The organism is Flavitalea flava (assembly GCF_054461575.1).
In genome coordinates, this window is record NZ_JBTLQH010000018.1 from 1 (window position 1) to 57,671 (window position 57,671).

Consider the following 57,671-nt stretch of genomic DNA (forward strand, 5'->3'; position numbering starts at 1 on the left):
ATAAAGACCCACAGGAAGATCATGAGCCCGGAAAGGAAAGCTACCAGGGATTCTTTTATACGAAAGATAAGACAGAGCCCCCCCCCGATCAGCAATACCCCGGCAAAATAAGCCCAGAAAAGATGACCGGGAATCCAGGCAGGGACCAGGGTGGCCACCAAATCCGGATATTGAAAATGAACGATTCCGCAAATAAAAAGAAATAAACCGACAAAAATCTGGCTCACCGGAAGGAGTTTGTTCATCACCCGGGAGTTCACCAATAATTTGCTGAAATGGTTTTCCTGAACGGAAGAATATAATCCGGCCACGATAAAAGCTCCGCCGGTTAGCGCAAGGCCTTTCCCGGCATTTACCCAGATTCCTCCGTTAGTCAGATTGGATCCGGCCAATACCAGGTTCCGCAATCCTGCCCATAAAAAGATCATGATTCCAACAAGTAACCCGGCCAAACGGGGCTTTTTCTCCAGTAAGATGGCCAATCCGGCGATAACAAGAATGCTCCCGGAAAGATAGGCCCAAAGGAGTTTCCCGGGTACGTCTGCCGGCCAGGCAGGAGCCCGGCCTGCTACAAAATCGCCAACGATGAAATTTTGTATACCGAAAACGATAAGGGCGATGGAAAAGAAAATGCGACCTGGCTTAATCAATTTATCCATAGTTTGAGGTTAATCTTTGTAGAAACCATAATTTACAAATCTTTTCCAGATGAATCCGGCATTTTCAACCGTTGGCAACAATCGCTTCAATGCTTGATACTTTTTACTTCAACCGGACCTATGCCTTCGGCTCCCAGCCGGGTTCATAGGTCCGGCTCCAGAACTTTTGTGCTTCCCCGTCATTCAGGATATGTCCGTTCTTCGGATCGATATGCAGATCATGACCAACCCGCCAGGCAATATTACCCAGCTGCATGGACAACACGCTTTTATGCCCCAACTCAACATCACAGTTCGGCAAGCGGCCATTACGGATGGCATCCAGAAAATCTGCCACATGAAGACTGTCCCACCCAAGGCTTGGACTCGTTGTGTTGCGCCCCTGCACGATGCCTGATGATTCCGGGGCTTTTATTTCCCTGACGAACTTACCATTTTGGTCATATATTTTATATTCATCTCCTCCAGTATCCAGGCTTCCGTTTTCGCCGTAGAAGATTACCCCCCGGTCTCCTCCTTCGATCTTTCGTCCGTTGGAACTCCGGCACTCCCACATTAAGGAGATGCGGCCGGGAAAATCCATAGTGACGATCTGGGTATCCGGCGTTTCCCAGGAGTCGTTATACTGATAACGGCCTCCCACCGATCCGATATGAGTAGGAAAATCGACTCCCAACCCCCAACGGGCCAGATCCACCTCATGCGTTCCATTGTTCAGCGCCTCTCCAGTACCCCAGTGCCAAAACCAATGCCAGTTGTAATGTATCAATCCGTCCTGAAATGATTTTCTGGGCGCCGGGCCCTGCCACAACTCATAATTTAATCCGGCGGGAACGGTTCCCGGCTTAAGGAAGGTGGCTTTTCGGTTATTCGTGTACCAGGCTTTGGCAAAGTATACACGCCCGATGATGCCATTTTGCAATTGATCGACTGCTTCCCGGATAATCGGTGCCGAACGGCGCTGGGCTCCCATTTGCACGACCCTTTTGTGTTTGCGGGCTGCAGCCACGGCCATTTCGCCTTCCGCAGGATTATGACTCAGGGGTTTTTCCACATAAACATGTTTGCCTGCCTGGCAACCCATGATCGTAAGCGGCGCATGCCAATGATCCGGGGTAGCAATATAGAGCGCATCGATATTTTTATTTTCCAACACCTTACGGCAATCCTCCTCCGTCCGGGGGACATTGACCTGGCCCGCATCGGCCACTGCTTTCAGCGCTTTGGGCAAGGTCGCGGAATCGACATCGCAAATACAGGCCACTTCCGCGTTTTTATCACCGGCAATTGTTCCGGCCATACTCGTACCCCTTCCGTTCACGCCGATGACAGCCAGGTGAAACCGCTCATTCGCGCCCATGATATTCCGATAGTTTTTGGCAGGCATACTCAGTAAGGAATTGCCAAGGGCCATGCCGGTGGAAGTAATGGCCATTTTTTTTATAAAATCGCGTCGTTTTTCCATATAGAAGAGTCGTTTTTTTGATCAGGTTTTATACTATTCAGATTATATAAGGTCCTGGTTTCATCCGGAAGTTAAGCAAAAAGATTATATTGTATATCGCAAAACAACCTTGTTTATGGCCAAAATGACCCCATTCATAAAAGATATCGCCGTATTCATAACGGAAGGAGTAAAATAATATGAACGAGTATTTGACAAAAGACGGGCGGGCATTTATCATTAGACGACCGAATGAGAATGACGCTGAAGACATTATTAACTATTCAAAAAATCTTTTCGCCTCAACAGACCAGGTATTAACGACACTGGAAGAATATACGATCTCGGTTGGGGACGAGAAAACCTGGATAAATAAGGCCAACCAGCATCCTGACGCATTAACGTTAATTGCTGTGAATAATGACCAGATCCTGGGGCTGCTGTTTTTTTCTCCTGGCAATAAGAAAAAAAATTCCCATGCGGGAGAATTTGGAGTTAGTGTACACCCGGATTTCCAGGGTTTGGGAATCGGGTTATCCTTGTTGGAGAGGTTACTAAAATGGGCAAAAGACAATAAAAATATTGAAAAGGTATTTTTAAATGTTTTTGATACCAATGAAAAGGCGATCAGATTATATAAAGCGCTGGGATTTAAGGAGGAAGGGCGGCACATCAAAGCGATAAAACAAATATCGGGCGAATATGCCGACGTTCTTCAATTTTATATTGATACAAAATGAATGCCCTTATTTTTCGAAAACCACGGCATCGGTTTCGGCGCCAAGACCGGTAAGTGTCGCAGAAATATCCAGGATCATCTGATCAGGACCGCAGATATAGAAATGTTTTTTAAAATCGGAAACATTTTTTTTGAGAAAGATCTCATCGATGCGTTCGTTCCGGTAACCAGAATCTTTCTCTTTGGAGATAAGGAATACTGCCTGGTCACCCAGCATATCCACCAGTTCTTCTTCATAAATGATATCATCGGCGGTTTTATTGGAAAAGAAAAGGGTATTGCCCCCTAATTTGTCTTCTTTATGTAATTCCCGGAGGATGGACAAAAAAGGAGTGATCCCTGCCCCTCCGGCAATAAAATAGCCCGGCCCTTTGTAGGAGATCGCGCCCCATACGTCTCTTATTATAACCTCATCCCCGGGTGCTAACTGGTGTAATTGGTCCGTCACTCCTTTATGGTCTTCATACCGTTTGATCGTGAATTCGAGATAAGGCTGGTCATTCAACGCCGTAAAGGTAAAGGGGCGTAATTGATCCTTCCATCCTGGTTTATTAATAGAAACATCCGTAGCCTGGCCGGGAATAAATTGGTAACCGGCAGGTTTTTCTATCCGAAAACTCTTTACATCATGCGTAACTTTCTTTATAGACAGGATCTTTACGATATACTCCATGGGATCAATGCTGTTTTAAGGACACCGGTTTTTATAATAGCCGTTTTTTAAGCCTTAAAGGTAGGGATAAATCTAAAAAACCTTTGTCTTCTTCTTAAGACTGATCTTCCATAGTCGCATCCGGCGCATTGGTTTTTACAGAGGAGATTCCGTTTTCACGGGCAGATTCGCTCTCATACATTTCACTGCTCCCGATGATCTGGCCGTTTGTTGCTTTTAAATTAAAGTAAGGTTTACCATTGTTAGAAGTCTTTCGATCATACTTGCTGTCATCCGTTGCATTTTTCTTTACGGAAGCTATCCCGTTCTCACAATTGACCTTTGCCGTATACCCTTCGCTGGTGAGGATCACCTGGCCATTGGAGGCCTTGAGGTTAAACTGAAATTCTCCGTTCGCTCTTTTGGAAATGACAAATTTGCCCATAAAAATAAGATTTATTTAAAGATATGCTGTTTTTGTTTAATATAACATGCCTGAATACCTGTTCTTTGCCAAGAATTTAAAATTCCCCGGTTAATCCTTCTTACATTTAAGAAACGTAAAACTTGTCAGATGAACCCTCTATATATTCTTTGGATCAGCTCCCGGAAGACTTTAAATGTCCTGGTCTTTCTTTGTTTTTTTCTTACCGGACGGATTTCCGCTGTGACAGCACAAAAAGTACTACGGGTCGGCGTCGCAGGGCTGTCACATGATCATGTTCATAATGTCATGAACCAGTATAAAAAAGGTCAGGTGATCATTGTCGGTATAGCAGAAGGAGATGAACAACTGATACAACGTTATAAGAAAAGTTATGCCTTACCCGACTCTCTGTTTTTCCCAAACCTGACCGCTCTCCTTCACCATACCAAACCCGATATTGTTCTGGCTTACAATGCCATTGCCGAACATCTGAAGGTGGTGGAAACCTGCGCCCCTGAAGGGATTCCGGTCATGGTAGAAAAACCTCTCGCCACAACTGTTAAAGATGCGGACCGGATTGCGGTCCTTGCCAGGCAATTCCATATTGCCATTCTCACGAATTATGAAACGACCTGGTATAACAGTAATCAGCAGATATATGAACTGGTGAACGATAAACAGGAGCTCGGTGAAATACGTAAGATGGTGGTCCATGACGGTCATCAGGGTCCTAAGGAAATCGGTTGCAGTCCTGATTTCTTAAGCTGGCTGACTGACCCGGTAAAAAATGGCGGAGGCGCCCTGATGGATTTTGGCTGTTACGGTGCCAATCTGATGACCTGGTTAATGAAAGGTAAAGCACCCATTGCCGTCACAGCCATTACCCGTCATTACAAACCAGCCGTGTATCCGAAAGTGGAAGACGATGCCACCATTTTACTGGAATATACCGGCGCCACCGGCCTTATCGAAGCCTCCTGGAACTGGCCTTTCGGCATTAAGGATCTGGAAGTCTTCGGAGCTACCGGTTACCTGCATGCACTGAATGGGAATGCTGTTCAGCGAAGAGATAAAATGACTTATGATTCGGTGACGGTAAAACCCGCCCGGTATAATGATAATATACCCTATCTCGAAGATTTTCTGAGTGGAAGGATAAAGAGCGGAGCGCAATCCGGATCTAACCCCGATCCACAAAACGATCTCTCCTCCCTGGAGAATAACTTAATAGTGGTGCGGATACTGGAAGCCGCCAAAAGGTCAGCCAGCGAAGGAAAACGAATTGTGTTATAGTGGTACCCTGTATTCGTCAAACTACAAATTTCCCCGACAGGTCCTCATCGCCTTGAACCTGTGCATCGAGCTGCTGATAGGCGTTCTCTCTTTTGATGGATATAGTGACCTCAAATTCGCCTTCACCCGGCGGTGTGATCTTCAGCAGGTCTTCCGGAGGAGTTTTTCTGAATAACCTGACCAGAAAGCAGGGCCGGTATCTTTTCAGGGAGAGCCGGATACTGATTTCGGAGATCCCCAGCCCATCGGGCGTCAGATTATACAGATCGGATTTATTATGATAATAGTTCTGCAATAATTTAAAATCCCTGTCAGCCCGGGATACCTGGTCCGTAAAATGCCGGACAAACTCCTCAAAGGGAATGGGTTTCTTCATGTATAGGAAGAATAGGTCAAAAAGAATGTTTACACATTCTTTACCGAAAATGAATTGGTAAGAAAGTCAAGTACCTTGGCCAACCCCTCGGGAACAGGCGCCTGGCTGGCATGTACGGTAATTTCCAGGAATCCGCTCCGGTTCATCGTCGATTCCTGTTTGGAAGTACTGCTGATATGACCGTTCAGACTGACGCTCCACCAGGCCAGGCCTGCCTTGGCAGCCAGATCCGCGCCCTTGTCATTCTGCGTGGAATTGGAGAGAGTCTGGGTCACTTCGTATTTAAAATCTATCGTGAGGCTGTCGATCTTCAGATTGGGAATGGGAAGGATCGATAAGAGCGGGGCGCTCACCGTCACATTCTGGGTGCTTTTTGTACTATCCGTACCGGTAGTTACTTCCGAATTGAAAGATACCATTCTGGGAACTCCTTTCTCATCGATAAAGGAATTGATGAAATCCGAAGTAGCCACCGCAGAAGCCTTTTGCGCCTTAATCGCGGCCAATAAAGGTTGTGCAATAACCGCATCCAGGGGTAAGGCCTGGAAATCCGCACCTGGGAACGCCGTTGGAGCGGGAATTGCCGGAGTTGTACTTGTTGCCATAATATTCGTTTTTTTAAGTAAAGAATCTTGTTATTTTAGGGTGTTTTAGGAGCCGGCGGAGGGGTCTTTATTTCTGCCGGAGGCACCACACTTCCTGTTGGCGGTGACGTATTGATCAGCGTTTGCTGGGTCAGGTGCGTCAACAGGTTATCCAGTGCCGCAGGAAGCGGGCTTTTGGAAACTTTGATGACGATATCGATAGTCGTCTCCTGACTGGATCCGGTTTTAGCCCCCGCACTGGAGGTAATGTTCCCCTTCATACTGATCGGATCCTTGACGAGAAACCAGGGTCTTTTCCCATCCGGATCGTCCCCGTCGGCTATCCTGGAATCCTGGACCTGCTGGTGATTGTCGATATAGGAGATGTTCATCCCGAATTTAAATTCACCCGAATCTATGGCCAGGGAATTAAAAGGGATCAGGGCCAGCGCCGGTATGCTGATATCATATTTTGCGCTGTTCCCGTTATTATCGCTAACAATATGATTGAACGGGATATAAAATGGTTTGTTCCTGTTCTCATCCTGCAGATCTTCCTGCAAAGGCAGCATGGTTTCTTTGTTGATCCGGATATTCGGGTAACCGATCTGCAGGATCAGGTTCAGAAAAGACCTGGCCGCATGGATCTGCGCCTTAAATAAGGCATCCAGCGGAGACAGGATCGCCTGCGAAAGGGAGATCACCGAATCGCTCGCTTTGCCCGGCGTAAAGCCAGGAACATTATCGTTGCCGTCTCCGTTACCTGGTCCTGCTTTGGATTTACGTTCGTTTGCCATGCTGGGATTATTTTTTACGGGTTGTTATAATTATGTCATGATCCCGAATGCTTTTTTCGCCTTGTTATAATATTGAACCCGTTGACTAAGGCCAATATATCCTCCATTGATCCGATGGGTGATCTCCCTGAAATTGCCTGCGTCGGCATAACTGTTCAGGTTATTCGATTTCCATTCTTCGCAGGCGGAAAGCACAGCAAATCTGGCCGTGGAGAGGAGATCGGGATTTGTCAGAAAATCGACATGGGTAAGTAAGGTGATCTTCCGGTAAAAGCCTTTACCGGTGCCGTTAAACCATCCCCTGCCCCGGTAATTATAACCATCGCCGGTTTCCGGAGCGCCATTGCCCATCCGGTTGGCATAAACATTATTGCCCAGTTTTTCCGGTTGATGAGCATAAGGCTGCGCTGCCTCAAGCGTATGAAAACGGCTTGGCCAGACCTGCATGATCCGGGGAGCCGAATAGTTCATGTTCTCCGTCAACTCATGCAATTCTCCGCTCTCATGGGCGCCTTGGGCGATATATGCGGCAATCCTCAGTGGTTTGGTGATTTGGTACAAGGGCAACTGCCGGTTAAACTCCGTATAATAAATACTCAGTGGTTTGGCAGGAGCACCCGGCATGATCTGTTTCAGCTGGATCATGGAAATGCATTCGGCAGTTTCTTTTTTATTTCCGGTCAAAGGTTCATTCATGCGCTTACTGGTTTAGCCAAGTGCCGGCCCGGTTATGCCGGCAATCATTATTTCATAATGGAATGCGTCGAAACAAGAAGGTGTAGAGTAGGAATTTTTAAAGAGATCCAGGGACGGAAAGGCGACAAAGGGAGCGGATAAATGGCTAAACAAATATTTGTCTTTTTTCTTATATTTCAAATACCCACTTTAGGGTATTTATGGTCCGGTTTTTCATCCGGCAACTATTTGCTTACGTAACTGTAATAGACTGTGACATTAAATATATACTAAATTGTCCATATGCTGAAAAAGATACTTACCCTCGGTTATTTACTGCTGTTGGTTTCCACGGTGGTTTCCTGCCAGGAAAATAAAAACAAAGAATTATCTACAGGCGACCTTATCCCAGTCTTTTCATTGCCGGATCAGGACGGGAAAGTCTTTAACAGCGCGGATCATATCGGAAAAAGCAGCCTGGTCATTTTTTTCTATCCCAAAGACGAAAGCATGATTTGTACCAAGGAAGCCTGTAGTTTTCGTGACCGTTACGGCGATCTTACCAGGGCAGGGGCCGTTATAGTTGGGATTAATGGCGGTTCGGTGGCCAGCCACAAACAATTCCAGACCAATGACCGGCTCCCCTACCCTCTTTTGAGTGATTCTGGGAATAAGGTCCTCAAAGCGTTTGGCATACCCAACAAATTTTTTCTGTCTGGTCGTAAGACCTTTGTTGTGGATAAAACAGGAAAGATCGTTTTTACCTACAACTCATCCCTGAAAGGCGCCAAACATGCCGAAGAAGCCCTGGCATTTTTGAAAGAACACCCGGCTGATTGAATTAAGGAACAACCGGCCAAATGAATATTTAAACCAGGTATTTTTTGTAGACTGGTTTATAACCCGACAAATAGGCAATGGGCTTAAGCAGGCTAAATAAGACCTTTTGCACCAGGAAGGGTGGTTTGGATAGACGGAGCACTCTACCAAATCTTCCCGCAGTTAGAGCTATCTGTAGAATGGGCGGCATTCCCGATTCATTTGTTTTACCGTCAACCGCCAGTCCGGTCATTGTTTCCAGTAAGTTTTCCGTATCCATCGCCGGGCGAACCTGCCAGTTGACAATGGTCTTTTCGGTACCGGCATTCCACATCGAATGGACCTGGTTGGACGGAATATGCAAACGGTCTCCCGCCTTCAGCGTTTGCCGGTCTTTCCCATTGATCTTCACAGTAAGTTCCCCTGTAATCACCCTAAAATCCTCTTCCTGGAAGGGGTGGTAATGGGCAACAGGTTCTTTGGACCGGCCATGGTAGGTGGCTTCCATCTCCAGCAATCTTCCTTCCGTATCCCTGCTCGTCTGCAAAAAATGAATATCCTGCTTTGTTACAGGATTGGAAATTATTTTATTTTTATAGGCCATTCTTACAAATTTTTCAATGAGCGAACAAAGTACCAATTGTTATTTCAGTTTTTTTACCGGTTATCCTAATATCTTAACACAAGGGATACAAACCTTGCTAATCCCCTGATTTTCCATATCATGGAAAACCATTATTTTTATCCTTAATATGGCGATCAGAATTTTTGTAACCGGAGGAACTTTTGATAAGGAATATAATGAATTGACAGGGCAGCTCTTTTTTAAGGAGACCCACCTGCCTGAAATGCTGCAACGCAGCAGAAGTACATTGGATGTTACCGTAAGGACCCTCATGATGATCGACAGCCTTCACATGACCGATGAGGACCGCCACCTGATCGCCCATCAATGCAAGGCGGCCGAAGAAGATCAGATCATCGTTACCCATGGTACAGATACCATGGATGTGACCGCCCGCCTACTCGCCGATAAAGTACCGGGCAAAACGATCGTCCTGACCGGGGCCATGATCCCCTATAAATTCGGAAGCTCGGACGGGTTCTTTAATTTGGGCAGCGCTTTGGCCTTCGTCCAGTCACTCTCCCCCGGGATCTATGTATGTATGAACGGCCGTTATTTTACCTGGGACAATGTCAGGAAAAATAAACGTACAGGACATTTCGAGGAATTGTAGAAATCCTCCCTGGTAACCCCGGTAGTTTGCGTATATTTCGGTTTTATTTTTGAAGATATGCGCACTGATTACAGCAAGCCCCTGGCAGGAAACTTTTTTAGCCTGTCACCAAACCGTTTTCGTCTTCTTTCTGCCCTTCCGGTCCTACTCTTTTTATTGATGTCAGCCTCCTCTGGCGCACAAACCTCCGATCAGGGCCTTCCGGGGAAAGTCGCGATCCTGACCGTCCCTGCAACCGATGCCTTTACGCATATTGACTTTACCGGAAAAAGCGTTTTGCCAAGCGGCCGGTACGTTACCCCGGCAGGCAAAACAATACAAATAACCCACGACCCTTTTGGGATGGCCCTTTCCCCGGATGGAAGGACCACGGTCACCCTGCATAACGGGGTTTTCACCATTATCAATAATAGTACCCTGGATCAGATCCGGGTGCCCAGCTATGATGGCCGTATCCTCTCCCCGCTGTCCAAAAGTTCTTTCCTGGGTGTTGCTTTTGCCCCGGATTCCAGGACCATCTTTCTCAGTGGAGGGGATAATGGAGCGGTTCTCATTTATGATATCCGTAATCTTAAGCGGATTGATTCGATCTCCTTAAATGGTATCGTCGATTCTGTGGATTATCAGGACAGTTTTACCTCCGATCTACTTTACAATGAACCGGGTCACGAACTACTGGTCCTGGACAGAGGGAATTTCAGGCTGGTTCGTATTGACCTGCAAACGAAAAAGATCACAGCTTCGATAAAAACCGGGAGACAACCCTTCGGGCTGGCGATCAGCCCCGATCACCAAACGGCTTTTGAAGCAAATGTGGGCATGTATGATTACCCATTGCTGCCTGATCTTACGGAAAAAAATTTTGACAGTTTATTACTCCCCTTTCATCCTTATGGAAACGATACGAAGGAATCCCGGGAAGGGTATACCTGGCATGGCCGAAAGATCCCCGGCGTCGGGGATCCTTTAGCCCCCGAGGCAATGAGCGTGTATGCCATCGATCTTGCCACTAACCGGGTGACAGACCGTTTCAAACCCGGACACCAGATCGGACAACTGGTGGAGGGCGCCGAAGTAGTGGGCGGAGCCAGTCCTAATTCACTGGCGGTGGGCAGCCGGTTCGCCTATGTTAGCAATGCCACCAATGATAATATTTCCGTGATCGATTACAGAAACCATCAGATTGTCGCGCATATCCCTATCCGTGTGGACAGCCTTATCGACCACTACCGGGGATTATTGCCTTTTGGTCTTACGCTGAGCAAGGATGAGAAAACGTTGTATGTCACGTTGCTGGGATTTAATGCTGTCGCAGTGATCGACGTTGAAAGCCAGGTAACCAAAGGATTGATTCCTACAGGCTGGGGACCGGCCAGGGTCCTGTTGAGCGGAGACGAAAAGGACTTATATGTGATCACCTGCCGCGGTTATGGCGCCGGACCCAATGGAGGGAAAAATTTTACAGCCCCGGTACAGGGTACGTATATCGGAGATATTCAGCTTGGTACTTTTCAAAAGATCCCGGTACCCGATGCTTCCCAACTGGCTGCATACACCCGGCAGTCGCTTGACAATACGTTTATCCGGAAGTTTATTGCCGACGATGGAAAAAATCCTCTCCCTCCTTTACAGGGAATCCGGAAAAGCCCCATCCAATACATCGTGTATATCACCAAAGAAAACAGGTCATATGATGAAGTGTTGGGCCAACTGAGCTCAGGTAAAGGTGATTCGTCGCTGGCCCGTTACGGTATAAATGTTTCCATTCAGGAAAAGGATAAAACGCTTGTTCATGTAAACGTAGCGCCGAATCACCTGAAAGTCGCCAGGGAGTTTGCCTTCGCGGATAATTATTATTGCGACAGCGATGCCTCCATTCATGGACATCATTGGATGATGGGCGTCATTCCGAATGAATGGGTGGAAACGAATTCCAGCGTGGATAAAACGGCCATGTTGTTCTCGAAGGCTTCGGGTCGGAGATTCCCGGGTTCGACCGGTAGCATGGACCCTGAGGATTATGCGGAAAGGGGTGGATTGTGGGAGGCAATGGAACGCAGCCATGTCAGCTTTTATAATTTCGGAGAAGCCAATGAAACAGCCCATGTCAGGGAAGAATGGATGGATACGGCTACCGGCGCCTCACATGCGGTCATGGTCCCCATGCAAAAGGCTTTATGGCCCAGGACCAGTCATAATTATGCCGGTTTTAATACGAATATACCAGACCAATTCCGGATGGAACAATTCGAATCGGAATTCACCGAAATGTGGCTCAAGGGACAAACCAAAATGCCTTCACTGATCACGATGCAGGTTCCCAATGACCATACTGCGGGTCCGAGGCCAAAGGACGGTTATCCCTTTCACCATTCCTATGTGGCGGATAATGACCTGGCGGTCGGAAGGATTCTTCATTTCCTTTCCCGGACTCCCTATTGGAAAAATATGCTGGTCATCATCACCGAAGATGATCCGCAGGGAGGGGTCGATCATATCGACGCGCACAGAAGTATTTTATTGATGGCAGGCCCTTATATAAAAAGGGGATATACTTCCCATACACATGCGAACTTCGGGGCTATTCTAAAGACTATCTATACGATCCTCAACGTTCCTTACGTGAACCAATACGATGCAACCGGCTCCCTTTTGCAGGATTTTTTTACGGATAAGCCGGATTTCCGGCCTTATAACCTGGTTTTCCCTTCTAAAGAAGTATTCGATCCCCGGGTCGCTATGAAACGATATCATAAAGATATCGATTGGCGTAAGATCGAAAAGGGGCCGGATATGGACGATGAGAAGGAAGAAAGAAAGAACCATTATCAACGGCAGAAGGTGCAAATAAAAAAAAGCGATCCCGAATAATTATTCTTTTACCCCCGTCGTATTCGACGGTTTCTCAAAGAACCATTCGCTTTTATCCAGAACCCGATTGGCGGGATAGATCTCATTACAGGTATTGCCGTCATACAAACGGCCATTTTTCATGACATAGACAACCGTATTGGTGTTACGGATATTATCCAGGGGGTTTTTATCCAGGATGACGAAGTCTGCCAATTTACCCGCTTTCAGACTCCCCAGGTCCTTATCCAGCCCAAGCCCCGTAGCGCCGAGGATAGTGGCAGTCTTCAACACGTCTATCGGCCGCATTCCTCCCGATTGCATGGCCCACATTTCCCAATGATAGCCAATGCCCTGGAATTCGCCATGGCTTCCGATCCCGGCCAGGCCACCGGCTTCCACCAGGGCCTTCATCGTTCTGGCATGTTTGGGGAAGACCTGTTCCTCGGGCATAAACCAGCCAGCTTTATCCCTTCTGGTTTTGCCGGCTAACTCTTCATAGGGAAAGAAATACTGGACCTTGGCATCGTGATAAGGGTTTTCAGTTTCCCAGAAATAGTTCTCCGCAAATGGTCCGCCATAAGATACGATCAAAGTGGGCGTAACGCACATCTGCGCCTGTGAGATCGATTTGATCAAATCTCCATAAAGCGGGTATACCGGAATCGCATGCTCATGACCGGGATAGCCATCCAGCAAATTGGTGATATTAAGCTTAATGTTCAGACCTCCTTCCGTCGTCGGCATCAACTGCTGATTTCGGGCCGCCATGATGATCCACTCACGCTGCTGGCGGTTGCCCGTCAGGTACATTTTGATATATTTCGTATGAAAGTATTTGCTGTACTGACGCAGGATATCCTCGGCCTGAGCGGAATCCTTAACATTATAATCCCAGAAACCCACTCCGGGGCCGGTGGAATAGATACGGGGCCCTAAGACCTTTCCGGCATCTACCTGATCGCCATAGGTGAGCACATCCGTCGTGGCTGTTTGCGGATCGCGGGTTGTCGTTACTCCATAAGCCAGGTTGACCGCATATTTCCAAACCTGGTTCTTATGAATACCCCATTGCGGCCATAAATGGGCATGCGTATCCACAAAACCCGGCACAATGGTCTTTCCCGTTGCATCGATGATCTTCGCCCCCGAAGGAACGGTCAGTGTTCCAGACCGGCCGATTGCTTTGATCCGGTTGTTCTCCACCAGTATGTCGCTGTTCTCTAATATTTCCTCCCCTTCCATGGTAATGATCCGCGCTCCTTTGAACAGGATGATCCCCTGCGGTTGATCCTTGGCGTAATAGACCTTTATTTCCGTCTCTGCCGCCCTGAACTTCGGCTCTTCTTTTTTCCCGCCTTTTTTGGCCAGGCTATCTGTTTTGGCCTTGGAAATACTATCGGTTTTGTTTTTGACGGAATCGGCCTTTGCCTTCGCCAGGCCGCCCTTACCTGCAGAAGTATCCACTTTAATAGCAGCCAGGGAATCGGCCAGATGTTTCTCCTGTGCCTTTTTGGCGATCTTTATACTGTCGTCAAAAGCTTCGGCGGCATCCACATCAAATATAAAGTGGGCATTTCCCAGACTCCAATGTACTTTTTTGCCATCCGATTCCCAGTAGGGAAATTCTCCACCCAATTCGGTGAGTTTGCGGGCAGGGAATTGGGCCGAGCCGGCATCTGCCAGGGAAATATTGGTCAGTTTGCCGGTCTGGGGAAGAGTGAATACATATATTTCATTATTGATCTGTGCGAAGGCACGTTTACCGGTTGGGGATTCGGTTATGAAACCAGCCGGTGTCGGTTGACTTACTTCAGTCGCCTCCGCATCGGCTTCATTCATCAGGCAATTATCCCCCTGAACGGGTCTGCCGTTTTTCAGCACACTTATTCCAAAGGTCGTGATCCCGGTAACATGTGCCAGTATCTTTTCATCCGTTCCATCCCATTTGATAGAAACCAGGTCACCTTTATCATTATTCAAAAAGATCCGGTCATCCTTTCCCTGGACAAAATGCGGATTAAATCGTTGATTCGCCTTTTCGATCACATGGATCTCGCCTCCGGTGGGAGCCATCCAGCAAAGTTCATCTTCCGCATCGTCATAACCCGGTTCGGTCGAATTCCGGAATTTCTGCGCCCCGCTACGGGTAAAAATAAGTCTGTCGCCTTTATAATTAAATACGGGGTTTTGAAAAAACCCTGCCTGGCTGGTCAGTTTCTGAAGCGCAGGTGTACCGGAAATATTGATCTTGTACAAACTTCCCCCTTCCGCAGACCAGGTTACAAAAACCAGGGATTTTCCATCCCTGCTCCAGTTGGGCTGAGCCTCGGTAAAATCGTTCTTTGTTAACCGCCTTGCTGTGCCGCCCGGATAGTCCATGACATACAAACGATCGAGAACGGTGAAGGCCAGTTTTTTTCCATCGGGAGAAGGAACCGCATCCCTGATCTGTGTAGCCAGCGAAAAAGCAGTATCCACAACCGGATATTTGAATTCCAACCTTGGTCCCAGTTCCAGCTGCATATCCACACTGAAGGGCAGCACTGTGGGAGCGCTGCCGTCAACAGGTATCCGGTGTATCCTGCCTCCGTAGGAAGCGAGCAAAGTCTTGCTGTCGGGTGTGAAAGCCATACCCGGCAAAACGCCCATGGTAGCAATCGATTCCTGGTCATCGCGTTGGACGGGGTAAGCCAGCCATTTTTCATCCCCGGTTTCCAGGTTCCGGATCACCAGGCCTGTCTTATCTTCAAAACGGCTTCCATAGACCAGCCATTTGCCATCTTTGGAAGGCGTCGGCGTAAACCCGGATCCATAGCGGGAGGTGATCACATTGTTTTTTCCATTTTCCCGGTCATAAACGCCGACCTGGTATTGGGGTAACTGCGCATTATAATTCCAGGGACCAATCCTCCGGGAAAAATAGATCAGTTTGCCATCGGGACTAACGGCAGGGTCGATCGTCTTTAAAGTTGGCGGCGCGTCGATCAGTTGGATACCTCCCCCCCCGTTCTTATGGACCATATATAACTGCACCACCATCTTGCCTTTTGAATAGACAATGTAATCGCCGTCTGGCGTCCAGGTGGCACTGGGGAAATTCTGATCTTTTTCTTTGGTCACCTGGAAGGTGTCCTTCTTTTCCAGATCGATCCACCAGAGATTTTCAGATCCACTCCGGTCGGATGTAAAGAGTAATTTTTTTCCATCCGGGCTGAACCGCGGATGCGTATCGAAGGCGATCCCCCTGGTTACAGCAATTGCCTTTCCTCCTTCGGCAGGCATGGTATAAATATCTCCCATCAGATCAAACGCTATGGTTTTACCGTCGGGACTTATATCCAGTGAGGTCCAGGTGCCTTCGGTAGTAGTAAAGTTGATCTTACGCTGGGGCTTTAAGGGTAACTCTTTAAAGTTTTCATATTTTACCCTGACCGTGTCCTTGCCGGTAGAATCGATTGAAAGTGCTGCGTTGAATGAGCCCGCATTAGCAGAAGCTGCAGTAACGTAAATAAAAGTAAGTGTAAAGACAGTTAAGGCCAACGGGAGGAATCGTTTGCTTGGTTTGGTTAATGAATGCATTTGAATAATTTTTTGCAGAACCAGAAAATTACTAAGATTTTGATATTTTATTAATTCTAATACGATGTTTTATATAAGCGGTAAATTAAAAACGCAGTTGCGCGTGAGGGCTGGCCGGACTGAATGAGATGGCGATATAACTAAAAAATAAAATGCTAAGGATCGCAAAGGCCCACCATTTTAATAAGGTAGTGCCGTATGGAATGAGCTCTCCGGTAAAAATATCTTGTTCCGGGGGTACCCTGTTCATCACTGAAACTGTTTCCTTTCTCCGAAACAGAAAATACAAAACCACCACGTTCACCCAATATAAATGCTGGGAGCTGAACCTGGCCGTTAACCAGGTCGCCCCGATAATATTACTGATGAGGATATACCAGGTCAGGTAGATCAGGGTAAGGATAAGCGCTGTTTTTTTTTGCGGTACGGACCGGTATAGAAAACGGTAACCAATCAATCCGATCACGATCATACAAACGATGGACAGTATCCATGAGGTCCATTGCCAGGAGGAAGCGAAAGAAGCCGGGCCGGAGAAATGAAGCTGCTCTCCCAGGCGCGCCATGGTTTTTGTATTGACGCCTTCGATCAGGTTGATCACCGGCAGCAGAATGACCAGAAAGATCCAACCGGTCTTATTGGAAATTTTGTCCGGAGCGTTCGTCTTCGGCCAGTTGCCAACGGAGAAAACCCCATAGGCCATCCCCAATCCTCCAAAAAAACCAATGGAATATTCCATTACATTCCACCAATTAAAAGGGATCCCCGAAGCCTGTCCCATCCGTTGCAAAAAATTACCGGTTCCAAATCCAAAACCCGCTCCAAGCGCGCTGAAGAAGGCCGTCCTTAGGGCATTCCGGTACCCATTGCGGTAAAGATACCAGCCCAGCGCAAGGGCTGCCCCTAAACAACCTGCCCATAGTTCGGACCGGGGAGGGGTCATCAACCACTCCAGCTGGTAGATAAAAAATCCCCAGCATAAATACCCCCCAATAAATAGCTGTGTAAAAAGGATCGCCCAATCCGGTTTGTTTCCGGAGGAAGACTCCAATACAAGCCCGGTAATACCACCACCCAGGAAGCCATATAATCCGCCGATCAGGAACAGGCACATCAACCCATAACTCACGTTCAGGTAATTTCCCGAATGCCCATAACCTACGACCATTCCATAACTGATAATGCCGCTTATTCCCCAGCCAATGGCGCCAAGCGCTGCAATAACCGGCAAACGAGCATACCAATCACTGCGACCGGACAGTACGATCACCGCCAATACACCTATAGCTCCTGCCCAGGCAGCGCCATATTCATGGCCGATCTGGCCCCTGGCGGCCCAGGCCGTACCTAAAGCAATCGCAACCGGCAACATTTTTTGGAAGAAAACAGCAGAACGTTTCATACGCTAAATGTAATAATTATCAGGAAGGCAGCCCGATAGATCGACATCAGCGATCCTTATTTGTCGGATGGAGAAGATTTTTGCTAAAAGCAAAACTGCCGGTTTCCCGGCAGTTTTGCTTTTATGAAGACATTTAGGTAGACTTCAATAATACTTCAGGAGAGCCTAATCCAAAGGCTTTACCCTTATATTTTTAAAGTATACGATGCTCTTTGGATCATGGCCTTGCAACGCGAAAGTGCCACTTCCGATAAGCCGTCCGGGATGATCTTCCGGTGGTTTGACATTTTCCGGTTCTGTATAGTCAACTACCGTTTTGTCATTGATCTTTATGACAACCCTTTTCCCCTTTACGATGATATGCTCCGTGAACCAAACTTTGTCCTTTACATAAACTTCCTTTACATCCACTATATCATACAGGCTACCCGTTCTTTTCCAGTCCGTATGCGAATTATTCACCTGTACCTCAAACCCTTTATCGGGCCATCCGCTTTCCTGGTATTGGGTGTGAAAATAGATCCCGGAATTGGAGCCCGGCTCCGTCATTACATCGGCCTTTAATTCGAAATTCTTAAAATTATGATCCTTAAAATCTCCAACATAGAACAAATGGGCCGTTTTCCCATGAACCACGATCTTGCCATCCTCAACCGAGAAAGTTTCTGCATTGTTGCCCACCTTCCAATTAGTGAGGGACTTCCCGTCGAATAAGGATATCCAGCCGGCCTTTTCATCCTGGTCCGAAACAGTTATTCCGGATATGGAAGCGGACCTGGCCTCAGACGTCGTTGCAGGCATACTGGCGGGTTTGGCGGGTCCGCTGTACCTCGCGGCTGTAAAGGCTAAAAGGGAAACGCTGATCCCGAAGGAATAGATTATTTTTTTCATATATTTTTTTGGTCTGTTGAGAGCCAATTTGGAGGCCCTTGGTTATTAGTTGTTTAGGTCAATCAAGGTAAGGATTAAATTTCAATTTTTACACTTTCCTGTCTACACTAAAATGACCGGGTCTTCCGTTTATGGCTTTTAAACTATCTGCGAAATGACCGGAATCAGAAAACTTGCCCTGTTATCCTTATTCGTTCTCCTGGTATCCTCCCTCCGGGCACAGGTGGAAGTTGCGCATTTGTTCTCGAAAGGCTTTTCCGCTACCGGTTTCGGTACGTTTCTGCATGGAGGGTTTTCACTTCCCAATAACGGTGAGGTCAGCCTGGAGGTCGGACTGTACTACTTTGGTTCAGGCAGCAATCATTTAGCCTTTGCCCCGATCCTGGCAGGCTATCGTCATTTTCTGGATGGCAGCGGAACAGGGTTCTATATAGAACCGAACGGAGGGTATGCCTTTGGGGGCACCGATATCGTTAAAACGGATGCCTATGGATCTCCCTTATACGACGCATCCGGAAAGGAGATCGATCAAAAGATTTCCGGCCCTGTTGGAGGCCTGGGATTGGGCTATATTCTGCCTTCCCCTACGATTCCCCTTAATTTCGGGCTTCGTTACACCCATCTTTTTATCTCCGGCGATCCTTCCCAGAATATGCTTTCTTTCCGGATTTCCTGGTCGCTGATAGGCGGAAGAAGGGCAGCAAAATAATGTTTAATTTAATCTTTTTCCCGATCAGGTTTTCCGGCAGTTCAAGCTGCATTCCCGACAGTTGATGCATAACGTCCTTCTTCTTAGTCCATTCCGCGGCTATTTTGCGGCAGGTTTAAAAAAATCCTGTCATTGTTTATGCGCCGATTCAAGAAAATAGCCAAATGGACATTCCTTATTTTATTGTTGTTAGTTACCGGTCTTACGATCACCGTACTGGGGAGGCAAAATTTAAAATACGAAGCCCCCTATCCCACGCTTGTAACCTCTTCCGATTCGGCCATCATTGCCCGGGGCAGACATCTGGTTTATAGCTCAGCCCATTGTATAGATTGCCATAGTACGCTTAATTCCGATTCCCTGATCCATCTCGGCCAGGAAGTACCGTTAACTGGCGGCATAGCTTTCCGCATTCCCGTCGGGACCATTTACTCCAAAAATATTACCCCCGATAAAGAGACCGGAATAGGTAACTATTCCGATGCAGAAATTGCCCGGTCTCTGCGTTACGGGGTCCATCCGGATGGGACCGTCGTCTTCGATTTTATGCCTTTTCATAATACCAGTGATGAAGATCTGACCGCCATTCTTTCTTACCTCCGTTCGCAAAAATCTGTCACCAATATTGTACCGGATCATGCGCTGAACGGAATGGGCAAACTGGTAAAAGCATTTTTAGTAAACCCTGCAGGGCCTTCCGGGGAAGTACCCAAATCTGTAGTTCCGGATACGACTGCCGTCTATGGCAGATACCTGGCCATGAACGTCGCAGAATGCAGCGGCTGTCATACCAAAAGAGATCTTGCCGGTAAGTTTGTCGGAGAGCCTTTTGCAGGCGGTGCCAATATCGATGGATTTATTACCCCTAACCTGACACCCCATTCCGGCGGAAGGATCTTTTCCTGGTCCAGGGAAAAATTCATCGGCCGTTTCCGTCAGGGTAAATTGATCCCCAACAGCCCTATGCCCTGGAATTCCTTCGGTCGCATGAAAGATGAGGAATTAACGGCTATTTATAATTTCCTGAAGACGGTTAAGCCGGCCAGGACGAAGCTGGTTAAGTAGGACAAAAAAATATATTTATAACATAGTTGATAATCAATATTTTAAAACTAAATCAACAGAAATACGTACGAATTTATGTTGATTTTTACATTTTTACGTACGTATTTGTGTATCTTTAGGTATGAAACGTACGGAATTACAGGCTTTACAGGAATGGAAGACCCGACCGAAACGGAAACCGCTGATCATCCGGGGGGCAAGACAGGTTGGCAAAACCTGGCTAATGAAGACTTTTGGAGCAGAGTCTTATCCGCAAACGGCTTATTTCAACTTCGAAGGAAATCAGCGATTAAGAGCTATTTTTTCAGGAGACTTTATCATTGACAGGATCATTCGATCACTGAGCATTGAAGCGGGCTTCAATATCCAGGCAGAAAACACGCTACTGATTTTTGATGAAATCCAGGAGGCTCCCGAAGCGCTGACCAGCCTGAAATATTTTTATGAGAATGCACCGCAATACCATATCCTGGCTGCCGGTTCCTTATTGGGAGTCGCCCTTCATGAACACAGTTCCTTCCCGGTAGGAAAAGTAGAATTTTTAGATCTGCATCCATTAAGTTTTCCCGAATTTTTGATGGCGATCGGACAGAAACCGCTTGGGGAGGAACCGCTCGTAAGTCTCCTTAAAAGCATGGATTGGGATATTATCAAAAGTTTTAAAACAAAATACATCGAGCTCTTAAAACAATATTATTATGTCGGTGGAATGCCCGAGGCAGTTGTGGACTTTGCCGCCGGGGCCGATTTTAAGGAAGTAAGGAATATTCAAAAACGAATATTAGCCGCCTATGAACAGGATTTTTCCAAACATGCACCCAACGAAATCGTTCCCAGGATAAGGATGCTTTGGAATTCTATACCTGCTCAACTCGCAAAGGAAAACCGAAAATTCATATATAGCCACATCAAACAGGGCGCCAGGGCAAAGGATTATGAACTGGCCCTATCCTGGCTGATTGACTGCGGACTGGTCCATAAAGTCAACCGGGCTACAAAACCAGCTATCCCCTTAAAGGCCTATGAGGATTTTAGCGCCTTCAAATTATATATTTCCGATATTGGCTTGCTGGCAGCCATGGGTGATATCGATAGTAAAACGCTACTGGAAGGAAATAGCATTTTTCAGGAATTCAAAGGGGCACTCACCGAACAATATGTTTTACAACAATTGATTACCCACCCCGATTGGGTTACTTATTATTGGTCGGCAGACAATGGAAGTGCTGAGATCGATTTTTTGCTCCAATTGCAGGGACAGATCATCCCGGTGGAGGTCAAAGCCGAAGAAAGTCTTATGGCGAAAAGCCTTAAGGTTTTCTTCCAACAATTTAAACCGGCTACTTGCATCAGAACGTCTATGTCGGATTTCAGAAAAGAAGATTGGCTGACCAATTTGCCCCTGTATGCGATCCATGAATTACCCGGCCTTATAAACCCTTCTTTATAAATTCCCTTTCTTCAGTTCCTGCACCGCATGATCTGCAGCCCTGGCGGTAAGAGCCATATAGGTCAGCGAAGGATTCTGGCAGGCGGAAGAGGCCATACAGGAACCATCAGTAATGAATACATTCTGCGCCTCATGTACCTGGTTCCATTTATTGAGCACAGAAGTTTTCGGATCTTTCCCCATCCTGGCCGTACCCATCTCGTGGATACAAAAACCAGGTGCGGGCGCGCTGTCATAGGTGCTGATATTTTTGATCCCCGCCTTTTCAAGCATCTCCGCGGCACTGTTCATCATATCCTTTCGCATGGCTTTTTCATTGTTCTTGAATTCACAATCGATATCGAGAGTAGGAAGCCCGTATTTGTCTTTTTTATCCTTATTTAAGGTCGCTTTGTTCTCGAAGTATGGCAGGCATTCTCCCCAGGAGCCAATCCCGAACCCCCAGTTACCGGGCTCGGTCAATTGTCCTTTCAGTTCGACCCCTATCCCATCGGCCCAATCGCTGCGATCCCTTCCTGCCCCGCCCTGGTACCCAAAACCCCGCACATAATCACTTCGTTTGGTCTGCTCATTGATATTGCGGAACCGGGGAATATAGATCCCATTCGGTCTGCGTCCATAGGTATATTTATCCTTGAACCCATCAAAATCCCCTCCCGCTCCGACACCGTAATGATGATCCATCAGATTATGTCCTACCTGTCCGCTGTTATTGCCAAACCCATTGGGAAAGACATCTGAAACGGAATTCAGCAGGATCGATGCAGTACCTAAGGTAGAGGCATTCAAAAAAATGATCTTCGCAAAATATTCTTCCGTTTTCATGGTCTCCGAATCCAGGATCCGAACTCCTTTCGCTCTTTTTTTATCCTTATCGTAGATCACTTCCAATACGATGGAATAAGGACGAAGGGTAATATTGCCCGTCTTCATTGCCGCAGGAAGTGTGGCTGAATTACTGCTGAAATAACCACCGAAGGGACAGCCCTGGTGGCATTTGTTACGGTACTGGCAAGGGCCGCGGTCCCCGATTTTATGCGTATGATTGGCACTCCGCCCGATGATCATTCGTCTGCCGTCTGCAAATCCTTTATTGATACGTTCGGCGGCATATTCCTCCACGCAGTTCATTTCCATCGGCGGCATAAATTTACTGTCGGGTAATTGCGGCAGGTTTTCCACCGAGCCGCTGATCCCTACAAATGGTTCCACATAATCATACCATGGTTCGATGTCAGCATACCGTATGGGCCAGTCCACTCCATGACCATCCTTGCCGTTCGCTCCGAAATCGATATCGCTCCACCGGTAACACTGGCGCCCCCACATCAGAGATCGTCCTCCGACATGATAGCCCCGGATCCAGTCGAATGGTTTGACCTGTGTATAGGGATTCTCCTTATCGTTCACAAAAAAATGGGCAGATACCTCATCATAAGCATAACATTTGCTTTGAATGGGGCTATGCGTTCTATCGGTTTGGTCAAGGCCGTTGCGGTGAGGCAGTTCCCAGGGATCTTTAGCTGTATCGCCGTAATCTTTAATATGTACAACATTTCGACCACGTTCCAGCACGAGGGTCTTTAATCCTTTCTCGCATAATTCCTTGGCAGCCCACCCTCCGCTGATTCCCGAACCTACGACGATCGCATCAAATGTATTCTGGGCTGTGGCCTTGGTATTGATCTGTAAAGAGTCTCCGGGCATGATGTATCGGTATTGAAATGGTTGTATTAATGATGGAGGCTGAAGATAAATATATTTACTATCCGGAGAAAATTTTTGTTCCCTTCTCTTCTCCGGAAATGTAGGTATACTTTTATTCCGGACTCCCATTACCGGTGCAGGAACCGGCCCGGGTATTGACCGGTGGCGGCCTGTTTTTCATATACGCAGGTTCCGTTCACCCATACTTTTTCAATGCCTGATGAAAGGGCTTTCGGATTTTTTACATCCGACTGATCCTTTACTGTTTCCGGATCGAACAAGACCAGGTCGGCAAAATATCCAGGCGCAATAATTCCCCGATCCTTAATTCCCACCTGCTCTGCGGCAAGGCTTGTCATTTTTTGGATGGCCGTCTCGATACTCATGATCCTTTTCTCCCTGACATAATAGCCCAACACCCGTGTAAAAGACCCAAAACCTCTGGGATGTCCGCCATTAGCGCCATCCGTGCAAATATTGGTATGCGCCCATGCCAGGAAATTACTGACATCTCCGGCCGTCATCGATTTGCCCATGATGGATTCCAGGTTGGAAACTCCAGGGTTTTTACGCTGAAAAGAATCCGCTTCGGCTATCAGGCTCATGATGGTCCGAGCCGGCGTTTCTTTTCGCATTTCCGCGATCTCGGAAATCGTTCTGCCTGCATAAGCGGGATCGGGGGCATATTTCGCCAGTACGGACCCTGCAGGATCGAAGGTATGGTCAACGGCAAACTGTGCGCTGGCCATATTGGTATAATCCGTTTTCGGAAACAATACTTTCAGGGTGCTGTGCCAATATTCATAAGGGTAACAGTCTGCCGTAACCGCTATGCCTTGCTGCCTGGCAGCCTCGAGCTGTGAAAGGATCTGCGCAGACCGTCCCCAGTCATCCTTTAGGGCAATTTTCAAATGGGAGATCTGTACAGGCAGCCCGGCCTCTTTTCCAATCGAAAGGATTTCTTCCAGGGCATCCGTCAAGCCGATATCTTCGCTGCGAAGGTGACTGATATATCTTCCTTTTTCGGATGCGCTCACTTTTGCCAATTGCAATACCTCATCCCGGTTGGAGAAATAGGCTCCTTCGTATTCCAAACCGGTAGACAAACCCAGGGAACCTTTTTTTAGTTCGGATCGTAATAAGGCTTTCATTTTTTCCAGTTCATCCCCTGTTGCGGGTCTGTTCAGCTTCGATTCACCCATCACCCGTTCACGTAAACCGGTATGCCCCGTATACGTCCCTATATTAATGGCGGCCGGTACCCGGCTGACCTGAGCCTTTATACTGTCGATATCCATGCTATACCCATCCTGTCCGGCTATTATAGTGGTTATACCTTGTGATACGGCAGCCAGGGCCTGGGGATACTCCGCCAGCGATCCATCCAGGTGACTATGACTGTCAATGAAACCTGGAGCTAATATCTTATTTTCTCCGTCCAGGATCTCCTCCCCGGGAAAAGGCACGAGATCACCAATGGCCTTGATCTTATTTCCTTCAATCCGTACGGATGCGCTGCGCGCAGGAATTCCCGTGCCGTCGATAACCCTGACATGGGTGATCAGCCTGGTGACCGGGATTGTATATTCCTTGCCCTCGAAAAAAGCCCGGGAAATGCGAATGGCTGATCCATCTCCGCTGCTGCTTAAGATGATCAGGGTACGATGTCTTTTTATATCCCGGTAGATAAGGTTCACAAATCCCTGCCAGCCGCCGGTATGCCAGTATTTTTCCTTTTCCTTCTCTATGAACCAGCCAAATCCATAAGGATAAGTCTTGCCATCCTTTAACCGTACGGGCTCAAAGGCCTGCTCCAGGGTTGCTCTTTTTACCAGCCTTTCCCCATAGAGGCTTTGCTCCCACCGATAAAGATCCTCCACAGAAGAATAAACATTCCCATCTCCGGTGACCCCATCCAGATTAGTCAGATCGAAAAGCCGTCTTTTCCCGTTCTCTTCTTCAAATCCATATACATGGTTTGCCGGAACCGAAAGCATGCGATCATTATAGACATAGGAGTCCTTCAGCCCCAGGGGAACGGCGATCTGCCGGTGGTAAAACTCATTAAGAGGCTGACCGCTCACCCGTTCGATAAGACCGGCCAGTAAAACATAATTCGTATTACAATATTGCCAATGCTCCCCGGTGGCAAAGTCAAGGGGCGGATGATACCTGGCAAACAGTCTGATACATCCTTCGTTATCCAGGGTATCCAGGGTTCCCCGGTATTGTTTGAAAAGGTCAAAGTATTCCGGTATCCCTGATGTATGGGTAAGTAAATGACGGATAGTAATCCCTTCATAGGGCAGTTCGGGAATGAATTTTTTCACCGGATCATCCAGTTGCAGTTTGCCTTGTTCAGTCAGTTTTAACAGGCACATGGCCACGAATTGTTTGGTTATGGATGCCAGGTTAAAGGAAGAATGCGTTTGCAATGGCTGATCCGTGCGATAATCGGTAACTCCAAATGCTTTTCTGTACAACACTTTCCCATTATCTGCATAAAGAGCGGTTCCATTAAAATGATGGGTCAGGTAGAGTTGGGTCAAAATGGAGTCCAGTTTTTTTACCTCCTGACCTTGATCTGCGGCTGTTCTTTTTTCCAGGCCCGGGGATTGGTTTGGGCCTTGTTGGGCGAATACCAATATGGAAAAGGGAAAAAGAAAAACCCAGGAAAAGAAAATGAAAAGGCCGGAGTGAAAACTATATTTTGACAAAACGGGCGGTTTTTTGGGGTAGTTTTGGGACATGGAGGCTGAATTGTACTTTGAAAAACAAATGGTTTGGGCCTGTTCAAGGTAACCATTTGCAATAATAAATACAAATATGGGGGAAGGTCTGATTATTGATTGAATGCTATGAACTATGCAAAAAAGGGCGATGAACAAAAAAGGATTCTTCCTAAGAAGAGAGATTTTTGTCCTGTATTTTGGAATCCAGGATGCCAGGACACCCGCGTATGCTAAGCTGACCGCTTTTTTGGCACTGGCCTACCTGTTAAGCCCGATTGACCTGATCCCTGATTTTATTCCTTTTATTGGTTATCTTGATGATCTGATCATCGTTCCTTTTCTGCTGCATATTGCTTTCCGGTTATTACCCGGGGAGGTAAAAGAGGCAGGATGGGCAAAGGTTCGGCAACATAGGGTTAAGGTCCAGATTGTCCTGTTCATCCTCCTGCTTTTAGTGATTGGGCTTCTTGTTGGTATTTACTTCCTGGTGAGCAGTTTTTTCCATCATTTTTGATGGAGTTCCCCCTTGTAATCATTCTTAGAAAATCATTCTTAGAATAATTCATCCATGGTAACCTCACCTTGAATAAGTCCTTTAAAATAAGGGTTTTTAGTTACGCCATAAGTGGTGATCATAGTTAAAAACAGGGTTTTCCTGGTTTTGGTTTTTTCAAGGAATACAGCTTGCTTTTGTTTAAGCTCCTCTGCATACCTTTTACTAAGGTTGAAATTTTTATTAAAAAATTTTATTTCGCAGATATTAATGCAATGATCCTTCCGATCAAGCAATAGGTCTATTTGCGCACCGGGCAGTCCTTTGCCTGGCACATACCGCCAGGTTGATTCTTCTGTGTATATATTTGATATTCCTAACGCCTCTTTTATTTCCGGGATATGCTTTAAACAGATTGCCTCAAATGCATACCCGCTCCAACTTGTCCAGGCAGCTCCCTCACTTAATCGTAACCAGGTGCCGGCGCCTTTCGCTCTGCCCTTCTCAATAAATCGGAGATAAAAAAGTGAATATTCGTCAGTAAGCCGATATACCAACTCTTTCGAAATTTTTTCAAAAGGGATATAAGTCATTATAAAACCAGACTCTTCCAGCTCCGTTAGTATTTTCGTTGCTGTTCCACCGGAACTCAGCTCTGTAACATCTATAATTTCCTTTCGTGTCATTCCCTTACCCATATCTGCCAGTACCCGGATCACAGCAACATGGTGGGCAGGATTATCAAACAGGGCTTCATACAGGTTACTAAACTCATCCTTAAATGGTCCTTGTCTGGTAAAAAAAATACGGTCAATGACCTGCATGGCACTTTCACCTGGTAGAGCGACTCTTAAATATTGAGGTATTCCCCCCATTGTCATATAAAGCTGTAGAATCTGGTAATGATCAAGCTCGATTGAGCGACTCCTCAGATAGGCCTTCGTCTCACTCAGGGAAAATGGCAATAGCCTCATACGGATGGTAACTCTATTATGCAACCCACCTCTGCTATTGACAATATTACGGATCATCCATGAAGCCGCTGACCCACAGATAACCACCGCGAGATTTGAGTGTCTGGATGCCCAGCTATTCCAGAAATGATCAAAAGCCGTGAGGAAATTTGATTTCTGCGTATGTATCCATGGGAATTCATCAAAGAAAATTACAGTTTTCTTTTCTTTGACAAGAGGAGTAAGAAAATTTTCCAATAGATGAAAAGCCGCTGCCCAGCTAGGAGGGGTTGCAAGGTCCGCAGGACTGTTCATCGCCTTTTTTAATGCCAGCCCAAAACCTTCTAATTGTTCCTTCATCTTTGCTTCATGCACGCCGGTGAATTCAAAAACCAGGTGCTTCTCGTATACAGACCTGATCAGAAAAGTTTTTCCGACCCTCCGGCGTCCATAGATGGCGATCAATTCCGCTCCGGGCGATTCTAAAGCATTTTCAAGAATTTTCTTTTCCTGAATCCTCCCAACAAGATTTTCCATTGGGTATTTTATTTTTACAAAAATACACTTAATTATAGTTTTGGCTGAGTATACTTTCATATACTCAGCCAAATGTGCTCAAAAAAAGGTGAGTTTTGGCTGAGTATAAAATTTTATACTCAGCCAAAACAGGGGTAAAAAAGGTGAGTTTTGGCTGAGTATAAGTATTTATGCCCGTCCATTATGGGTTTCCGAAGGGGGTCAAAACTACCCTTCATTTTGCCTCACTGAAACGTAATACCCTCAATATTATCCAACCTGGCCACTATCGCCCAGGAATAGAAATTACTGCCAACTCCGATCAGCAGTTCATTATCACCTTTTTTCAAGGGTATCTGGAAGGACGTGTTTTCGATAGATAGTCTTCCTTCCGGTTCTTTCATAATGGGCTGCGCATAGTAATTTTTATCCACGTACAAATAACGCCCGTTCAGGAATACCCAGACCTCATCCAAAAAACCCAGATTTATTTTCCGGCTCTGCGCGGAATCCGTATGAATATTTACTTTCAACCAGGCTATGCGGCGGGATTTCCCTTTACCGTATATACGGGATAAGTTGACCGCGGCCCTGCGTTCAGCATCGATCGGTTGCCAGACGGTTTCTTTTCCAGGCTTCAATGAATCGCTGAAATCTATTCCCTGGGGCACAGGAAAGGAAGGACTAACCTGCCAATGCCGGATATATCGGGGGTCATTATCACTGGGGTCGATCCCTTCCTCCGGTAAAAGTCCTTCTACCAGGCCAGGTTTGATAACCAGATTGGAGATAATGCCCTCCCCAGCAAAAGCCAGGGTTCCATGCGTTGTATTTCCCTCCATCCGGGGTACCAGAAGCGTAGGTTTAGATGCACTGTTCACATATACCCGCATTTGCTTGCCGGACAGGACAAGTTTGATATGGTTCCAGGTCTGCATCTGAAAATTGGCATTGGTCTGGAAATGCGGTAACAAATTCCAGAAAAGGACACCCTTTACCGTAGGCGCATATTGTACCCCATCCATCATTTGCGGATGGCCGGCCGCCTGAGTCCGGAAATAAAAACTCTCGTTTTCCAGGCTATCCTGGTACCGGAAATAGAGCAGGGCAAAATAAGGATTGACAGGCTCAAAATCCATTTCAATGGTCCCATCCCCAAAATCGGTATCCTTCAGGACCACATTGCCCGCCTTTGGCAATATCTTCATCGAAGGTCTTGATTTATACTCCATAAACTCAACCATCCCCGGGAGAAATTTCCAATTGGCAGCCTGAAGGGGGATAATTTTGGCATCTTTTTGCTTTTGACCGAAGGTCAGGGAAGCCAGGAAAAGAAGACAGAATAAACTAACTGATACTTTTGTCATAATGAATTAAATTTGAAGGGAGATATTTGTAATCCGGAACCCGCTGTTCAAGCGGGGATAACCGCACCACAAATTTGCACACAGACTACACACCTGGGTTGTTCAGGACCGGTTCAGTATCGGTTCAAGTTGAGTTCATTCGATTAAACAATTACAAAACCCTGAAAGTGAAATGACTACAAATCCCGAAACAACCTATATTCAAACCTGTCTGGACGAGATCGAAGCAAAATTGGACTGGGGTAACCATGAAGATTGGAAAAATTATGATTTCGAAAAGTTGAGCGACCTTATTTTCGAAAAGACCAATGTATCGTTAAGCACTTCCACGCTGAAGCGATTGTTTGGCAAAGTATCCTATAATAATTTACCCGCCCTTCAAACGCTTAATACCCTGGCACAGTTTGCAGGGTATGAAGACTGGCGGGTCTTTAAACAAAGCCAACCAGTAGTCGTTCAAAAACAATTGGAGGAGAACAAGGATATTACAACTACTTCCGGAATAAAAGAGGTACAACCCGGCAGAAAAAATCCAGGGGCCGGGGAGAAGAAAAAATTCAGGGCAATAGCCTGGTCATTCCTTCTTCTCATTCCTGTCACCCTGCTTAGTTATTCGCTGCTTAGGAATAAAAACTCAGGCCCGGCGATTATTGCTTCGGTCCATGCACCCGGATCTGGTGACAGGACAATGGAAGGTCCTATGAATGTTGCCCAACCGGGTGCGGTGGATGCATCCCGGTTTTCGTTCAGCGCGAATAAAATAAAGAGGGAAGGGGTACCCAATTCGGTAATATTTACATACAATGCTACAGCAGCCACTACGGATTCCCTATTCATTGTTCAAAGCTGGGATCTTCGCCGCAGAGTTGCCGTTCCCAGGAATAAGACAGCCTATTCATCAATTTATTATTATCCCGGCTTTTTCAAAGCAAAACTTATGGCCGGCAGCCAGATCGTGCAAACCCACGATCTGATGATCTCCTCTGATGGATGGCTGGCCCTGGCAGAAACTGAACCGGTGCCCGTTTATTTTCAGAAAACCGAATTCGCGAAAGGTAACAGGGTGGAAATCGATGCCTCTCTTTTGGAAAAATATCATCTTCCTCTTTACCCACAGGCATCCCCGGTAAGATTCTTCTATATGAAAGATATGGGTGACCTGAAGGACGACCGGTTCACTTTTGAGACTACCCTCATGACCTCTTTTATGCGGGGTGCGGGTGCCTGCCAATATGTAAAAGTTCTGATCCAATGCAAGAACGACATCATTATCATCCCCCTGGCAGCCAAAGCCTGCGTTGGCAATATTGCCCTTTATGCGGCCGGCAAGGCGGTTAACAGCAAGGATGCCGATCTTTCTGGTTTTGGTTGCGATCTTACCCGGTGGACCCGATTGAGGGTAGAAGGCAGGGGAAAACAAATGGATTTTTTCGTGAATGGAACAAAAGCCTGTTCCCTTGCTTTCCCGAATGAGCCTGCCGGTATCGTTGGTGTCCAATACCAGTTCGACGGATTGGGGGCAGTGAAAGACACCCGCTTCAGCGACGGCGGGGGGCTTGTTTTTAAATTTTGACCATTCTGCTTTTTGTACCGGCACCGAAAAAAGCCCCGCCGGAACCGGCGAGGCTTGAATTTATTTTTCATTAGCCTTGAAATGTTTTGAATAAAGAACTCAGGTCGGGGATCAGGCCGCGCCCCAGAAACGATCTTCTGCTTCCAGATCCTCTGCAAAGATCATGGCAGCAGTGATCTGACCATCTGTTACTGTATATAGGTCAATATTATTGGTATCAAGCATCTGGCCGTCACTTCCTTTTCCTTTCCAGCTGATCTGACAGGCCACCTGGTCCCCATTGACGGTGACTGCTTTTATCTCTGCCAGGCTTAAGGTGTTCTCCGTTTTGGCAAACATAGTTCCTACCATCTGAAATACTTCCGCCTTCGATCTTTTGATCCCGGAGACGATACTGTTGCCCGGTTGATCCCAGGTGATATTATCATGCAGGATCTCTCCCAGTTTGACCAGATCTCCTTGTTGTACGGCGGTCAAAAATTCCAGGACGATTGTTCGTGGTTCCTTTTTCATATTGTTTTTTTTGTGTGAAATATTTAAGCAAATATCGCCCGCTCCGGAAGTTCCCTTATTGTCTTAATACGCCAACCACTTGTCCTTTTACGACAATCAGTTTTATCTTTGACGAAAGGAATGAATACAGCATTACCTTTACATCGAAGCCTGCAAAAGCAAAGGGCCTGCTGAAACATACAAGTACTAAAAAGGGAATAATGGGCAAAAAGAAAATCATCGTTGAAAAAGAACACACCGGTTCCAACGAATACCTGAACAACCTGGTGCGGGCCTTCCTGGCCTATTCCGTACAGCGGGATCTTTCGCCGGAATATCTTTGCCGTTTATCGGGCATCGATCTGGCCGCTCTCCAAAAAAATGCTGCAGTAAAAATAACAGGCAAACAATTTAATGATCTTTGGATCAATGCCGAACAGCTTTCCGGTGATTCGCTCCTTGGTTTGCATTTTGGAGAATCGCTCCAACTGGCAGCACTGGGTATTGTAGGGCAGGTCATCCAATCCAGTACCACAGTTGGTGATGCCCTTACAAACGCAGCATCCCTGCTTGGACTGTTAACGGATCTTTTCACCATGGAAGTGGACCTTGAAAAGAAAACGAAGATACAGATCCGGTTCAGGTCCTATCCTCCGCAGGCAAGCCGGTTTCCCGCCGCTTACAGGCATATGCTGGATTGGTGTATGGTGTTCGTCCTTCATGAAATGGACGGTTTATTATTAAAGAAGTTACGACCGGAACTGATAAAGATGCCCATAAAGATACATCCCAACCCGCATGAACTTCAGCGTCTGCTGCGTATCTCTTCCATTATCAATAGTCAGGATTACCTGATGGTCTTTTCCGGAGAATACAGGGATCTGCCTGTCATTACCGCCAATTATGAATTACAACAAGGGTTACAAAAAAAAATGGAAAAGACCTCCGGCCGGAAAGGAAATAGTATGCAAAAACGGATCGAAAATTTTATCCGGACAAACGCCTACCTCGGTATTCCTTCCCTCGATGAGATCGCAGCCAATTTCAATACCAGCCCCCGAAACCTGCAACGCAAACTTCAGGAAGAAGGAGTCAATTACCAGCAACTGGCTATATCCTGCAGGATGGACCTGGCCATGTATTATCTTCAATCCGGAGAACACCGGATCAAAGAGATCTCCTATATTCTGGGATACCAGGAATTAAGCGCCTTTTCGAAGGCCTTTAAGAAATGGACCGGCAAATCGCCGTTGGAGTATCAGAAGAATTGAACCGGATTAAATTAAGCTGATCATTACTGGTTACTTTAATCAAAAAAAGAGGTAAATTACTCTTCCTATTTTCATCATATGAAAAATATTTTGTTATCCATTCTCCTCCTTTCCCTTCTAAGTACTTCCCTACCGGCCCAACGCGTTGTAGAAGTCAGTTATACCCAGGATGCCAAAGGTAATTTTACTTTTTACGGCACCAATCATGCTTTTTGCAATTATATCCTGCAAGTCAATTTTACCAAACTGGAGGATGGAAAACCTGATCATTCCTTGCCTTATCTGGGTGTGGTCAAACCAGGCAGCAATAAACTTTTTACATTGACAAGGGCTAATCTTAACAGTACGATCGTTTTTAATTATAAGACCAATTATAATAAGGGATGCCTCAACCCTACTGTCAATCCTGACTTCGTCTATTTGTTGCCGCTCGCTCCGGGAAAAGAGACCCAGGCCTATGAATTACAAAACACGGGCGATCCTGCAGAAGTATCCGGTTCACCTGCTTCCGGTGGTACGTCCCCGGCAAGCTCGTCCCAGGTTACCCTGGATCCAACCAAACGATATGCCGTACGTCTGCGGGCTAAGCCCGGCGACACGCTTTATGCCTCAAGAAGGGGGACGGTTACAGGCGTAAATGTTGGCAGCGAACTGAATGATGCAGGAAAAGCGGAAACGGAAAGTGGAAATTTTATCGAGATCGTACATGCAGATTGTTCATTCGGTCTGTATGGAGTGGTCAGACAAAACAGCGCTTTTGTCAAACCCGGGCAATTGGTAGAAGCAGGCGATCCTATCGGTCTGATTGGTGGCGACAGGTATGGCAGGGGCTCAGAAGCAAGATTCAGCGTTTTTTATAACCAGATATGGAAAGATGTGCCTGTCGAAAACGGCAAGAAAGATGAAATAGGATGGGCCTATGTTCCGCTGAAATTCTGGACTAAGAAGAACGGCAAAGGAATGCTGAAACATGGGGGAACATTCATCAGCGAACATCCGGAAAACCTGGTCACCCAGGAAATGAGCAAGGCTGAATTGTTAAAAAGGAAGCCAAAACCGAAAACAAAGAAATAGAATGTTACCTACAGACGATGAGCAAATGGCTAGAGCGATAGCCTTTAAGGCCCTTCATGAACGTTCCGGCCTTTTCGTTTTTCCGAACCCCTGGGATGCAGGCTCAGCAAAAATGCTCACCAGCATGGGTTTCGAAGCCTTAGCCACCACCAGCGCCGGCCTGGCTTTTTCCCTCGGCAAACCTGACGGAGAAGGTGCCGTCAGCCGCGAAGAAACCCTCGAAAATTGCCGGGCCATCATCGCGGCAACTCCCCTTCCCGTCGCAGCCGATCTGGAAAATGGTTTTGGTGACGATCCCGGGATCTGTTCGGAAACTATTCTACTGGCAGCCAAGGCCGGCCTCGTCGGCGGCTCTATCGAAGACGCTACCGGTCACCCGGATGATCCTATTTATTCCTTTGAACTGTCCGTTGAACGAATAAGGGCCGCTGTGAAAGCTGCCAAAAGTCTCCCCTTTCCATTCACCCTTACGGCCAGGGCCGAGAACCTGATCCACGGTCGATCCGATCTTAAAGATACGATCCGGCGTCTCGAAGCTTTTGCGGAAGCAGGGGCAGACGTACTCTATGCACCCGGACTAAAAACAAAAGAAGAGATCCATGCCGTAGTCAGCGCAGTGGCCCCCCGTCCCGTGAATGTGGTCCTTGGTCTGAGCCAGTCTAATCTTACCGTTGCCGATCTCACCGGTCTCGGGGTGAAGAGAATCAGCCTGGGCTCCGCCCTTATGCGGGCAGCTTTTGGAGGTCTCCGCCGGGCAGCGGATGAGATCCGGCAGAAAGGCAGTTTTTCCTTCGCCGAAAATACTGTCCCTTATGCGGAATTAAATTCTCTTTTTAAATCATTGTAACCTGAATGGTATTGGTCGTCCACTTAACAAAAATATAGGATCATTCTCTGAACGCTCAGTTCTTTATCAATTCCGCATCATTACGGCATCGAGTGCATAGATAAGCCCATTCGAAGTCTGCACATCCAAACCCTGGACATTGGCCCCGTCAATGCTGACCGTTCCATCGTTTACTTTTACCTTTAGTTCCCTGCCATTGACCGTTGTCAGTTTTTCACCGTCTCTCAGGTCTTTCAGCTGAATTTTTCCGGAAACAATATGCAAGTTCAAAACATCGATTAGTTTTGCCTTGCTTTCCGGTTCTAACAGGCTCTCCAACACTGCTTCATCCAATGTGCCAAAAGCCTGATCCGACGGAGCGAATACCGTAAAAGGTCCAGTCTCACTCAGCATTTTTTCCAGTCCCGAAGCATGAACGCCCTTTTTTAAGGTCGTCATGGTTTTATTTACATTGACAACCTGCGCGATAGTTGACATCTTTATGGGTTTTTTACCGGTAGAATAACCGGCAACACCTACAAGATAAGCTTAAACGCCCCGTAACCGGTGTTAATGTTTAGCTTATCGGAATATAAGAAGGGCCTGTAATACTGGATTTAAGGCCGGTCAGGGGTATAATTTTTATTGATCCAGCCCATAGGAATGTCCGCTTCAAATCCATCCTTATTCGCGGTACTGATTCGGTTTTCGAGCCTACCTTCTATCCGGAAACCCAGTTTTTCGTAAAATTGAATTGCCCTGAGATTGGATTCGCGGGTAATCAATTCCACCCTCAATATATCAGGGCGGTGAGCGGAGACAATATTTAGCAAATGTTGAAAAATAGCCTTACCTACCCCTTTTCCCTGAGAATCCGGATGAACGGCAATCGTTAATTCACCCAGGACATGACTTAAGATCCTTGGGGTCAGTGGATAACAATGAATCTCTGCAATAATAGTAGTGGTATTTCCCGAACCATGCTCTCTGTCGACGACCAATTCGATTCCTCCTTCTCTGGCGTGGTCCATAAAATCCTGTACGTATTCCTCCGTGACTTCATCCACTTCCCTGGCAATACCCAAACGATCTTCAGCCACCTTCTTATAAAGGGCCATGATGTTATTTTTATCGGAGGGTTGAGCGGGTCTAATGGTGAACATTGTCATTTCGGGAGTTTTTATTTTCACTTGTTCAACACCCGCAACCGTGCCCTGTTCCGGAATAGTTCCTGCCGGTCGAGCGTCTCCAGTACAATTTTGTCGGCAGGGTTTTGATTATCCATTTTCTTCCAAAGATTACCATCATACTTCTGCCAGCCAGCTATCTTATTTCCGCGATAGATTGTTCCTGCCGTATCTGTGCAGATCAGGTCAGCGGAGATGATTGCCTTCCGGCTGTTCGAATTTGATGTCAGAGCCTTCCCGCCGGCCGCAGTTTCTTCATAAGGAGGCCGGTATACGACAGGCCCCCACCATCCGCCGTTACCGAATCCTTTACCCCAGGCTGTGCCGGGATTGAACCAATCCAAATTATAGGTATGTCCGAGGCTCCATCCCAATCGGGAACGATACGACATATTAAATCCCCAGGTAGTGGGCCTTGGATAATAATTATTTTTCAGCCAGGCCATATAATAATACCCGGTTCCATATACCAAAGTTGGTCCATCCGTAAAAGCATTGAGGTAACCCGCCGTGAAACCGGCAAATACGGAATCCTGACCTGCACCATAGGTATATACGAATTTACAGGGATATACCGGATAATCCGGAGGGATCTTACCAACCTCATCAGGTCGCTGTACACATATTTCCCAAGGTCCCAAAGGACTATTTCCACAAAACCAGATTCCCCGGTCCACATAATAATAGCTTCCCCGATGCTTCAGTACCATGGCAGCTGTATTGATTGCATATTGCATATTGGTACCCCGTATTTTGGAAAAATCCGGAGCGCCGTCATAAATGACGGTGTCAGGGCTGGTTTTTCGATCTACCAGTGCGGTCTGGGGAATACGGGCGTCTATTATAGCTTCCAGGGCAGCGTCCGTACCCGCCACACTGAACAGCACGCTGCTTTTTGCAGAACCTTCCGGAATCCGGGCAAAATCGGCAGGAAGAGAATCAGGTGCTACGAATTTCCAGGGTCCGGTTAACCCAGACGAACTAAACCAACGCCCGGATAACAATATATAATAGCGTAATTGAGCCGTGTCCAAAAAGATATCATTATTCGAGTTGGAAACATAGGATAAAGTAGTGCCGGCTATAGGAGAAAATAAAGGGGCTCCGTTTGTCTGAACCAGCTCCGCAGGCTCGGTAGAGACAACGATATTAGAGGTTTTAAGATTTCCTCCTTCCCTGGAAAAATCCGGAGAGGTTCCATTGGCCTTATCCATTGCAGCCTGTACTTTACGCATGTCCGAAGGCATGTACGCAATAGGGTAATACGGTCCAATTGCTTCGGGAGCGATATACCAGTTTCTTCCTCCATATAAATAGAACCATCCGTCTTCCGATTCCGCAATCGTAAAGGGAGTATTTACCACCATCTTCACTCCCCATTCGTTGTATCTCTTTAATTGAGGAACTCCGTCGATCATTACGAGTACAGAAGGCTTAGAGGTAATCAGGATCCGGGGTGGAATATAGTTTAGCTCACCGTAAACATATAGTTTGTATTGTTCGGGATACATGCATAATGATCCTATCCATTCATCTATGGAAGAGCGGATGGGATTACGGGCGATCTCGCGTTCCAAAAAGGCCTTTAAGGTTTCCTCTTCGGCCTTAATTTCCGAAAGAATATTACTGGAAAAGTGCAGAGAGAGAATATTTACTTTTTGGAAACTGACCATCCGGTCGCTCCTGTCCGTTTCGATTATAGCCTGTGCATGAAAGGAACCAAACTTAGACTCGTCAGTAAGTGAGAAGGCAGCCCGGAACCAAAGGATATTATCGGTAAGGGAGTCGGCCTGGGGCTGGTAAACCCGGAGGGATCTTCCATCGGAGGTAGTGAGGACCCTTGGCCATTCCTGCTGGCCACTAGCCCTTATGCCTGCTGACAAACAGAGCACAAACAAAAAAGGAATACCCAGGCTGGTGTTCATAGTTTACTAAATATACGGCAAAATTACTCTTTATTTACCTCTGCCTGTAACCATCCGAATTCGGTGGCATAGATCTTTAACAACAATAAAAAATAGCTTACCAGCAGGGGGCCGAAAATAAACCCCCAGAAACCAAATAATTTAAGCCCAACAATTACCCCCAGAACGGTAATGAGGGGATGCACATTACCAATCCGCTTCAACAAACTTATACGGGCAAAGTAGTCGATATTGCCTGTTACTACTGCGCTGTAGATGGTCAGCCCGATCCCCTGCCCGTTGTGGCCGGTAGAAAACAGATAAACGACAAGCGGGATCCAAACTATCATGGTTCCCAGGATAGGGAAAAACGCAAAAACGCCGGTAAGGAATCCCCATACTACATAATCCCCGATCCCGAAGATCCAGTAACCCAGAAGAGCAACTACTCCCTGTATAATGGAGATCAGTGGAATACCGATCGCATTGGCTCTTACCATGTTTTTTGTTTCGACGGCCAGTATGTCGATATTATCATCTCTCAACGGAATAAAATGCCCCAGTTCTTTTTCCATATACCTGGCGTTGATCAGCATAAAAAAAGACAGGAACAACAGCATGACCAGGTTGGCCACCAAAGAAGCCGTACTGTTCAATAAAGAGGGGATGAACCCGGTGATCGATTTTTGAACCTCCTTTATATTCTCATCGCTCAATACCTCCTGCCCGGTCCATTTCCCTACTTGCTGCGAAAAAGATTTCAACACGGTCATGATCTCCTGCTGGTTTGTGATAAGGGTATTGATCTTAGGGGATAATAACCGAACGGATAAATAGATAGGAAGACCAATACATACCAGGAACCCAACCATGAACAAAAGAGCTACCGCACTTTTATTCCAGCCTTTTTTTTCCGTCAGGAACAAAAAATATCCTCTGCTGAGAATATACAAAGTGATCGCCCCCAGAAAGCCCGGAAAAAATCCATATAACTCTCTGAACAGTAATAGGGCGAGTCCTATCATCACCGCCAGTAATAAAACCTGTCTGATCTTGTCGTTATAAGTGCCTGCCATGGATAATCAGATTTGTTTATATAACGCCTTGTTATTATACAAGTATCTAATTATCTGAAAGTTAATTCATTTATTGTAGGATTTCCATGATTCTATTTAAATTAGGCTCATGAACGGAATATTACTTTTTCTTAATTTTTCGATAGGCTCAAGGTTAAACTTTGGAGCTATATTTTTATTAAACCTTGTCCTGGTATTGAGTACCCATACCAGCCAGGCCCAATTGACCGACCCGGAGAAAAAAAGCATTGCCTATATCAATAGTCACAGAGATGAAGCCATACGGCTTTTGACCGAATCAGTAAATATCAACAGCGGCTCCCAGAATACGGAAGGCGTAAAAAAAGTAGGTGCCCTGTTTGCCAACGAACTCAGGAAACTTGGTTTTATCGTCGAATGGGTGAACCTGCCCGATTCTATGCATCGTGCGGGTCACCTGGTCGCAACACACACGGGTAAAAAGGGGAAACGTATCTTCCTGATCGGTCACCTGGATACGGTCTTCGAACCTGATATGCCCGCCGGCCCCTTTACGATGCTGAATGACTCGACGGCTACCGGTCAGGGGGTTAACGATATGAAAGGAGGAGATGTAGTACTGATCACTGCCCTGCAAGCCTTGCAGGCAGCCGGTCAATTGAAGGATATGAACCTCATTGTCTATTTTACAGGAGACGAAGAAAGCTCTGGCTCTCCTCATGCATTGGCCCGGAAAGATTTTATCGAAAGAGCACGAACCTGTTCAATCGCCCTGGCTTTCGAAACCGCACAAGGTCTGCATACCGTCGCAGCTGCACGCCGTGGTATCGGTGACTGGGAATTGAACGTTACCGCCAAGACCGGCCATTCATCAAAAGTATTCAGCGACTCCTCCGGTTTTGGCGCTATTTACGAAGCCGCCCGGATCATCAATTCCTTTCGCGAACAATTAAGTACCGAGATTTATCTTACCTCCAATCCCGGAATGATCGCCGGAGGATCCAATCTTCGTATCGATCATCAACAGGCGAGAGCGGAAACGCTGGGGAAAACCAATATTATTTCTCCGGCCTCCTATGCAATCGGTGACCTGCGTTTTATTTCCGAAGCACAGAAAAATGCTGCCCGGGAAAAAATGAAAGGCATTGTCAGCGCCAGCCTCCCCGGGACACATTCAACCATTTCTTTTACGGATGGTCTTCCTTCGATGGAACCAACGACAGGCAATTTACAATTGGTAAAAGAATTGGACAAGGTGACCCGTGATATGGGCATCGGTGAAACGGTCGCCGGTGATCCCGGAGCCAGAGGCGCAGGAGATATTTCGGATATTGCGCAATATGTGGACTGTCTCGATGGCCTGGGTGCCTCAGGTAACGGGGCCCATAAAGCGGGAGAAACGATCAGCCTGAACGAATTTCCGATCCTCGCTCAAAGAGCCGCAGTATTTATTTACCGGCTGACGAGATGATCCGATCTCTCCATGATCGGTGGTACTAAACCGAACGATCAGTGTACGGATCCGGGCATTTCCCAAGCGATATAAACCCATTTATGCAATTGATTTTCAGCATTTTAAAATAAAGGTATATTCTTTGTAGGCTATTTCTACCCTATTCACCAAACTCTTCCATAGCCAATAACTTAAAATCAGCCGTTATGATCAAGAACCTTCTGCAGGTTGCCCTACGTAATTTCAAAAGAGATAAATGGTATAGTCTGCTTAATATCCTGGGCCTAACCATTGGTATTACGTTTGGGGTGTTTTTGATCTTCTATATAAAAGACGAGCTGAGTTATGACCGGTATAATAAAAAAGCAGACAGGATCTACCGCATCAACTCTTATATAAAAGAGCCGGAAAAAGAGACGATGAACTGGGCAATTTCCCAATACCCCCTGGCCCCTACCCTCCAAAAGGATTTTCCCGAAGTAGAAGAAGCCGTCCGTTTTGTACCCGGCGGCAAGACGATGTACAAAAACGGGGATGTCCGTTTTTTTGAGGAAAAAGTGTTTTATACGGACAGCAATGCCTTCAGGGTCTTCACCCATCCTTTCCTGGAAGGTGATCCCCAAACTGCCCTTGTCGCTCCCAATTCCATGGTGCTGACCAGATCTGTCGCAGAAAAATATTTCGGCAGGAACAATAGTTTCGTTGGCAAAACCTTAAAGAACGACAAAGGAGAAATTTTCAAGATCACCGGTGTGGTAAGGGATGTACCAAAAAATTCTCATCTTATTTTTAATATGCTGATCTCGGCCAGTACCTTACCCAAAGACTATGGAGGCGGTTGGGGAAATTTTAATATCTATACCTATGTCCTGCTGAAGGCCAATGCGCAGCCAGCCGCCTTTGAGAAAAAGCTTTTACCCATGTATGACAAGTATATGGGCCCCATTTTTGCACAGTACAATATCAAGATCCGTTATGGCATTCAATCGGTTCCCTTAATTCATTTGCACTCCGATATGGCCAATGAACCTGAAGAACTGGGCAGTGTCTCCTATATCTATATTTTTTCTGCTGTGGCCTTATTCATGCTGCTGATCGCCTGTATTAATTATATGAACCTGGCTACTGCCCGCTCGGCCAGAAGGGCCAAAGAGATTGGTGTCCGCAAGGTGACCGGATGCACCAGATCCCAACTGATAGCCCAATTCCTCATCGAGTCCACATTAACGGCAGTATTTGCCCTGCTGCTTAGCATTGGCTTCATTCTTTTGTTCCTGTCTACCTTTAATACGCTTTCCGGTAAGTTCATTACTTACCAGACTCTGTTGGAACCCGCCACCATCCTGATCTTACTGGCTATTATTTTATTTGTGGGTCTGGTAGGCGGAAGTTATCCTGCCTTTTATCTTTCCAAATTCAACCCGATCGACGTGCTGAAAGGCAGTCTGGCCAAAGGATCCAGCAATGCCACTCTTCGCAGGGTATTGGTGGTGATCCAGTTTTCCATCTCCATGTCCATGCTGATCTGTACCTGGGTGGTTTATGGCCAGTTAAAATATCTTCGAAATATCGACCTGGGTTTTAATAAGGAACAGGTGCTCACGATATCGGCCAATTCCAGAAAAGATATAAGAAGTAATATTCTCGCTTTTAATAATGAAGTAAGGAAGAACCCGGGAGTCGTTTCCGCCAGTACGGCCGAGTCCATTCCCGGAGGAGGAATGAATTTTAATCTGTTCTCCGTAGAATCCCAAAAAGGGTATGTAGAAAAAGGAGTAGATGTTTACGGAGCCGATGAGCACTACTTCAAAACCCTGGGGATACAGGTAAAGACCGGCAGGAATTTTTACGGTCTGTCTGATACCTTAAGAAGTATTATGGTGAACGAAAACATGGTCAGGTATTTCAAATGGGATAATCCAATCGGCAAAAAGGTCAGGTACCCCGGAGATACCAGTAAATTCTACCTGGAAGTGGTTGGTGTGGTAAAAGATTTTAACCAGAAATCCCTTTACAACACCATCGCCCCCCTGATCATTTTTTACCGGCCCAATAATACCAATATACAGCTAAAACTTGCCGCTAAAAATATTCCCGGTACCATTGCAGAAATTGAAAAGACCTGGAAAGCTAACTTCCTGGATCTTCCCTTTGCTTATACCTTTCTGGACCAGGATTTTGATTCCCAGTATGCTGCCGATCAGAAAAGAGGTAAGATCTTTACGGCCTTTTCCGTATTGACCATCCTCATCACCTGTCTGGGTTTACTCGGGTTGATCGCCTTTACCACCGAACAACGGCAAAAAGAAATCAGCATACGTAAGATCCTGGGTGCCGGTGTCGGTCAGATAATTCCCCTGATCACCCGGAATTTTGTGTTTCTGGTGGGAATTTCCTGTCTGATTGCTTTCCCTTTCTCTTATTTATTCATGAGTAAATGGTTGAAGATCTTTCCCTACAATACCGGTTTGCGGGTCACGCCTTTTTTGTTGTCGGCGCTTACAGTATTGATGATCACCTTGTTGACGGTAACTTTTCATTCTCTAAAAGCGGCCTTTACCAATCCTGCAGAAAGTTTGAGAACGGAGTGAGGGAATCCTTAGTCCGAATTTTGGTACCTTTAGTATAGTAGATGGAATCTAAATCCCATATTCGTTTATGCAATCTGAAAAGGAAAAGATGCTTGCCGGTGAGTTGTACAAACCATTTGAAGCCGTGCTGACAGCCGAAAGAGCCCTTGTGAAAGAACATATCTTTGATTACAACCAATTACGACCTTCACAAACCGAAGAAAAAAAACAGATCATCAGGAATCTTTTCGGGAAGGCCGGCAAGGATTTTAATATTGAACAACCCTTTTATTGTGATTATGGATACAATATCCATGTCGGAGAAAACTTTTATTCGAATTTCGGTTGTACTATTCTGGACGCAGCTCCTGTACGTTTCGGAGACGATGTATTGCTGGCTCCGAATGTGAGCATTTATACAGCAGGACATCCTCTGGATCCCGGACCTCGCCAGGCCGCTCTCGAGTACGCTTATCCGGTGACGATAGGAAATAATGTCTGGATCGGTGGTGATGTGGTGATCCTGCCTGGAGTCACCATTGGTGATAACACAGTGATCGGTGCGGGCAGTGTGGTAACTAAAAGTATTCCGGCAGGGGTCCTCGCTGTCGGGAACCCCTGCCGGGTTATACGTAAAATAGTTTGATTCTTTATTTATACAAATTCGGGTTGTTTTGTTCCTCCGCCTGTGGTATAACAAAAATATAATTTGGGCTATTCGGTACGAATGGCGTTCCATCCGCAAATTTGAGTACCGTATGATATTTGGCGGGCACCTGCTCCGTTGATCCATCCGGCAGGGTTACGGTGACCTGTATAGGGTTACCACCGGCATCCGTATAGGATTTCCGGACAACGCTGGCCTGTGTACGGATGATATCAGACAGGCTGAATCCTTCTCCCCACAACTCCTTTCTTCTTTCTACCAGGATCGTATCGATCACATTCTGCTGGGTTTGACCCAGGGGATCAAAAGGGTCGGCATTTCGGGCAGTTCGCAGGGTATTCAACGCAATGACCGCACCCGTCAGGTCGTTAGCCCTGGCATCTCCTTCCGCCTCGATCAGGTAAGCCTCTGCTGCACGCATCAATACAATATCGCCAGTTTGGTTCTGGATGGACCCGAACCTGAATTTTTTGTATTGTAAGTACCCTTCGATTCCCGGATCGCCATCCCAGCTGAATAAGGTTTTCCGTATATCACCGGAACTGAATAATTCCATAAAATGCGGATCAGCCATATAACTGTAATACCCATCACCGTAAGTTACATCCAGAAAATTAAAACTATAGCTGCCATTGCTTTGGGTTGTGATCTCGGGATGCCCCCAGATCCACTCATTATTATTGACGTTATTGAAACCCGTAGTATAATCTGCCGGGCTCATCAGGGTATAATTCTGACGGGCCGCGATCGCAGCCTGGGCCGCAAGCGCCCATTGACCGGTATTGAGATAAGTCCTGGCCAGCAACCCTTGCACTACATCCTGATCGATCAGGTATTTGGCGGTTCGCTGGTAACCCTGCAGCAAGGGCGAAGCCTGTGTAAGATCCGAAATGATGAGCTGGTAGATCTGTTCAAGACTTGCCGTCGCATGACCTGCAGTCGTATCGCTGGTTGGCAAGGTATAGATGGGAACTGCCCTGGCCTGCGGATCCTTCAGGTAAGAGAACTGGTAAAAAGAGGCCAGTGTAAGATATATCTGGGCCCGAAGTGCCAATGCCTGCCCTTTTAATACTTGTTTGGCCGTATTATCACCTTCTACTTTATCAACATGCGCAAGGATGATATTCATATTGTTGATGATCGTATAGAACTCCGACCAGAATGCGCCCACCCGGTATTGGGTCTTGTCATTCATCTGCGTAAATGCATAGGTCGTTTTGAAACCATACCTGGTCCGGATGACGGCTACGTCACTGCCCATGGCATCGCTGGTCAGGGAAACCGATTTAAATCCCGGGTTGGAATAGACATCGCCATAAAAATCATCCATCATGGAAGCCCAGGTCCCCTGGTAAATGGTGGACAGATTGGTGACATTCTGAAAAACAAGATCCCCGGGAACCGAATTGGTAGGCTGTGTATCCAGTTGTTTTTTACAGGCTGCCAGCGTAAACAGGAAAACGGACAAGTATAGTATTGTGCTGATCTTTTTCATCGCAACGATTTTTTGGTGTAAAAATTAGAGACCCAGTTGAAGCCCGACGGAAAGGGTCCGCATGGCAGGATATTGAAAATAGGTGGTCCCGCCGACAGCCTGTTCCGGATCCATCCCTTTATGACCGAAGAAGGTCGCAAGGTTCTCCCCGGTCACATACAGTTTTATTCCGTTTCCGCTCCCTTTTGGACCCCACCAGGCCGGAGTGGGCAACCTGTAGCCCAGGGTCAGATTCTTCAGACGCGCGTAACTCGCGTTATACAGGAACCGGGTTGAGCTGGAGTTGGAGGCCCATCCCAGGTCATCTGTCGTCATACGGGGTACATTGGTGTTGGGGTGCTCCGGTGTCCAGCTGCTGAGCAATTCCTTACTCCAGGAATGACCGGGACTTGCGCCTCCGGTTAGCATGGATACGATATCACCGTCCAATATTTTGCCTCCCAGGCTATACGAGAAAAGGAAGGACAATTCAACGCTTTTATAACGGAATGTATTGGTGATACCTCCGAATACGGTGGGTAAAGAACTTCCTTCATAATATTGTGTCCCATTACCATACACGGTAGTAGTCTTCTTTTTGCCCTGGTTGTCCGTTGTATACCAGAGAGGGTTACCCGTTGCCGGATCCACACCCGCCCATTCGCGGATAAAAAAATCATATATGGATTTACCGACCATCAGCTTTTTGGTGCCGCTTATGATCTCCTTTTGCGGCAGCGAGGTGACCTCATTTTTATTATGGCTCAGGTTCAGCTCGATATCCCAGCGAAAATTCCCAGTATTGACCGGAACGACATTCAGAGTAAGCTCTATTCCCTTATTCCGGAGCGTCCCGATATTAGCATCCACGGAACCGAAGCCGGTAGAAGAAGCCAGGGGTTTTGAATAAAGCAGGTTCTTGCTGGTGCGGATATAATAATTCACTGTACCGCTCAGCCGGTTGCCGAACAATCCAAAATCGAGGCCAGTATTGAAGTTCAGGTTACTTTCCCATTTCAGGTCAGGCGTTGGCAGACGCGAGGCAAGGACCCCGCCATTTCCCAGGTTATTATTGATCCTGTATAAAGCCTGGTAGGCATAATAATTCTTAAGCCCGTCGCTCCCTATGAGGTTATCATTGCCGGATGCACCATAACTGGTTTTCAGGGTCAACACGTTCAGCCAGGACCATGATTTCAGGAATGCCTCGCTGGCAAGACGCCATCCTGCTCCTGCGGACCAGAATGTTCCCCAGCGTGACTGCGGGGAAAAACGGGAAGACCCGTCCGAACGCAGGGAGCCGGTCAGGTAATACCGGTTCAGGTAATTATACTGTGCCTGTCCAAAAAAACTCAGCTTATTATAATTATCCGCATAACCCGAATAACCTCCTATCACGGATGCCGCTACCGGTTCATAAAGACCGGGAAGGACAAACCCCGAGCTGTTTCCTCCCTGTTCATGAAAGGTAAAGGAATAATATTCATGCCCAGCTAGCAGGTCCAGGTGATGTCCCCCGTTAAAGTCATGGTTCCAGGTCAGGATATTATTCCAGGTATAGGACAAGGTCCTTTGGGTTTTTTCGCTGATCGTACCGCCGACGGATGCACTGCCTCCAAAAGCCGGGTTGGTATAATATTGATCATTATAATTTACATAATCGATATTATAGGTCGTCTTGAATACAAGTCCCTTTGCCAGGGTAGCCTCCAGAAAAGACCTGGCCGAAGCATTCTCTCTTTTTAGTTCCGATTTATCCAAATCGGTCGTTCCCACGAGATTCTCCAGGCGAAGGGCAGATTGAGGGCGGTAGTCGCCATAGTCGAACTGTTTTTGACCGGCGGCATCCAGTTTATACGATCCATCCGGATTGATCTGGTAGATAGGATAAAAACTGGGTATGGTACGACCGAATAGGACGACATTATCGGTCCTGGAATCTGAAGAAGGCGGATATTCCTGCACTGTACTTGCCCCGCTCACGGACAGCCCGGCCCGAAGCCAGCTTTTAGCCTGAATAGTCGTATTGGCGCGGAGATTATAACGGCGGAAACCTGTTCCCAAAAAAGCGCCGTCGTTATTGAGATAACCACCGGAGATATAATAGGTGCTTTTATCGCTACCTCCGCTGAGGCTAAGCTGTGCCTGGGTGTATTTTGCGTTCTGATGCATGGCCTTCTCCCAGCTATTGTCCCATAAAGGATGAGCGCCTTCCGGGATTTTACCGTCCGTTCCTACCGGTTGCGGATAAGTTGTACCATACGGATTGATGGCCAAATCACTGACTACATTCTGGCTGGCTTCCTGTGCCGCCTGGTCCGCCGGCAAACCATTGGTCAGCGCTTTGTTCCGCAAAGCCTGCCAGTACAATTGAAAATACTGATCGGTATTGACCTGTTCGTAATCTTTCACAGCCCGACCGCTCCATCCCTGGTTGAGGGTAACATTAATGGAAGCATCTCCTGTTTTTTTTCCTTGTTTGGTAGTAATGACGATCACGCCGTTTGCGGCACGTGACCCATAGAGATTGGCGGAGGTTGCGTCTTTGAGGACACTGACGGACGCAATGTCAGCGGGATTCAGCGCATTGATATTACCGTCATAAGGCGCGCCGTCTACTACGAAAAGCGGATCACTGGAAGCATTGATCGAACCCGCTCCCCTGATCAACAGCGTAGAACCGTTGCCGGGTTGTCCATTCGATGAAGTGGTTTGTAAACCTGCTACCAGGCCCTGCAAGGCATTACTGATATCGGGTGTCTGACGGTTGTTGATCTTATCCGCAGATATCGTGGATACGGCACCGGGATAGCCGGATCTTTTTACGGTCGTATAGGCTACGGTGACCACTTCATCCAATAGTTTGTTGGAGGGATTAAGCAGAATGGTCACCGTATCCGAGCGGGTTTCTATTTCCACCGATTCTCTACCGATATAGGATACCGATAACAGATTTTTTCCGGGACCCGTCTTTATCGAAAAACGTCCATACGCATCGGTATTGACCCCTCCCCCGGATCTGTTCAGGACAATGGTGGCGCCGGGAAGAGGTTGGCGGTTTTCAGCAGAAAGGACAAGGCCTCTTATCAAATGTGTTGACTGTGGAAAAACCCACAAAACAGAAAACAATAGCAGGGTGCTAAGGATACTTTTAAGCATACTTTTTGGTTAAGTGTGATGAATCAGTTGACAGTGACTGATCATAGGGAACGGATAGAAGAGGAAAAATTGCCGGAAGCGAAATTGGGAGCTAAAATTACGAAGCACGTCAGACCTGCACAATTCCTTTCGACCAATCGCACAATTAGTTCAATGCATGAGGGGTATTCTTCAATGTTCTATATTTTTTGTATACCTCTTTATTTTTTTCCCAAATTCAGATGGCAGCAATTAAATCAACATGACAGCAATCCATGCGTAAGGCGGGTACCCGGCTATGGAATAAAAGCAAAAGTAAATAGTCCATTAATTTAATAGACTATTTATTTATAAAAAAAGGACCACCTTATTATAAAGCGTTATAAACGGACAAAGGCAATGATTACCGGCAGGGAGTATCAATGATTAAATTTTATCCGATACGGGGGAAAATAAGAACGGAGGAAATAGGGGAAATAAAAAAACCAATCCCTGTTTAGACATTGGTTTTTATCAGCAAACTATTCAGGTTTAGAATAATTTTTCACCCGGAGGTCTGATTCCCAAAAGCCGGATGTAAATAGTAGCCTGTCCGCGGTGATGGGTCTGATGTTCGAACGCTTTCATCATCATGGCGAATCTGGTTTCCTCAAAAGTGCGTAGCTTCTTTTTTTCGCCCCATTTATTTACGTCGGAGTTTTTTACCGCATTGATACAGTAATCATAACTTGCGTTTACATAATATTGTACGGAGTCTTTTGTCTGTGCTCCCGGACTGTGTTCCAGGTTGGCCATGACAAAAGCAGGAGGTTGCATATCGGATGCATTAGACATGAGAAAAATATTGCCTTGCGAAAGATGGAGCATTTGCTGTGCAAAACTGCGGATACTGTCAACAGCCTTAAAGGAATATTTATCAGCAGGCATGGCATTCAGGTAATCTGCCGTGTAAATCTTCGCCCTTTCCCAATCTTTTACCAGTTGCGTCCTGATCTCTTCTGAACTGATGGCCTGACAACGTGCAGACATATTCAGGACCGTCATAAATACCGGAAGGCAAAAAGCCATTCTCAAAAGCGTCTTTTTCATATAGCAAGTTTTAGGCATACAAATTACTCAAAAAAAGGATACTTGCGCTAATTAGCCATATTAACCTAAGGCCGGGACCCGTAAAAGACCTGGCAGCCAGCGGATGGGCAGTCTATCGCTGAGCTTCCATCATATTAGTTAATTTTTTATACGTTTATTTTTACCTCTAAAAATGAATAATATTATTTTTAATAGTGTTTTATTTATTTTTATCGAATTTTTGAAAGATTTGACCCATTTATTAGCCTTAAATAGTCATATTAAAACTTTATCGTATTTTTCATTAATAAATATTTCTCTACTTTTGTTAGGTAATCATGTCGAAATAACTCCAATCTCTTACCTGAATACCGCACCCTTTTACCAGATCTTATTTTATAGGTATAATATTATAAAGGACCATTTAATCATCATAAAAACAACGAAACATGGCAACTGCTAAATTAGAGTATATCTGGCTTGACGGCTACCAACCCATTCAGAGCTTGCGTAGCAAGACAAAGATCGAAAAGAATTTTTCCGGCAAACTGGAAGATGTTTCCATGTGGTGTTTCGATGGTTCCTCGACCGAACAGGCCCCGGGCGGCTCTTCGGATTGTCTGTTAAAACCTGTTTACCTGGCAAAAGATCCCCAACGCAAGAACGCCTACCTCGTTATGTGTGAGGTTCTTAGCCCTAATGGCCTCCCCCATCCCAGCAATGGCCGGGCTTTGATCGAAGATGATGATAACGATTTCTGGTTTGGTTTCGAACAGGAATATTTCCTGTGGAATTCCGAAACCGATAAACCTCTTGGATTTCCTGAAGGCGGTTTCCCAAGACCCCAGGGGCCTTATTATTGTTCGGTAGGTGCCCAAAACGCTTATGGCCGTGCCATGGTGGAAGAACATCTGGATGCCTGTCTCGATGCAGGTCTGAATGTTGAAGGGATCAATGCCGAAGTAGCTACCGGTCAATGGGAGTTCCAGATCTTTGCCATGGGCGCCAAAGAAGCAGGCGACCAGGTATGGCTGGCCCGTTACCTCCTGGAAAGGATTGGGGAAAAATACGGCATCTCTATTAACTGGCATTGTAAGCCTTTGGGCAACCTGGATTGGAACGGCAGCGGCATGCATGCCAATTTCTCCAATACTGTCTTAAGGACCTGCGGAAGCAAAGAAACCTTCGAGAAGATCTGCGAAGCTTTCCGTCCTGTAATACAGGAACATATCGAAGTATATGGCCCGGATAATCACCTCCGTCTGACCGGTAAACACGAAACGGCCGCGATCGACGAATTCAAATATGGCGTATCAGACCGCGGTGCGTCCATCCGGATCCCTATCGGTACCACCGAAAGAGGATGGAAGGGATGGCTGGAAGATCGTCGCCCCAATAGTGCAGCAGATCCATACAAGGTAGCAGCACGTATCATTAAAACGGTAAAAACCGCCGATCTGGAAGAAGTGGAGATCGATGAATTTTCCGCTATAAGCGTAACAGCCTAAATAAAAGGTTAATCCCGATAAGAATAAGGCCAATAAGCATAAGGCTTATTGGGAAGGGAAAGAATAACTAGTTTATTCTTTCCCTTTTTTTTTGGCTGAAGATGTTCCAACTATTTTACCTGGTTTTCAAATCTTACTCTACTTTCGGGGTATAATCTACTCTCCAAACCCAGTAATCAATTCATTATGAAAAAACAGCATTTTTTATTCGCCTTTACCCTGATGTTAAACCAGTTTGCCATGGGGCAGGCTCAACCGGAAAAACAAACTCCGGAATCCACCGAGATCTGGTCCCCAGTGCCAAGGGTGGTAACTCCGGGCAATCCCCCATCCGACGCCATTGCCTTGTTTAATGGAAAAGATCTTTCGGGCTGGAAGACTGCCAGTGACGGCAGCCTGGCAAAATGGCAGGCAAAAGATGGTGTCCTTACCGTTCAAAAGGGAGGAGGTGACATCCTTACGGAAATGACCTTTGATGATTTTCAATTGCATATCGAGTTCAGAACACCGGCCGAAGTAAAAGGTGACGGACAAGGCAGAGGAAACAGCGGGATTTTTTTACAGGGCATCTATGAATTGCAGGTGCTCGATAGTTATAATAACCGCACTTACTCCAATGGACAGGCCGGTTCCATTTATAAACAATCTATGCCCATGGTCAATGCCTGTATGAAACCCGGCGAATGGCAAACTTATGACATTGCTTTTACCGCTCCTAAATTCAACAAGGACGGGATGATGGTCATTCCCCCCTATGTGACCGTCTTTCAAAATAACATTCTCATCCAGAATCATACTGCGATCAAGGGTCCTACCCCCTATGTAGGTTTACCCGAGATAGTCCCCCATGGCAAGGGTCCCTTGAAATTACAGGATCACGGTAATCCAACCAGTTATAGAAATATCTGGGTCCGGGAGATCTAAAGAGCTATTATTCAGCCTATCCCGGCCGGTATTTTCCGGCAAATAACCATATGGGAATATTGGCCGGGATTTTGTATTCCTCTTCCGGTAGATAAAACCAATTCTATGAATTTACATCGGGCAAATGTGGTAGTGACAGGTGGAAGTGATGGTATAGGATTAGGTCTGGCCATGCGTTTCCAGGCAGCAGGTGCGAATGTGCTGATAACAGGCCGTGACCCGGGGAAGCTGGAAAAAGCGGCTGAAGCGTTTCCGGGTATGCGGACTTATGTAAGCAATATCAGTGACCCGCTGCAACGGGAGGCGCTGGCAAAATATATCCGTACAACCATGCCTGATCTTCATGTCCTGGTGAACAATGCAGGGATCCAGCGGCGTATATCCCTGGCAGAAGATAATGCTCCCTGGGCAGAGCGCCAGGTGGAGATAGACACTTTACTTTCGGGCCCCATTCATTTAAACTCGTTATTAGTTCCCCAGATGCTTATCCATGGTCAGCAGTCTCTGATTGTAAACGTCACATCCGGAGGGGCATTCATACCCCAGGTATTTGCTCCGGTTTACAGCGCTTGTAAGGCTGCCCTACATAGTTATACGATGGTGCTGCGTCATTCCCTGGCCAATACGCCGATAAATGTAGTAGAGTTGATTCCTCCTTCTGTTCAAACCTCGCTTGCCGGTCCGGGAGCATCACAAGGAGCAGCCCTGGAGGATTTTTGTAATGAAGTATTTCCCAAACTGACGAAAGAAGGAATTACAGAAGTGGGATTCGGACCTACAGCCAATATAACACAGGAGCTTTCCGGTAAACCGCTCGATACCGTGTTTAAGGTTAGTGCTACACGGTTCCAGGTCATCACGTATGCTTCGGAATCGTAGGAAGATCATATCCTGAAAGATAAGCATGGCTCTCATTTTCCATGATCCCTTCGCCATGCTTCTGAGAAAACCTGTCCCCAGTCCCGGATATATTCGTAGAATTCATAATCGGTCTCAAAACTCCGGACCCGGGCATAACTGGGTCTGTACAAACGCATGAAGCTATCCAGCGCAGGTGACTGCAATCCGGTTATTTTTCTTACCAGGGTCTTTTTAAACCGGTAATCTACATATTTATCCTGTTCTTCGTCGATCAGTCGTTGCTGGAAGGCCAGCATCCTTCGGTTACGCCTGGGATTAAGGAGCATATCGAAGTCGATGCCCACACCTACTCCTCCGCTGCGCCCGGCCTTGGTTTCCTGCAGGTAATTTGCCCCATAATCGAAAATTTTCTGATACTCCTCCCGGTTTTGCAGGGAATCGGAACGATAACTATGTGGCCGCACATAGGCGGTTGGTAAGGAGTCGATGGCCACCTGGATGCTCATATCCAGGGGAAATCCGGGAGCAAGATCCTTTACGGGAATTTTAGCAGTGGCCCTGCCCAGATAAGAGAAGGAAATGGAATCGCGGGAGAATAACCGGATATGATAATGACCCGCAGAATCCGTAACGGTGCCTTTTCCCGATGAGCCCATTACACTTACTTCCCGCAACGCAAACCGCTGGGTACGGTCATATACCGTCCCTTCTATTTCAATTTGTCCGGAAACAGCCTGATGGAACAGGAATAAGAGCAAAACTAAACAGGTCCTTTGTAAAAATCGCGAGCGGTCCATTAGCTCAGAAAGCTAAGGCATGAAAGATATATAATATGCCGGGAATGGCTACTTTAACAATTCATTATTAAAAGGTGGGAACCAAAGGCCAAAATCATCTATACCTGTTTACAGGCCTTTAATGGCGGAAATCAATTTATCGGCCTCAGGTTGAAGGAAATTGGTAGACTCCCCTTCCCCGGAGGTAAGAAGGTACCATACCCCTTCCTTTTTCACATCCATCCGTTTGATGGTAAACTCCTTAAATTTGGCGGCATCGCCTGTGGATCCATTCTTTAAAGCAGAAAGACCCTTTTGGAAATATTTTAACTGGCGCAGATCGCCGAATTTGATAGTCGTCATATTCACTTCTTTGGTGTATTGCAGATCCCGGAATTCAAGCATGTAAATGGTATCTGATTCCTTTACGATCCGTTGCAGGGTTACAGGCCAGATACCGGTCCGCAATTCAACCAGGTTGATCGTGGACGTATTGGTAATGGTAAATTGCGCCTTTGCTAAACAAGGTATGAATAAGGATAAAAAAATAAGCTTTTTCATATCGGTTGTACTTTTCTAGGGTATTGAAATATTTAGTTTTAAAGGTATAAACTTCTGATTCTAAGATTAATTGATCTTCAACTGTTTGTAAACTTCTTAGAACGGATAAATGCGATATTTATTGTGGAAAAGTCCTTTTATTAAAGTCCTTTTATTGTTTTGGTCATCATATCGGCCTCCGTCTGCTGGAAATCAGTCAGGCCATACTTATCCCTCAGGATATACCATGTACCTTCATTTTTTTTATCCGCCCTTTTTAAGGAATAAGTCTTGAAGCGGGCAATATCCCCGTTGTGGCCCGTTTTCAGGACAGTTAAGGCCTGTTCAAAGTATTTTAATTGTTGAAGACCCGGAAAGGGAAGCGTGTCCATGACTACTCCGCTCATGACCTGCTGATCACGAAACATCAGTAAGTAGGTGGTATCCCTTCTGTCAATGTACCTGTCCAGGTTGATAGGCCAGTCTCCTGCACGTACTTCCAGTAAATTTTTTGACTCGGAAGGATTGGCGATAAATCCCGCCAGACTGGCGAACGGTAATAATAAGGCGCTGAGAAGTAGTTTTTTCATACGAAAATTGGATGCTGCAATATAAAAACATAAATTTAGAAATGCAATAAAGGAGCCCGGATTTTATTGAGCAAACTTTTTTGTTCCCCGATTGTTATTTAACATTTGTGATTTGCTTTCAACTTATTATCACTAAATGAGTATTTCCTAAAATGATCGAGACGTTTACCTTCAGCAATCATCCTGACGTCAACAGCCCGCGGCGCCTGATGAATTATGTACTTATCTGGTGTTCGGAAGGATCGGCTACAGTAGTTGTCGATGAAAAAGAACTGACCGTAAAAAGAGGGGAGGTATTAACAATCACATCCGGGCAGGTCCACTATTTTAAGGGATCGGATAAGGCCGAAGGGGTTATCCTGGAATTCTCGCTTGACTTTTTTTGTAAGGATGATTCCGATATTGAACTGATCTTTCATAATGGCTTGTTTTGTCATTTCGCTATGAACGAAGTTATCCCGGTCAAAGATCATGAGCTGATGGGGAAACAGCTCCTGCTCATTGGGGAAGAACAGCAGCAACAGCCCTACCAATATCTTATTTCTATTCAATCCCGGATCAAACTGATCCTGATATCTATCAACAGGGCAAAAGTCGAACGCGGGGATGAGATATGGAAACCTGATGCGCTGTTCCTGAAATTCCTGGAATTGGTAAGGGCTAATTTCGAACACAATTATACCCTTGCTCAAATGGCAACTATGCTCGGTACCACCGAAGCAAAACTCAACGAACAATCCAAATTGCATACAGGCAGGACCGCCCAGAGCGTAATCTATGGACTGATCGCTTCAGAAGCTAAACGTCTGCTTACCTATCAAAACCTTTCCGTAAAAGAGGTTGCCTATTCCTTAGGATTCAACGACCCGTTCTATTTTTCTAATTTCTTTAAGAAACATACCCTCGTCTCGCCCAAATCCTACCAAAGCAAATATGCACTGCTGCAAGTTTAAAGGGATGGACAAGACCTTTGCCCTTCCTGGTAAATATTACATGGTTTTCCGGGTATTCTCTATTCTCTGCTTGCCGGGGAAACCGGAAATTGCATTCAAAATCATACTAACATGAACCAACCTGAAATGGGCCAAAAGGATAAGAATCATCCAACATCCGGAACGGATAATATCAAAGTTTGTACGACATGCGGCACCCAATTCCCTGCAGGTGATAATCCGAAAATATGCAGCATCTGCGCAGATGACCGGCAATACATTCCTGAAGGCGGTCAAGGCTGGACCACACCCGGTGCCATAACAAAAAGACATAGCGTCCGTATTCTTGCCTTATCTGAACAGGTTTACGATCTTATGATCACCCCCACTTTTGGGATCGGGCAGCGGGCATTATTGGTAACTTCGGAAAAGGGCAATATCTTATGGGATTGTATCCCTTTGCTCAATGAACCCACCATAGAATTTATCCGGTCGAAAGGAGGGCTGCAGGCAATCGCTTTTTCCCATCCCCATTATTACAGCAATATGAACGATTGGGCCGAAGTTTTCGATTGTCCCATTTATATTCATCAGGACGACGAACCCTGGATCGTGAATAAAGGTAAACAGATCAGCCTTTGGAAAGGCGGGGAAAAAGAGCTGTGGGATGGAATGAAACTCATCCATGTGGGTGGGCATTTTCCCGGCAGTGCTATTCTGCAAGTACCCTTTCTTTCCGCCGAAGGCAGTATTTTTTGCGGTGACACGCTGGTACTCTCTCCCAGTAAAAAACATCTGTCCGTCATGTATAGTTATCCCAACCGCATACCGCTGCCGCTTCACGAAGTCAAACGCATCAAAAAACTGCTGGGAACCATTTCCTTCGACACCTATTATGGTTATGAAAGTACCCAGAATGTGTATGGCAAGGTAAAAGAGATCCTGGAAGAGTCCTTTAAACGGTATTTCGCCTGAGAATCAATCTCCCTTCCTGATTTTCCAGCGAATCATTAGTTGAGTCCAGACCGAAATATTACATGTTTTTCCGGACTTTCTCTATTCTTTCCCCGCCGTTGCCGGCCTAATTTTGAAGGATAAAAAATAATAAAATGTCTGTCAGTAATAATTTCAAATGGCCCTCCCTGTTCTTGCGGCTTGCCATAAGCGTTCCTTATTTATGGTTCGTAGCCGATCGTCTTGGCTTTTTAGGCAAGAACGGCAGCCCACATGTCGGCTGGGGTGACTGGCTCCATTTTATGATCTACGCCCGCCAAACCATGAGCTTTTTGCCGGGTTCCCTTATACCTGTTTTTGCGGCCCTGGCAACCCTGGGGGAATTCCTTTTCGGAATCCTCCTGCTGACTGGCCTTTTTACCCGGGCGGCAGCCCTGGGGAGCGGAATACTTAGCCTGCTTTTTGCCTTATCCATGGCTGTTTCCTTTGGCATAGAATCACCATTGGGATATTCCGTGTTCACGGTGAGTGCTGCCAGCTTCCTGCTCGCTTCTCTTCCCGAATATCAATGGAGTATCGATAATTATTTAGGTAGAAAATAGAGGGATGAAGAACAAAAACGATCAAAAATTTGTACAATCCATAACTAAACAAATAAAAAAATATCATGAGCACCAGAATCAATTTTAAAACCGTTCAACCTGCAGCCTACGAGGCCATGAATGGGCTGGACAAATTTGTAAACGAATCCTCCATTGATAAAATGCATCGGGAGTTTATTAAGATCAGGGCCTCACAACTTAACGGATGCGCTTATTGCGTAGACTCCCATAGCCACGATGCGCTGAAACTGGGGGAATCCCTGCAACGGATCCTCCTGGTAAGCGCCTGGAAGGAGGCGGGAAGTATTTTCTCCGAGGAAGAACGGCTGATTTTTCAGATGACCGAAGAGATCACCCTGATCCATCAACAGGGGTTGACCGAACCCACTTATGAAAAAGCTATTGCCCTTTTTGGCGAGCCAAAAACAGCCCAACTTATCATGGCCATCATTACGATCAATGCCTGGAACCGGATTGGCGTGGCTACGCATATGCAGCCGGCAAAAAGGAAGTAACCTGTAAAGCACCGACATTCGAATTTACCTTATATTGCATTTAGAATGGCGGTAATGGTGGTTGTGCCTCCGCTTCCGGTAATGCCGCTAAAATATGCGGTAAAGGCGGTATCACAGAATTTAAGATATGGAATGATATTCGATACATTAGCCGCTAATATCAACCCGGCGCTGATATCAGTTCCTCCTACCGTTGTTCCGGCAGTAAGCGTAAAGGCGGTCGTCGATTTTACGACGAATCCCTGCAACAAATAGCCCGCCGGAGCAACAAGGGAAAAATTAGTTGTGCCGGAACTC

Annotated in this window: 51 protein-coding genes (1 of these 51 running past the window's edge); 23 read left to right on the plus strand and 28 right to left on the minus strand. The window is 46.4% G+C overall.

What is annotated here, in order from left to right; genetic code table 11:
* Together ACX0G9_RS16385 and ACX0G9_RS16390 are read right to left on the minus strand one after the other, a co-directional pair.
* On the minus strand, positions 1-659 hold a 659-nt coding region (locus ACX0G9_RS16385), incomplete at its 3' end, for a hypothetical protein (RefSeq protein ID WP_459066015.1).
* 118 nt (positions 660-777) lie between these two features.
* Complete coding sequence (locus tag ACX0G9_RS16390; protein WP_459066016.1) at positions 778-2,124, minus strand: Gfo/Idh/MocA family protein; 1,347 nt, start codon at positions 2,122-2,124, stop codon at positions 778-780.
* 179 nt (positions 2,125-2,303) lie between these two features.
* Between ACX0G9_RS16390 and ACX0G9_RS16395 the strand changes: the two genes are divergently transcribed.
* Complete coding sequence (locus ACX0G9_RS16395) at positions 2,304-2,843, plus strand: GNAT family N-acetyltransferase (RefSeq protein ID WP_459066017.1); 540 nt, start codon at positions 2,304-2,306, stop codon at positions 2,841-2,843.
* Between the two features lie 6 nt (positions 2,844-2,849).
* Here ACX0G9_RS16395 and ACX0G9_RS16400 read toward each other — a convergent pair whose 3' ends face one another.
* Together ACX0G9_RS16400 and ACX0G9_RS16405 are read right to left on the minus strand one after the other, a co-directional pair.
* Positions 2,850-3,515: an FAD-binding oxidoreductase gene (locus ACX0G9_RS16400; RefSeq protein ID WP_459066018.1), complete on the minus strand. Its 666-nt coding sequence runs from the start codon at positions 3,513-3,515 to the stop codon at positions 2,850-2,852.
* 94 nt (positions 3,516-3,609) lie between these two features.
* Entirely contained in the window at positions 3,610-3,939 is a 330-nt protein-coding gene (locus tag ACX0G9_RS16405; protein WP_459066019.1) for a YegP family protein, read from the minus strand.
* 129 nt (positions 3,940-4,068) lie between these two features.
* Between ACX0G9_RS16405 and ACX0G9_RS16410 the strand changes: the two genes are divergently transcribed.
* On the plus strand, positions 4,069-5,214 hold the full coding sequence (locus tag ACX0G9_RS16410) for a Gfo/Idh/MocA family protein (protein ID WP_459066020.1): 1,146 nt from the start codon (positions 4,069-4,071) through the stop codon (positions 5,212-5,214).
* A gap of 16 nt (positions 5,215-5,230) precedes the next feature.
* Here the strand turns inward: ACX0G9_RS16410 and ACX0G9_RS16415 are convergent, their stop codons facing one another.
* The 4 genes from ACX0G9_RS16415 to ACX0G9_RS16430 are packed head-to-tail and all read right to left on the minus strand — an operon-like array spanning position 5,231 to position 7,667.
* The gene (locus ACX0G9_RS16415; protein WP_459066021.1) at positions 5,231-5,590 is read right to left on the minus strand and encodes a hypothetical protein; all 360 of its coding nucleotides are present in this window, start codon (positions 5,588-5,590) and stop codon (positions 5,231-5,233) included.
* A 29-nt stretch (positions 5,591-5,619) separates the two neighbouring features.
* On the minus strand, positions 5,620-6,195 hold the full coding sequence (locus ACX0G9_RS16420) for a DUF2589 domain-containing protein (protein ID WP_459066022.1): 576 nt from the start codon (positions 6,193-6,195) through the stop codon (positions 5,620-5,622).
* 35 nt (positions 6,196-6,230) lie between these two features.
* Positions 6,231-6,971, minus strand: a complete 741-nt coding sequence (locus ACX0G9_RS16425; RefSeq protein ID WP_459066023.1) for a DUF2589 domain-containing protein — start codon at positions 6,969-6,971, stop codon at positions 6,231-6,233.
* Positions 6,972-7,001: 30 nt separating this feature from the next.
* Positions 7,002-7,667: a glycoside hydrolase family 19 protein gene (locus ACX0G9_RS16430; protein ID WP_459066024.1), complete on the minus strand. Its 666-nt coding sequence runs from the start codon at positions 7,665-7,667 to the stop codon at positions 7,002-7,004.
* Between the two features lie 282 nt (positions 7,668-7,949).
* On the opposite strand from ACX0G9_RS16430, the gene ACX0G9_RS16435 reads away from it, so the two are divergent.
* Positions 7,950-8,486: a peroxiredoxin gene (locus ACX0G9_RS16435; RefSeq protein WP_459066025.1), complete on the plus strand. Its 537-nt coding sequence runs from the start codon at positions 7,950-7,952 to the stop codon at positions 8,484-8,486.
* A gap of 28 nt (positions 8,487-8,514) precedes the next feature.
* Here the strand turns inward: ACX0G9_RS16435 and ACX0G9_RS16440 are convergent, their stop codons facing one another.
* On the minus strand, positions 8,515-9,069 hold the full coding sequence (locus ACX0G9_RS16440) for a cupin domain-containing protein (protein WP_459066026.1): 555 nt from the start codon (positions 9,067-9,069) through the stop codon (positions 8,515-8,517).
* Positions 9,070-9,217: 148 nt separating this feature from the next.
* Between ACX0G9_RS16440 and ACX0G9_RS16445 the strand changes: the two genes are divergently transcribed.
* Entirely contained in the window at positions 9,218-9,703 is a 486-nt protein-coding gene (locus ACX0G9_RS16445; RefSeq protein ID WP_459066027.1) for an asparaginase domain-containing protein, read from the plus strand.
* Positions 9,704-9,760: 57 nt separating this feature from the next.
* On the plus strand, positions 9,761-12,574 hold the full coding sequence (locus ACX0G9_RS16450) for a YncE family protein (protein ID WP_459066028.1): 2,814 nt from the start codon (positions 9,761-9,763) through the stop codon (positions 12,572-12,574).
* Here ACX0G9_RS16450 and ACX0G9_RS16455 read toward each other — a convergent pair whose 3' ends face one another.
* The 3 genes from ACX0G9_RS16455 to ACX0G9_RS16465 form a co-directional block, all read right to left on the minus strand.
* Positions 12,575-16,135 carry an amidohydrolase family protein gene (locus ACX0G9_RS16455; protein ID WP_459066029.1) on the minus strand — a complete coding sequence of 1,187 codons (3,561 nt, stop codon included), beginning with the start codon at positions 16,133-16,135 and terminating at the stop codon, positions 12,575-12,577.
* Positions 16,136-16,220: 85 nt separating this feature from the next.
* Positions 16,221-17,537 carry a hypothetical protein gene (locus ACX0G9_RS16460; RefSeq protein ID WP_459066030.1) on the minus strand — a complete coding sequence of 439 codons (1,317 nt, stop codon included), beginning with the start codon at positions 17,535-17,537 and terminating at the stop codon, positions 16,221-16,223.
* Between the two features lie 165 nt (positions 17,538-17,702).
* Complete coding sequence (locus ACX0G9_RS16465; protein WP_459066031.1) at positions 17,703-18,428, minus strand: 3-keto-disaccharide hydrolase; 726 nt, start codon at positions 18,426-18,428, stop codon at positions 17,703-17,705.
* 154 nt (positions 18,429-18,582) lie between these two features.
* On the opposite strand from ACX0G9_RS16465, the gene ACX0G9_RS16470 reads away from it, so the two are divergent.
* From ACX0G9_RS16470 to ACX0G9_RS16480, 3 genes are all read left to right on the plus strand, one after another.
* Entirely contained in the window at positions 18,583-19,137 is a 555-nt protein-coding gene (locus ACX0G9_RS16470) for a hypothetical protein (protein ID WP_459066032.1), read from the plus strand.
* Between the two features lie 138 nt (positions 19,138-19,275).
* Positions 19,276-20,202, plus strand: coding sequence for a cytochrome c (locus tag ACX0G9_RS16475; RefSeq protein ID WP_459066033.1), 927 nt, complete (start codon positions 19,276-19,278; stop codon positions 20,200-20,202).
* Positions 20,203-20,323: 121 nt separating this feature from the next.
* On the plus strand, positions 20,324-21,652 hold the full coding sequence (locus tag ACX0G9_RS16480; RefSeq protein WP_459066034.1) for an ATP-binding protein: 1,329 nt from the start codon (positions 20,324-20,326) through the stop codon (positions 21,650-21,652).
* Here ACX0G9_RS16480 and ACX0G9_RS16485 read toward each other — a convergent pair.
* Entirely contained in the window at positions 21,647-23,359 is a 1,713-nt protein-coding gene (locus ACX0G9_RS16485) for a GMC oxidoreductase (protein WP_459066035.1), read from the minus strand. The two genes, ACX0G9_RS16480 and ACX0G9_RS16485, sit on opposite strands and share 6 nt — an antisense overlap.
* Before the next feature lie 128 nt (positions 23,360-23,487).
* Positions 23,488-26,076, minus strand: a complete 2,589-nt coding sequence (locus ACX0G9_RS16490; RefSeq protein WP_459066036.1) for a serine hydrolase — start codon at positions 26,074-26,076, stop codon at positions 23,488-23,490.
* A gap of 163 nt (positions 26,077-26,239) precedes the next feature.
* On the opposite strand from ACX0G9_RS16490, the gene ACX0G9_RS16495 reads away from it, so the two are divergent.
* The gene (locus ACX0G9_RS16495) at positions 26,240-26,605 is read left to right on the plus strand and encodes a YkvA family protein (protein ID WP_459066037.1); all 366 of its coding nucleotides are present in this window, start codon (positions 26,240-26,242) and stop codon (positions 26,603-26,605) included.
* A gap of 38 nt (positions 26,606-26,643) precedes the next feature.
* Here ACX0G9_RS16495 and ACX0G9_RS16500 read toward each other — a convergent pair whose 3' ends face one another.
* Together ACX0G9_RS16500 and ACX0G9_RS16505 are read right to left on the minus strand one after the other, a co-directional pair.
* Complete coding sequence (locus ACX0G9_RS16500; protein ID WP_459066038.1) at positions 26,644-28,074, minus strand: AAA family ATPase; 1,431 nt, start codon at positions 28,072-28,074, stop codon at positions 26,644-26,646.
* 224 nt (positions 28,075-28,298) lie between these two features.
* The gene (locus tag ACX0G9_RS16505) at positions 28,299-29,420 is read right to left on the minus strand and encodes a hypothetical protein (protein WP_459066039.1); all 1,122 of its coding nucleotides are present in this window, start codon (positions 29,418-29,420) and stop codon (positions 28,299-28,301) included.
* 172 nt (positions 29,421-29,592) lie between these two features.
* Here ACX0G9_RS16505 and ACX0G9_RS16510 point away from each other — a divergent pair, with 172 nt between their 5' ends.
* Positions 29,593-30,993, plus strand: coding sequence for a hypothetical protein (locus ACX0G9_RS16510; RefSeq protein ID WP_459066040.1), 1,401 nt, complete (start codon positions 29,593-29,595; stop codon positions 30,991-30,993).
* 111 nt (positions 30,994-31,104) lie between these two features.
* Here the strand turns inward: ACX0G9_RS16510 and ACX0G9_RS16515 are convergent, their stop codons facing one another.
* On the minus strand, positions 31,105-31,506 hold the full coding sequence (locus ACX0G9_RS16515; protein WP_459066041.1) for a nuclear transport factor 2 family protein: 402 nt from the start codon (positions 31,504-31,506) through the stop codon (positions 31,105-31,107).
* Between the two features lie 200 nt (positions 31,507-31,706).
* On the opposite strand from ACX0G9_RS16515, the gene ACX0G9_RS16520 reads away from it, so the two are divergent.
* The 3 genes from ACX0G9_RS16520 (at position 31,707) to ACX0G9_RS16530 (ending at position 34,677) form a co-directional block, all read left to right on the plus strand.
* A complete protein-coding gene (locus ACX0G9_RS16520; protein ID WP_459066042.1) occupies positions 31,707-32,756 on the plus strand; it encodes an AraC family transcriptional regulator in 1,050 nt (349 codons plus the stop codon).
* 78 nt (positions 32,757-32,834) lie between these two features.
* Positions 32,835-33,830 carry a M23 family metallopeptidase gene (locus ACX0G9_RS16525; protein WP_459066043.1) on the plus strand — a complete coding sequence of 332 codons (996 nt, stop codon included), beginning with the start codon at positions 32,835-32,837 and terminating at the stop codon, positions 33,828-33,830.
* 1 nt (position 33,831) lies between these two features.
* Positions 33,832-34,677 (plus strand): isocitrate lyase/PEP mutase family protein, encoded by an 846-nt coding sequence (locus ACX0G9_RS16530; RefSeq protein ID WP_459066044.1) that lies wholly within the window; start codon positions 33,832-33,834, stop codon positions 34,675-34,677.
* A 66-nt stretch (positions 34,678-34,743) separates the two neighbouring features.
* Here ACX0G9_RS16530 and ACX0G9_RS16535 read toward each other — a convergent pair whose 3' ends face one another.
* The 4 genes from ACX0G9_RS16535 to ACX0G9_RS16550 form a co-directional block, all read right to left on the minus strand.
* The gene (locus ACX0G9_RS16535) at positions 34,744-35,154 is read right to left on the minus strand and encodes a fasciclin domain-containing protein (protein ID WP_459066045.1); all 411 of its coding nucleotides are present in this window, start codon (positions 35,152-35,154) and stop codon (positions 34,744-34,746) included.
* A gap of 119 nt (positions 35,155-35,273) precedes the next feature.
* Positions 35,274-35,819 carry a GNAT family N-acetyltransferase gene (locus tag ACX0G9_RS16540; RefSeq protein ID WP_459066046.1) on the minus strand — a complete coding sequence of 182 codons (546 nt, stop codon included), beginning with the start codon at positions 35,817-35,819 and terminating at the stop codon, positions 35,274-35,276.
* Positions 35,820-35,842: 23 nt separating this feature from the next.
* Complete coding sequence (locus ACX0G9_RS16545) at positions 35,843-37,768, minus strand: hypothetical protein (protein ID WP_459066047.1); 1,926 nt, start codon at positions 37,766-37,768, stop codon at positions 35,843-35,845.
* 23 nt (positions 37,769-37,791) lie between these two features.
* Positions 37,792-38,823, minus strand: coding sequence for an AI-2E family transporter (locus ACX0G9_RS16550; protein ID WP_459066048.1), 1,032 nt, complete (start codon positions 38,821-38,823; stop codon positions 37,792-37,794).
* Positions 38,824-38,932: 109 nt separating this feature from the next.
* On the opposite strand from ACX0G9_RS16550, the gene ACX0G9_RS16555 reads away from it, so the two are divergent.
* The 3 genes from ACX0G9_RS16555 (at position 38,933) to ACX0G9_RS16565 (ending at position 43,471) form a co-directional block, all read left to right on the plus strand.
* Positions 38,933-40,273, plus strand: a complete 1,341-nt coding sequence (locus ACX0G9_RS16555; protein WP_459066049.1) for a M20/M25/M40 family metallo-hydrolase — start codon at positions 38,933-38,935, stop codon at positions 40,271-40,273.
* A 188-nt stretch (positions 40,274-40,461) separates the two neighbouring features.
* Positions 40,462-42,846: an ABC transporter permease gene (locus ACX0G9_RS16560; RefSeq protein ID WP_459066050.1), complete on the plus strand. Its 2,385-nt coding sequence runs from the start codon at positions 40,462-40,464 to the stop codon at positions 42,844-42,846.
* A 67-nt stretch (positions 42,847-42,913) separates the two neighbouring features.
* Positions 42,914-43,471 (plus strand): sugar O-acetyltransferase, encoded by a 558-nt coding sequence (locus ACX0G9_RS16565; protein ID WP_459066051.1) that lies wholly within the window; start codon positions 42,914-42,916, stop codon positions 43,469-43,471.
* A gap of 4 nt (positions 43,472-43,475) precedes the next feature.
* On the opposite strand, the gene ACX0G9_RS16570 is transcribed toward ACX0G9_RS16565, so the two are convergent.
* From ACX0G9_RS16570 to ACX0G9_RS16580, 3 genes are all read right to left on the minus strand, one after another.
* Positions 43,476-44,987 (minus strand): RagB/SusD family nutrient uptake outer membrane protein, encoded by a 1,512-nt coding sequence (locus ACX0G9_RS16570; RefSeq protein ID WP_459066052.1) that lies wholly within the window; start codon positions 44,985-44,987, stop codon positions 43,476-43,478.
* A 24-nt stretch (positions 44,988-45,011) separates the two neighbouring features.
* Positions 45,012-48,125, minus strand: a complete 3,114-nt coding sequence (locus tag ACX0G9_RS16575; protein ID WP_459066053.1) for a SusC/RagA family TonB-linked outer membrane protein — start codon at positions 48,123-48,125, stop codon at positions 45,012-45,014.
* Positions 48,126-48,635: 510 nt separating this feature from the next.
* On the minus strand, positions 48,636-49,193 hold the full coding sequence (locus ACX0G9_RS16580) for a DinB family protein (protein ID WP_459066054.1): 558 nt from the start codon (positions 49,191-49,193) through the stop codon (positions 48,636-48,638).
* 428 nt (positions 49,194-49,621) lie between these two features.
* Here ACX0G9_RS16580 and ACX0G9_RS16585 point away from each other — a divergent pair, with 428 nt between their 5' ends.
* The 3 genes from ACX0G9_RS16585 to ACX0G9_RS16595 all read left to right on the plus strand — a co-directional run bounded on the left by ACX0G9_RS16585 (position 49,622) and on the right by ACX0G9_RS16595 (position 52,483).
* On the plus strand, positions 49,622-50,680 hold the full coding sequence (locus ACX0G9_RS16585) for a glutamine synthetase beta-grasp domain-containing protein (RefSeq protein ID WP_459066055.1): 1,059 nt from the start codon (positions 49,622-49,624) through the stop codon (positions 50,678-50,680).
* A gap of 186 nt (positions 50,681-50,866) precedes the next feature.
* Positions 50,867-51,604 (plus strand): 3-keto-disaccharide hydrolase, encoded by a 738-nt coding sequence (locus ACX0G9_RS16590; RefSeq protein ID WP_459066056.1) that lies wholly within the window; start codon positions 50,867-50,869, stop codon positions 51,602-51,604.
* A 105-nt stretch (positions 51,605-51,709) separates the two neighbouring features.
* The gene (locus tag ACX0G9_RS16595; RefSeq protein WP_459066057.1) at positions 51,710-52,483 is read left to right on the plus strand and encodes an SDR family oxidoreductase; all 774 of its coding nucleotides are present in this window, start codon (positions 51,710-51,712) and stop codon (positions 52,481-52,483) included.
* Between the two features lie 32 nt (positions 52,484-52,515).
* Here the strand turns inward: ACX0G9_RS16595 and ACX0G9_RS16600 are convergent, their stop codons facing one another.
* The 3 genes from ACX0G9_RS16600 to ACX0G9_RS16610 form a co-directional block, all read right to left on the minus strand.
* The gene (locus ACX0G9_RS16600; protein WP_459066058.1) at positions 52,516-53,223 is read right to left on the minus strand and encodes a peptidase associated/transthyretin-like domain-containing protein; all 708 of its coding nucleotides are present in this window, start codon (positions 53,221-53,223) and stop codon (positions 52,516-52,518) included.
* A 147-nt stretch (positions 53,224-53,370) separates the two neighbouring features.
* Complete coding sequence (locus tag ACX0G9_RS16605) at positions 53,371-53,802, minus strand: hypothetical protein (RefSeq protein ID WP_459066059.1); 432 nt, start codon at positions 53,800-53,802, stop codon at positions 53,371-53,373.
* 140 nt (positions 53,803-53,942) lie between these two features.
* Positions 53,943-54,371: a hypothetical protein gene (locus ACX0G9_RS16610; RefSeq protein ID WP_459066060.1), complete on the minus strand. Its 429-nt coding sequence runs from the start codon at positions 54,369-54,371 to the stop codon at positions 53,943-53,945.
* A gap of 152 nt (positions 54,372-54,523) precedes the next feature.
* On the opposite strand from ACX0G9_RS16610, the gene ACX0G9_RS16615 reads away from it, so the two are divergent.
* The 4 genes from ACX0G9_RS16615 (at position 54,524) to ACX0G9_RS16630 (ending at position 57,374) form a co-directional block, all read left to right on the plus strand.
* Positions 54,524-55,324, plus strand: a complete 801-nt coding sequence (locus tag ACX0G9_RS16615; RefSeq protein ID WP_459066061.1) for a helix-turn-helix domain-containing protein — start codon at positions 54,524-54,526, stop codon at positions 55,322-55,324.
* Positions 55,325-55,435: 111 nt separating this feature from the next.
* Positions 55,436-56,278 (plus strand): MBL fold metallo-hydrolase, encoded by an 843-nt coding sequence (locus ACX0G9_RS16620; RefSeq protein WP_459066062.1) that lies wholly within the window; start codon positions 55,436-55,438, stop codon positions 56,276-56,278.
* 134 nt (positions 56,279-56,412) lie between these two features.
* Positions 56,413-56,859, plus strand: coding sequence for a DoxX family protein (locus tag ACX0G9_RS16625; protein WP_459066063.1), 447 nt, complete (start codon positions 56,413-56,415; stop codon positions 56,857-56,859).
* A gap of 65 nt (positions 56,860-56,924) precedes the next feature.
* A complete protein-coding gene (locus ACX0G9_RS16630) occupies positions 56,925-57,374 on the plus strand; it encodes a carboxymuconolactone decarboxylase family protein (protein ID WP_459066064.1) in 450 nt (149 codons plus the stop codon).
* Between the two features lie 29 nt (positions 57,375-57,403).
* Here the strand turns inward: ACX0G9_RS16630 and ACX0G9_RS16635 are convergent, their stop codons facing one another.
* On the minus strand, positions 57,404-57,671 hold the final stretch of the coding sequence (locus ACX0G9_RS16635) for a glycosyl hydrolase family 28-related protein (protein ID WP_459066065.1). It continues 2,399 nt past the right edge of the window; only the last 268 of its 2,667 coding nucleotides appear in the window; its start codon lies beyond the right edge, outside the window; the stop codon is at positions 57,404-57,406.

Bases quoted from the DNA above. Each gene is read 5' to 3' on its own strand.
- ACX0G9_RS16540 (WP_459066046.1), bottom strand. From the start codon at position 35,819: ATGTTCACCATTAGACCCGCTCAACCCTCCGATAAAAATAACATCATG.
- ACX0G9_RS16555 (WP_459066049.1), top strand. From the start codon at position 38,933: ATGAACGGAATATTACTTTTTCTTAATTTTTCGATAGGCTCAAGGTTA.
- ACX0G9_RS16520 (WP_459066042.1), top strand. From the start codon at position 31,707: ATGGGCAAAAAGAAAATCATCGTTGAAAAAGAACACACCGGTTCCAAC.
- ACX0G9_RS16595 (WP_459066057.1), top strand. From the start codon at position 51,710: ATGAATTTACATCGGGCAAATGTGGTAGTGACAGGTGGAAGTGATGGT.
- ACX0G9_RS16620 (WP_459066062.1), top strand. From the start codon at position 55,436: ATGAACCAACCTGAAATGGGCCAAAAGGATAAGAATCATCCAACATCC.
- ACX0G9_RS16460 (WP_459066030.1), bottom strand. From the start codon at position 17,537: ATGAAACGTTCTGCTGTTTTCTTCCAAAAAATGTTGCCGGTTGCGATT.
- ACX0G9_RS16615 (WP_459066061.1), top strand. From the start codon at position 54,524: ATGATCGAGACGTTTACCTTCAGCAATCATCCTGACGTCAACAGCCCG.
- ACX0G9_RS16425 (WP_459066023.1), bottom strand. From the start codon at position 6,971: ATGGCAAACGAACGTAAATCCAAAGCAGGACCAGGTAACGGAGACGGC.
- ACX0G9_RS16465 (WP_459066031.1), bottom strand. From the start codon at position 18,428: ATGAAAAAAATAATCTATTCCTTCGGGATCAGCGTTTCCCTTTTAGCC.
- ACX0G9_RS16445 (WP_459066027.1), top strand. From the start codon at position 9,218: ATGGCGATCAGAATTTTTGTAACCGGAGGAACTTTTGATAAGGAATAT.
- ACX0G9_RS16590 (WP_459066056.1), top strand. From the start codon at position 50,867: ATGAAAAAACAGCATTTTTTATTCGCCTTTACCCTGATGTTAAACCAG.
- ACX0G9_RS16605 (WP_459066059.1), bottom strand. From the start codon at position 53,802: ATGAAAAAGCTTATTTTTTTATCCTTATTCATACCTTGTTTAGCAAAG.
- ACX0G9_RS16470 (WP_459066032.1), top strand. From the start codon at position 18,583: ATGACCGGAATCAGAAAACTTGCCCTGTTATCCTTATTCGTTCTCCTG.
- ACX0G9_RS16510 (WP_459066040.1), top strand. From the start codon at position 29,593: ATGACTACAAATCCCGAAACAACCTATATTCAAACCTGTCTGGACGAG.
- ACX0G9_RS16535 (WP_459066045.1), bottom strand. From the start codon at position 35,154: ATGTCAACTATCGCGCAGGTTGTCAATGTAAATAAAACCATGACGACC.
- ACX0G9_RS16495 (WP_459066037.1), top strand. From the start codon at position 26,240: ATGAACAAAAAAGGATTCTTCCTAAGAAGAGAGATTTTTGTCCTGTAT.
- ACX0G9_RS16415 (WP_459066021.1), bottom strand. From the start codon at position 5,590: ATGAAGAAACCCATTCCCTTTGAGGAGTTTGTCCGGCATTTTACGGAC.
- ACX0G9_RS16525 (WP_459066043.1), top strand. From the start codon at position 32,835: ATGAAAAATATTTTGTTATCCATTCTCCTCCTTTCCCTTCTAAGTACT.
- ACX0G9_RS16395 (WP_459066017.1), top strand. From the start codon at position 2,304: ATGAACGAGTATTTGACAAAAGACGGGCGGGCATTTATCATTAGACGA.
- ACX0G9_RS16430 (WP_459066024.1), bottom strand. From the start codon at position 7,667: ATGAATGAACCTTTGACCGGAAATAAAAAAGAAACTGCCGAATGCATT.
- ACX0G9_RS16500 (WP_459066038.1), bottom strand. From the start codon at position 28,074: ATGGAAAATCTTGTTGGGAGGATTCAGGAAAAGAAAATTCTTGAAAAT.
- ACX0G9_RS16420 (WP_459066022.1), bottom strand. From the start codon at position 6,195: ATGGCAACAAGTACAACTCCGGCAATTCCCGCTCCAACGGCGTTCCCA.
- ACX0G9_RS16400 (WP_459066018.1), bottom strand. From the start codon at position 3,515: ATGGAGTATATCGTAAAGATCCTGTCTATAAAGAAAGTTACGCATGAT.
- ACX0G9_RS16570 (WP_459066052.1), bottom strand. From the start codon at position 44,987: ATGAAAAAGATCAGCACAATACTATACTTGTCCGTTTTCCTGTTTACG.
- ACX0G9_RS16455 (WP_459066029.1), bottom strand. From the start codon at position 16,135: ATGCATTCATTAACCAAACCAAGCAAACGATTCCTCCCGTTGGCCTTA.
- ACX0G9_RS16405 (WP_459066019.1), bottom strand. From the start codon at position 3,939: ATGGGCAAATTTGTCATTTCCAAAAGAGCGAACGGAGAATTTCAGTTT.
- ACX0G9_RS16580 (WP_459066054.1), bottom strand. From the start codon at position 49,193: ATGAAAAAGACGCTTTTGAGAATGGCTTTTTGCCTTCCGGTATTTATG.
- ACX0G9_RS16625 (WP_459066063.1), top strand. From the start codon at position 56,413: ATGTCTGTCAGTAATAATTTCAAATGGCCCTCCCTGTTCTTGCGGCTT.
- ACX0G9_RS16550 (WP_459066048.1), bottom strand. From the start codon at position 38,823: ATGGCAGGCACTTATAACGACAAGATCAGACAGGTTTTATTACTGGCG.
- ACX0G9_RS16435 (WP_459066025.1), top strand. From the start codon at position 7,950: ATGCTGAAAAAGATACTTACCCTCGGTTATTTACTGCTGTTGGTTTCC.
- ACX0G9_RS16565 (WP_459066051.1), top strand. From the start codon at position 42,914: ATGCAATCTGAAAAGGAAAAGATGCTTGCCGGTGAGTTGTACAAACCA.
- ACX0G9_RS16410 (WP_459066020.1), top strand. From the start codon at position 4,069: ATGAACCCTCTATATATTCTTTGGATCAGCTCCCGGAAGACTTTAAAT.
- ACX0G9_RS16530 (WP_459066044.1), top strand. From the start codon at position 33,832: ATGTTACCTACAGACGATGAGCAAATGGCTAGAGCGATAGCCTTTAAG.
- ACX0G9_RS16475 (WP_459066033.1), top strand. From the start codon at position 19,276: ATGCGCCGATTCAAGAAAATAGCCAAATGGACATTCCTTATTTTATTG.
- ACX0G9_RS16505 (WP_459066039.1), bottom strand. From the start codon at position 29,420: ATGACAAAAGTATCAGTTAGTTTATTCTGTCTTCTTTTCCTGGCTTCC.
- ACX0G9_RS16610 (WP_459066060.1), bottom strand. From the start codon at position 54,371: ATGAAAAAACTACTTCTCAGCGCCTTATTATTACCGTTCGCCAGTCTG.
- ACX0G9_RS16585 (WP_459066055.1), top strand. From the start codon at position 49,622: ATGGCAACTGCTAAATTAGAGTATATCTGGCTTGACGGCTACCAACCC.
- ACX0G9_RS16545 (WP_459066047.1), bottom strand. From the start codon at position 37,768: ATGAACACCAGCCTGGGTATTCCTTTTTTGTTTGTGCTCTGTTTGTCA.
- ACX0G9_RS16485 (WP_459066035.1), bottom strand. From the start codon at position 23,359: ATGCCCGGAGACTCTTTACAGATCAATACCAAGGCCACAGCCCAGAAT.
- ACX0G9_RS16575 (WP_459066053.1), bottom strand. From the start codon at position 48,125: ATGCTTAAAAGTATCCTTAGCACCCTGCTATTGTTTTCTGTTTTGTGG.
- ACX0G9_RS16480 (WP_459066034.1), top strand. From the start codon at position 20,324: ATGAAACGTACGGAATTACAGGCTTTACAGGAATGGAAGACCCGACCG.
- ACX0G9_RS16390 (WP_459066016.1), bottom strand. From the start codon at position 2,124: ATGGAAAAACGACGCGATTTTATAAAAAAAATGGCCATTACTTCCACC.
- ACX0G9_RS16630 (WP_459066064.1), top strand. From the start codon at position 56,925: ATGAGCACCAGAATCAATTTTAAAACCGTTCAACCTGCAGCCTACGAG.
- ACX0G9_RS16560 (WP_459066050.1), top strand. From the start codon at position 40,462: ATGATCAAGAACCTTCTGCAGGTTGCCCTACGTAATTTCAAAAGAGAT.
- ACX0G9_RS16515 (WP_459066041.1), bottom strand. From the start codon at position 31,506: ATGAAAAAGGAACCACGAACAATCGTCCTGGAATTTTTGACCGCCGTA.
- ACX0G9_RS16450 (WP_459066028.1), top strand. From the start codon at position 9,761: ATGCGCACTGATTACAGCAAGCCCCTGGCAGGAAACTTTTTTAGCCTG.
- ACX0G9_RS16440 (WP_459066026.1), bottom strand. From the start codon at position 9,069: ATGGCCTATAAAAATAAAATAATTTCCAATCCTGTAACAAAGCAGGAT.